Source organism: Vibrio sp. GJ43-1, from assembly GCF_055808835.1.
In genome coordinates, this window is record NZ_CM147884.1 from 3517959 (window position 1) to 3575629 (window position 57671).

Here is a 57671-nt window from a genome sequence, read left to right on the forward strand (position 1 = left end):
AAGAGGTGGTACTTGAGCGTGGTCTTCTATCAGAAGAAGAGCTTGATGATATTTTCTCGGTAGACAACCTGATGAAACCTCAGTATAAAGCCAAGCGCTACGAATAACGTTTACTTAAGGCTCCCTATCGGGGGCCTTTTTACTGGTTATTACGAACACATCGCATTCAACAATGCCGATTTAACGCAAAACAACCGTTCGCTTTCCGCCTATGCTTGTTGGGATTGATTAAGCGAACGATAACTCGAGGAATTACTATGGTTGCTATAGAACTCGCCGTCGTACTACTGTTCATTTATTTGGGCGCACGTATCGGCGGTATTGGTATTGGTTTAGCAGGGGGCGCTGGTGTCATCGCTCTTTCTCTCATTTTAGGTGTCCCTACAAGCCAATCATACATCCCCGTTGATGTTATCTTGATCATCATGTCTGTTATTACCGCAATCGCGGCGATGCAAGTGGTAGCAGCGGTATGGACTGGTTAGTACAAATTGCAGAAAACTTCTTACGAAAACACCCCGAGCGTATTACCTTTTACGCTCCCATCGTCACCTTCCTCATGACACTGCTCGCGGGTACGGGTCACACCGCTTTCTCTACATTGCCAGTTATCGCTGAGGTAGCAAAAGGCCAAGGTGTTCGTCCTTCTCGCCCGCTGTCAATTGCTGTTGTTGCGTCGCAAATCGCCATCACCGCTTCACCTATCTCTGCCGCAGTCGTAGCATTTGCCGCCATGCTGGCACCAATGGGCGTCGATTACCTAACCCTGCTCGCGGTTTGTATCCCAACAACGTTCATCGCCTGTATGGTCGGTGCGTTTGTTGCCAACTTCATGGGCAGTGAACTGAAAGATGATCCGGTTTATCAAGAGCGCCTTGCTCAAGGTCTGATTAAGCTCAACACGACCCAAAAGCGCGATATTCTGCCGACAGCAAAGACGGCTACCTATATTTTCTTAGCCGCCATCATATTTGTGGTTTGTTATGCCGCGGCTATCTCCGGCTCAGTAGGTTTGATTGAAAATCCAGCACTAGGTCGTAATGAAGCAATTATGACCATCATGTTGGCTGCCGCTGGCGCTATCACGTTATTTACTAAGATCGATGCTTCGCAAATTCCTGCGGCGGCGACATTCCGCTCCGGTATGACGGCGTGTGTTTGTGTGTTAGGTGTTGCGTGGTTAGGTTCAACATTCGTCAATGCCCATGTCGATGAAATTAAAGACTTTGCAGGGGCCTTATTACAAGACTACCCATGGATGCTAGCGCTAGTCTTATTCTTTGCTTCGATGCTGCTTTACTCTCAAGGTGCAACAACCGTCGCGTTGATGCCAGCAGCACTCGCGATTGGTGTTGCTCCACTTACCGCTGTGGCTTCTTTTGCTGCGGTGAGCGCACTATTTGTATTGCCAACCTACCCTACGCTGCTGGCTGCGGTAGAAATGGATGACACGGGCTCTACACGTATTGGTCAATACGTATTTAACCACCCGTTTTTCATCCCAGGTGTCGCAACGATTAGTACCGCTGTCGCGCTTGGGTTTGCTTTTGGTGGTCTACTCATCGGCTAAGCACTCCCGACATTACCTCCATTTAAAAGAGCAACGCATTACGTTGCTCTTTTTTTATCCTTGCTTGAAACAAAACTTCCTATCTGCCTGTCTTAGGTTAAGATAACTTTCAGTAATTTTCGATAACTCAAACGTGAACTCACAAGTAACGCCTTATGATAAGAATATTCGTTAAGCTCGTATTGCTCTCTCTTATGACCTTCTCATGGTCAAGCTTTGCACAATTTGGACAAGGTTCCGATTTAGCCTTTACACCTAAATCAAACAATACCTTTGTTCCGGTAGATGAGGCATTTCCACTTAATTATTATCAGCAAGGACAACGTGTTTTTATCGACTGGCAGGTCAAAGACGACTATTACCTATACCAAGATAGAATCCTGATCAGTGGTGATAACATCACTATTGGCACCATTGAAATGGAAGATGGCACGCCCTACCAAGATGAGTTTTTTGGCAAGGTTAACATTTACACTGAACCGCTATTTATTCAGGTACCGCTGGAATCATACCAACCCGATGGCAAACTGATTGTTCAATACCAAGGTTGTGCCAAAGCTGGCTTTTGTTACCCTCCGGAAACTCGTATCATTGATATTGCCCCATTTACTTTCGATGATGCTGCTACAGAAACAAACTCAACTCAAGTCATCAATAAGACACCCGCAGAGTCCGCAATATCTGCGCCAGCATTAGACAATGACCTAACCAGCAAACTCTCACAGGTCTGGTGGACGCCAGCGCTGTTTTTATTACTCGGTGTTGGGCTCGCGTTTACGCCCTGCGTGCTCCCTATGTATCCGATACTAACCAGTATTGTCTTAGGTGGAGGGAAACGTACTCAAAAACAAGCGCTCGGCCTTTCTTTTGTCTACGTTCAAGGCATGGCGCTTACTTATACCTTGCTTGGCTTAGTCGTCGCTTCGGCAGGCATGCAATTTCAAGCAGCGATGCAACACCCTTATGTCCTAATTGGTCTTAGTGTGCTCTTTATCGCGCTCGCACTCTCGATGTTCGGCCTGTATACCATACAATTACCATCGAAAGTTCAAACTTGGTTAAACGGCCTGAGTAATCAACAGCAGGGAGGCAATTTACTCGGTGTGTTCTTAATGGGCGCCATCTCAGGGCTCGTCTGCTCACCGTGCACAACCGCCCCTCTGTCGGGCGCTTTACTTTACGTCGCACAAAGTGGTGATCTTCTAATTGGTGGCGTCGCTCTCTATGCGCTGGCACTAGGAATGGGTATTCCGCTGATCGCAGCTGCCGTGTTTGGTAATAAACTGCTACCTAAAGCGGGCGGATGGATGGACCGCGTTAAAGTGTTGTTTGGGTTTGTCTTACTCGCTGCTCCGATTTTCTTACTTGAACGAATTCTACCGGAGCTGTGGGCAACCATACTATGGTCTAGTTTAGGTGTGATCGGCTTTGGCTGGCTATACCATCAGAAAAACTCGCTAACGTTTGGTGGTTGGAAGCAAAGCTTTATTGGCATTATTGCAATCCTTGGCCTCTTCGCCTCCGCTCAACCCGCCTTGCAATATTGGTTTGGTGACACGGTTCAGAATGAAGCACAAATTACCTTTACGCGCGTCAATAATATCAACGAGCTCAATCAAGCACTCGAACAAGCAAAACTAGCGGGCAAACCTGTCATGCTCGATTTCTATGCTGATTGGTGCGTCGCGTGTAAAGAGTTTGAAAAGTACACCTTCCACGATCCTGCCGTAGAGTCGGTATTAGATAACTTTGTGCTACTGCAAGCGGATGTCACCAAAAACCAACCCCAAGATATTGAACTGCTCAAAGCCATGAATGTTTTAGGGTTGCCGACCATTGAATTTTGGGACGCTCAAGGGCAAGCGCAACCCAATGCAAGGTTGACAGGGTTTGTGCCAGCTGAAGATTTCTTGCAACACTTGAGAAAAAACCAATTAACTCAGTAAAAAACTCGATTCTCATCAGAGTTTTGCATTGAGCTAATTGTTTGCTGGCGCAAGAGAATCAATAATAGTATTAACATTTTATTAAAAAGTTGAGATGACATGGAACCGACGTACACCATCATTATCGCTGACGATCATCCGCTGTTTAGAAATGCACTTTTCCAATCAGTGCATATGGCGATAAGTGGTGCCAACCTGCTAGAAGCGGATTCATTGTCTTCTCTACTTGGCTTACTTGAAAAAAGCGAAGAGCCGGATCTCATTTTACTCGACTTAAAAATGCCTGGCGCAAATGGCATGTCAGGGCTAATTCAGCTTAGAGCCGACCACCCGGACATCCCCATCGTGGTCATTTCAGCAAGCGAAGAAGCCAGTATCGTCTCGCAAGTAAAAATGCATGGGGCGTTTGGGTTCATCCCTAAATCAAGCGATATGAAAGTCCTCATCGGCGCTCTAAATCAAGTACTTGACGGTGAACCCTATTTTCCTATCGAGCTAATGTCTGATGACGCGACTTATAGTGACCTCGCAGAGAAAATTGCTACACTAACACCGCAACAATACAAGGTGTTGGGCATGCTGTCAGACGGTTTGCTTAATAAACAAATCGCCTATGATTTGAATGTTTCAGAGGCCACCATAAAAGCGCATATGACGGCAATTTTCAGAAAGCTTGGCGTAAAGAATCGAACCCAAGCCGTCATTTTACTCAATGAGGCGAGCGAATAAAAAAGCCCCGACCAATCATTATCGATTTGTCGGGGCCCTTTACACGTCATCCACCAGCGTTTGTTTTAGGTGCGAGAGTGATACTCAAACAATACCGCTACTCGTCAGGTGCGTCTGGCAAACAAAGTCCTAATTTCGTCACTTCATTTTCGTCTATGGCAGCAACCACCCATTGCAGTCCATGCCACTCAAAGCTATCCCCCAAAACGGGCTGAGTACCTAGTTCTTTTTCAACTAACGTTTTTAGCGTCATATCCGCATCGATATCCTCGAATTCAAACCCATAAAACGTCGACACATCAGACAGCTTCGCGGTGCCATCAAGGAAAAAATCACCAAAGAACCGAGCAAGGCTTTCATCTTCTGGCGCTTCACTAAACAATAGACTCAATGCATCTAAATTTTGATCTTGCGCTAATACACATAAAGTATCACTCGCTCGCAACTCGGTACTGCCCGATGGATGCAGCAGCTGATTATCTCGGAACAATGCGGCAATTCGAGTTCCTTCTGGCATTTTTAATTTACGTAGCGGCTCTCCGACACACCATTTTTCTGGCTTCAGCTTGTAAATGAACATCTCCCATTCACTAGCCGGAAAAATTTCCACGCCAGAGCGAGAGATAGGTTCTGGTTTAGGAGGGAGTTCCACTTTGGCTAACGCTGCCGCTTTCATTAATGTGCCACCTTGCACCACCAGTGACACCAATACGACAAAGAAAGCAATATTGAAATAGAGCTGAGCATTAGGTAAACCTGCCATCATCGGATACACAGCCAAAATGATGGGAACCGCACCACGTAAACCAATCCAAGAAATAAACCATTTTTCACGAGCGCCGAAACTCTTAAATAGAGATAAACCTAGCCAAACCGATATCGGTCGCGCAAAGAAAATCATACCAAAGGCTAAAGCAAAGCCCGGCACCATAATGTCGACCAAGCTCGATGGGGTTACCAATAGACCCAACACCACAAACATCACAATCTGACTTAACCAAGTCATACCATCCAGTACACTAAGTATTGAGTGACGTGAACGTGTCGGCTTATTGCCCAGCAATAGCCCGACAAGATAGATGGACAAAATACCACTGCCACCAAGGTGATTGGCTAATGCCAGTAACGCCACACCACCACTAATCACCAGTATTGAATATAACCCTTCGTGCAATTGCGTACGGTTAACAAGCTTCCACAGTAACCAGCCCCCCGCTAAACCAACAATAATCCCAATACCAAATTGCATCAGAAAACTTTTGATAAGGAAGGCCGCGCCCAAATCCATGCCTGAGCTACCAAGCACAGCAATAAGCGTGACGGTTAAAAATACCGCCATGGGATCGTTAGTTCCGGATTCAATTTCTAGTGTTGCGCCAACACGCTCATTGAGTTGGCGTCCTTTTAATAAAGAAAATACAGCGGCGGCGTCGGTAGAGCCGACAATGGCCCCCACCAAAATGCCTTGCAGCAACTCTAAGTCAAACAGCCACATAGCCATCAAACCTAGGTCAAGGTTGTGGTGCAAGCAACGCCCAGCGTTGCCATGGTGATTGAAGGCCAAAAAGCCACTCTAAAGCTGGCAACGCGGGTGCGCATGCCGCCATCAAGCAAAATAACCGCTAATGCTAAGTTACTCACTAAATAAGTAATGGAATAATCATCGAAGTAAATGCCCCCAGGACCATCCTCTCCCGCCAACATACCAACACCTAAAAACATCACTAGGATCGGTACGCCCAGCTTTGCGGATACCTGACTAAACAGCACACTTAATGCGACAAGTACTGCTCCAGTCAAAAACAGGCTGTTAATTGAATCTGCATCCACTCATTACTCTCCGTGATTTATGTAACTTATTGCCAACATGACAATTAAAACACAATTGTGAGGTATCACCTCAGTTAATTTGCTAAGCACATGTGTATTAATGTGTACTTAATGTCACTTTCTCGGCTTGTTGATACTGTTAAATATTAGACCTTTGGCTAATTTAACAGCAATTTAACATCACACTTTTAACAAACCATAACGTCAACCATCTGTTATTCATGCATTTCTTTCTTATTTTCGATCGACTAAAGTTGCACAGAGTTCTTGCTACGACCCTGCTACCTTATTAAACGTAACATTACGTTAACACCACTTAATAAGGAGATAGCCATGGCGTTCGAATCATCGGAACATGCGCAAGCCTACTGGAAGGAAAACTTGGGAATCATGGGGACGCTGCTCGCCATCTGGTTCGTCGTATCTTACGGCGCAGGCATTCTATTTGTTGATGCCCTTAACACCATTCAATTTGGCGGTTTCAAGCTAGGATTTTGGTTTGCTCAACAAGGTTCGATATACACCTTCGTGGCGCTGATATTTATTTACGTTGCTCGCATGAATGCGCTCGACAAAAAATACAACGTACAGGAAGACTAGAGGCTAGAACATGGATATTCAAACTTGGACGTTTATTCTCGTCGGTATTACATTCGCACTGTATATCGGCATCGCAATCTGGGCTCGAGCAGGCTCGACCAGTGAATTTTACGTGGCTGGTGGTGGTGTTCACCCCGTCGCAAATGGTATGGCTACCGCAGCAGACTGGATGTCTGCAGCCTCGTTCATTTCTATGGCAGGTATCATCTCATTCGTTGGCTACGACGGTGCGGTGTACTTGATGGGTTGGACAGGTGGTTATGTACTACTCGCACTATGTTTAGCGCCTTATCTGCGTAAATTCGGGCAGTTTACCGTTCCTGATTTCATCGGTGAACGTTACTACTCGAAAACCGCGCGTATGGTTGCGGTATTTTGTGCCATCTTCGTCTCATTTACCTATGTCGCAGGTCAAATGCGTGGTGTGGGCGTAGTATTCTCCCGCTTCCTAGAAGTAGACATTAACTTAGGCATCATCATTGGTATGGGCATTGTGTTCTTCTATGCCGTATTGGGTGGTATGAAAGGCATCACTTATACGCAGGTAGCTCAATTCTGTGTCCTCATTTTCGCCTTCCTTGTGCCAGCAATCTTTACCTCTATCATGATGACAGGTAATCCACTTCCACAAGTGGGTATGGGGTCAACGCTCTCAGGTACAGACGTTTATTTACTTGATAAGCTCGATGGCTTGACTGAAGAGCTTGGGTTCACCGCCTATACCGAAGGCAACAAGAGCATGGTCGATGTCTTCTTCATCTGTGCAGCTCTAATGGTCGGTACTGCGGGTCTGCCACATGTAATCATTCGTTTCTTCACTGTACCTCGCGTACGTGATGCACGTATCTCAGCAGGTTGGGCGCTACTGTTCATCTCTTTGCTTTATACAACTGCACCAGGCGTTGCCGCTTTCGCTCGAGTCAATATGATTGAGACGATTAATGGCCCTGATATGAAAGGGGTACCAGCAGCAGAAGCACCAAGTTGGTATCAAAACTGGGAAAGTACTGGCCTAGTGGGTTGGGAAGATAAGAACGGCGATGGCAAAATGTTCTACTCGGGCGATGAACGCAACGAGATGAAGATTAACCGTGACATCATCGTACTGGCTTCTCCAGAGCTCGCGAAACTACCAAACTGGGTTGTAGCACTACTTGCAGCTAAGTGGTCTAGCAGCCGCACTATCAACAGCCGCAGGTTTGTTATTGGTCATCTCAACGTCAATTTCACATGACTTGTTGAAAAAAGGCTTCAGGCCAAACATGACCGACAAGCAGGAGCTATTAGCTGCTCGTCTAGCAGCCATGGTCGCGATTGTAGGTGCAGGTTACTTAGGTATTAATCCACCAGGCTTTGTAGCACAGGTAGTAGCGTTTGCCTTCGGCTTAGCCGCAGCATCCTTCTTCCCTGCCATCATCCTAGGTATTTTCTACAAGAAGATGAACAAGGAAGGCGCAATTGTAGGTATGTTGTCAGGTATTGCCTTCACAGCAAGCTACATCATTTACTTCAAGTTCATTAACCCAGCCGCAAGCACACCAGAAAACTGGTGGTTTGGTATCAGCCCAGAAGGCATCGGTACACTGGGTATGTGTCTAAACTTTGTTGTCTCTATCGTAGTGAACAAGTTCACGGCTGAAGTACCTGAAGATGTACAAGAAATGGTTGAGTCTATCCGTTACCCGAAAGGTGCTGGTGAGGCCCACGACCACTAATAACAACGTTTACTCGTTGGCTAAAGAAGAAAAGACCAATGCGTACGCATTGGTCTTTTTTTACGCGACTCGCAGGCCGTCACCTAAACGGTAAGTTAACCGCTATGAGCGCTCTTTATACGAATACTCAACATCGATAATCGCTCGGTACTTAATTTCACCGCGATTTTCTGCATATTCCTGCACGGTGATCTGCGCATCGTCAACTTGGACACTGTTTCGCAATAAATCGCCTTCATGCACTCTCAACTTATAAACTAAATCCGTCGAAGGCATCGCTTTCAAATCATTCACCATCTGAAAGCCTGCATCATAAGCTTGCTGTTTAGTGCTAAAGCCTTCTGAATGTAAGTCGACATCACCAACCAGTGATGTTGTGGTCGCCATTGCTGTAGATGATAGAACCAAAGACGCGGTAATTAATGCTAGTTTATTCATGATGACACCTCATTACTTACTAAATTCTCATTAGAGATAAAGATAGTGCGTCAAATAACAGTTCGTATTCTCGTTTAAGCTTGGTGATGTTGAGAATAAACCTGTTTTTGCCACTCTATTATATTGCCTATTCCTAAGATAAGACCTGAACAGGACTAACTATCTTTCGCGTCATATTGATAACTGACATTCACCTGAGCGCGATACTTTATAGTTCCTTGTTTTTCGGAGAATTCTTGAACTAATATTTCAGTGTTTTTTAATTCAACATCTTGGATGTTGTCACTGTGAGCATTCAGCTTGAATTGATGCGCCAAAGCACCACTGGACATCTCATTAAGTTCATCAACCAACTGGTAGCCAGCCTCATAGGCTTTCTGCTTGCTGGAAAATGCTTCGGTTTCCAACTTGCTATTACCAATATCGCTTCCTGCGAATACACTTCCAGACATAAGCGCAACACACGCTACAACTAATCGCTTTTTCATATATTCACCTTTTCTAACTGACGTGTTTGAAGAGGACTCTAGCGTAACTCACCTGATGTAAAGCGTCTGTCAAGCTATGTAAAGGAAGCGTTATATAAGGTAAAGCAATGGAAAACTTAACAACACAATCATGACATTAATGCTTTCCATCACTTTCAGCTGACTAGGTACGATTGAGCATCGCCCTTAATTTGAGGGGTTTAATCGGTTTTGGCAAAAAGCTAAAGCCATTAGATTTAATGCCTTCAAGCATAGTTTCAGTACGATCGGCGCTAATAATCACGCCTTTAAATGAGTCTCCTAACCGCAGACGACATTGCTGTAACACCTCTAAGCCTGTACGGCCATTGTCTAAACGATAGTCCGAGAAAATCACATCCGGTAACCAATCATCTTCCAGATGTTTGAGGCTACCGACCAAATCGAGCGCGGTTCTAACATCACACCCCCAGCGCGCTAATAAGCTCTCCATACCCACGAGAATGTCTTGTTCGTTATCAACACAAAGCACTTTAAGATGCTGAAGTGCAGCATGTGGCGCCGTTGTCACAGGCTTTAATACCGACTCAACATCACTCGCTTTATCTAACGTTATCGAGAATACACTGCCCTTATCTTGCCATGACTGCATAGAAATCTGATGGTTAAGAACTCGGGCTATCCCCCTAGAAATAGCAAGCCCTAACCCTAGCCCTTGATCAGCTCGAGCCTGATCAACGCGAGAAAACTCGTCAAAAATTTCTTTCTGTTTATCTTCTGGAATGCCAATACCATCATCCCAGACATCAATTCTCACTCGACCATTGACTCGTCTCGCGCCCAACACCACTTTCCCCTCAGGATTATAGCGAAAGGCATTGGTAAGAAAGTTCTGTAACACTCGACGCAATAATTTCGGATCCGACTTAACAATCAAACCCGATGACACCACCGAAAAACGAATATTCTGGCCAACAGAGATGGCACTGAACTCAGCTTTTAATGTCTCAAAGACTTCTGAAAGCTCAAAGCCACGCACCTTCGTTTGCAACTTCCCCGACTCCAAACGAGAGATATCTAATAAATCACCTATCAACTCTTCTGCGGCGCCGAGCGCACTTTCAATGTGCGACGACAATTTTTTCGTTTCATCATCTTTACTGACTTCTGATAAAGAGGAAGCAAACAGTCGAGCAGCATTCAAAGGCTGCATCAAGTCATGACTTACGGCCGCTAAAAAACGCATTTTGGATTGCGATTCAGATTCCGCTTTCTTTGTGGCGAACACAAGACGGGCATTTAATTGTTCCAGCTCTTTCGTTCGCTCAGTCACTCTGAATTCCAAGCGCTCATTTGCATCACGCAACGCACTTTCCGCCTCCCTAAACACAGTAATGTCGGTAAAGCTCATGACAAACCCGCCGCCGGGCATGGGATTACCTTGAACTTCAATCACGCTACCATCTGCACGGATCCTTGATGACGTATGCGGTGAGCCTTGCTCTAGGTGATAAATGCGTTTGCGCACATGCTCATTCGGGTCGCCCGGACCACAAAGTCCTTGCTCTGCATTATGTCGAATGACCTCTGCAATAGGTCGCCCTACTTGTATCAACCCCGGCGGGAAGCTAAATAATTCTAAGTAACGTCGATTCCACGCCACTAACCTAAGCTGTTTATCGACAACAGCAATACCTTGCCCTATGTGCTCTATCGCCCCCTGTAGTAAACCTCGACTAAAGTGATACAGCTCCGACGCTTCATCGACAATCGTCGCCACTTCTTCGAGCTGCATATTACGACCTTGCAACGCTGACGTCAGAACAAGTTTCGCGGACGAGGCGCCAAATACACCAGCCAGTACTCGTTCAGTATGCCGAATCAACTCCGCCGATGCTTGCTGATTGGGTAACGCATCTTGTTGCTGCTGACGCCAAAACTGTCGATAAGCGCTGCGAACCCGCGTTCGTCCCACAAAGCGAGAGGCCAGCATTTCGAGTTCAGCCACCGTCACTCGGCTTTGATATAAGCTAATATTTTCACTTTCGGGTAATGGCGTACCGACAAAAGAAGCCGACTGCAAACGTTCCGTTAAACTCGCCCTTGTCGACAACGACACGGTAATAAAGCATAACGCGTTGAGCACAACACTAATCAGCATGCCCCAGTCAGAGCTTTTAAGATCCAAAGATAGCAACAACTCTGGTGGAGTAATCACCCAAATCAGCAGGTTATTCTGCGCATCTCCAGCAAGCAGCCCCGTTTCACTCATCAGTGTAATCAGCCAAATGGTAAAACCCACGAGTAAACCAACATACACCCCTTTTCGGTTACCTAAACGCCAATACAAGCCACCAATAAGTGCGGGGGCGAATTGAGTAATCGCCGAAAATGACAAAAAGCCAATCGCCGATAAAGAGTGAATAGAATCTAACGCCTGATAAAACAGCCATGCGCCAAACAGCAACAAGCAGATCAACGCTCGGCGAATGATCAACAACAAGCCAGACAAGTGACGGTGAGAGCGATGAGCCAGCTTAATGCGCCGCAGTAACAACGGCATCACGAGATCATTCGATACCATAATAGCCAGCGCAATGGTCGACACTATCACCATACCGCTTGCCGCAGAGGTTCCACCTAAAAACGCCAACAACGCGATATGATCGGCATCGGCAAACTTAGGGATACTAATGACATAGGTATCGGGGGAGGTTCCCATTAACAAACCCTGTCCAACCCATGCTATCGGCAACACGAACAGCCCCATCAGGAGCAAATAAAGTGGAAATAGCCAGCGCGCGGTGTGCAAATCTTTTGCTCGTTCATTTTCAACCACCATGGTATGAAACTGCCTAGGAAGACAGATGATCGCCATCATGGTTAATGCGGTATGGATAAGTAGCGTAGGAATATTGGGGGATTGATAGGTCGCGGATGCCAGCTCCGCCAATCGAATATCAGGGCGTTCCCATGCCAGATAAAGGATGAAAAATCCAACGACTAAAAATGCCACCAGCTTAACAATTGACTCAAATGCTACCGCCATCATCATGCCACGGTGATGCTCGGTATTATCAATATGACGAGTTCCGAATAGCATGGTAAAAACCGCTAATGCACCAACAACGAACCAAGAGATATGGGTATCTTGATAACCAAGATCATTGGCTAGGTTTGGGGCGACAACGTCTAGCCCCATAGTAATACCACGCAACTGCAGCGCAATATAAGGCAAGATCCCCGCCACCGCGATTAGGGTGACAGCCACAGCCAAGCCTTGTGATTTTCCGTAACGGGCAGCGATAAAGTCGGCAATCGACGTGATATGTTCCCGCTTGGCAATCAGCACTAAACGAGCAATCACTCGCCAACCTAATGTAAACACCAGAATGGGAGCGATATAAATAGGGAGAAACGACCAAGGATTGTTACTGGCTTGTCCCACCGTACCGTAAAAGGTCCAAGAGGTACAATACACCGCGATAGAGAGGCTATAAACCCACGGTCGCCATTTTGACAACCACTTCTTTTGCCTGTCTCCATACCATGCGATGAGAAATAACACCCCAAGGTATGCCAGCGAGACAGGAATTACTATCCATCCTTGCATTGGTCATATCCCTTTAAAACCTTTGTTCTCATTTAAAGGGCTATAACCTAATAACTCAAACGCTTAGCATCATTTCTGTGGCTCAGGCTGAGAAAACTCTTTGATGTCTTTCCACCGGTTTACTTTTTGGCTCAACCTTAATAAATAACGCTAAAACACCCATAAACGCCATACCCCAGAAGATGTTGGCTCCCCATCGTTCATATCCCCAACCACTGACAGCCATCATTAGCGCAATAAAGGCGCCAAGAGGAATCGCATTATAAAGCGATTGTAATGCCACCATTTTATTCGTTTCAGATTTTTGAATATATTGAATAGCGGCAATATGCGCGATGCCAAAGGTGACACCATGTAATAGCTGAATAACCACCAATGCTCGGTAATGCTACTGTTGACGCCGTCAATCCCCACCGCACGATCACGCCCATAGAAGAAACAACAAATAAGGTTCGCAACGACCAGCCAGCAAACCATTTTTTGCTAAAGGCAAACAAAAGCACCTCTGAGACCACACCCAAACTCCATAGGTAGCCAATGACACTTTCGGGGTGACTAGGCTTCTTTCCAGTATATAGAGCTGAAACTGTAGTACGCGGCGTGGCTGCCTTGAATAAGTGCAATCAGTACCAGAAAACGCACGACTTCCTTATCACACAACAAGCTTTTTAAACTAGGGCGTTCTGCCGCATGTGACGCTTCTGATACGGGCGGGTTAATTGGCGTTCTCATCACTAATAACATCGACAGGACAAACCCAGCTAACGCCGTATAGACAATCATATTGGCGCCATACTGCGACGCTAGATACCCAACAACCGAAGAACCAGCAATAAAAGCAACAGAGCCCCAAAGACGAGCTCGTCCATAGTCCAACACACCTCGATTCGCATAATGATTGGCCATCGCATCAGACAACGGCACCATAGGGCCGAAACTCAGGTTAAATAACACCGTAACCAACGCAAGTAACATGATATTGGCGCCCGCAGCTAGGTGCATGGCAATAAATAATGTACAAGCCAATGTTGCCCAACGCAACGCTGGCAGTAGGCGTTCAACTTGATGAATTCTTGGTGTAATCAATAAATTAGCAACACACCGTGTCGCAAAACCAAGCCCCATTAACATACCAACATCTGTAGCAGATACACCTTGGTCTTCAAACCACAATGCCCAAAATGGTAAATAGACACCATAAGCAAAGAAGAAGCCAAACAGGTACTGAGAGACCCAGGCAAAAGGAGAAGGATTCAACATAACAACAACCTAAAAGAAGAAATAAATCAGGATGAATGACCTGATCACAGTAGAACGGGCACATTATGCAATGACATGTCTTTCCAAAAAAGGGAATTGTTACTAGAAATAAATTACCTCAAATAGTGCCCCCTTATGGTCATAGACGCCGAACATTACTCCATCACTCATAAAACGTATCAATTGGATAACCAGTAAACAGACCTATTCGACTAAAGTCGTCTGGAGGTTAATGCAATAGTTGTCACAATATGAGGTACGGTGAGACAACACAGAGACCACAAGATGCCTGACAAATTTAATATGTCGTCGCCTCCGTTCGACCGCCTGTCTGAACGTGAGCAAACCCAGTTGCGCTCATCATTGGACGTCGCTTATTTTCGAGAAAAAGATGTCTTACTAAAAAGTCATCAGCTCAGTCAGCATCTCTACATTTTAATTAAGGGCTCGGTAGAAGAGCGTGATGAACACAGCAAGGAAATATACGCCCACTACACCTTTGACGACATGTTTGATGTGCGAGCCCAATTTGGCGACCCAGTAAAACATCACTACGTCGCCCTTGAAGACACATTAGCGTACTTACTGCCTAAAGACGTCTTTCTCTCTCTTTATCAGGCAAATGGGCAATTTGCTGCCTATTTTGATAGCAATTTAGCCACCAGACAGCAATTACTCGAAGACGCGCAAAAACAACAAAACCTCGCTGAGTTTATTCTGACAAAGGTCGACCAAGATATTTACCATCCGGCGTTAATACTGGATGCTGAGCATTCTATTACCGAAGTCACACAGTTATTACTTGATCAAGGCGTTGATGCCGCTCTTATTGGCTTGCACGATAGTGATCCAAGACGACAAACGCATCCCTCTGCCCTGCCTTATGGCATCGTCACCCGTACCAACATGCTCCATGCCGTCGTTCTGGAGCAATTACCCTGCGACACTTCGATAAGTGATATCGCCACCTTTCCCGTTCATCAGGTTGAAAAAGAGGACTTTCTCTTTAATGCCATGGTGACCATGACAAGGCAGCGCGTTAAGCGGCTGATGGTATGCGATGGTTCAAAGCATGGTTGGCATGCTCGACATGACCCAAATACTCAGCACATTCTCAACCCACTCTCATGTGTTGTCGCTCAGTATTGCTCGGGCTAATAGCATTGAAGAACTTGCTCTGGCATCCACAAAACAACAGCAACTTGTCGATAGTCTGGTAAGTAATGGTATTCGCACTCGCTTCATGATGGAGCTTATCTCAGCGGTAAATGAGCAAATTATCGAAAAAGCCTTCGAATTGATCCTCCCTCCTGCAGTACATAATCACTGCTGCTTTATCGTATTAGGCTCAGAAGGTCGTGGCGAACAAATACTAAAAACCGATCAAGATAACGCGCTTATCTTAGATGACGCTTTAGATTGGCCAGACAAAGAAAAGGTACTAGAAACGCTAAGCCATACATTGGCTCGATTAGGTTATCCACTATGTCCCGGCAACGTCATGGTGAGTAATAGTCAGTGGGTCAAATCTGTTTCTGAATGGCACCGTCACGTCCGGCAATTAATTACTAAAGCGACACCCGATAACGTGATGGCGTTGGCGATTCTTGCCGACGCCCGGGCTATCGCAGGAAACCTCGCACTTCTTGCCCCTATAAGCACGTCCTTACGAGAACAAATGGAAGGGCAAGAGCTGATTCTGGCTGACTTTACCCGCCCCGCTCTGACTTTTGCTGTACCGCTCACCTTATTTGGTAATGTCAAAGCATCTAAGGACGGCTTGGATATCAAGCAAGGCGGCATTTTCCCTATTGTTCACGGTATTCGAGCACTCAGCCTAGAGTATGGGCTAGAAGCAACCAACACTTTCGAGCGAATTGACCAATTGGTTGAGAAACGCGTTTTAGAGACCTCGACTGCCGATAATCTGTCAGAAGCACTCAAACAATTTTTCAAACTCAGGTTGCAACAACAGCTCACTCATCATCACACCCAAAATTCGATTCAGTTAGCGAACTTAGAGCGCCCAGAGCGGGACTTGTTACGTCATGGGCTACATGTGGTGAAAAAATTCAAGCAATGGCTTGGCTATCATTACCAAATTCGCATATAGCGACGCACAGGTAAGAAGCAACCTGCGTTCAAGGAGCAGTATGAACCCAATTCGACGATATTGGTGGCACTATAAACTTAAAGGCACAACTTATGCGCCACTGTTTGCCCGTGCCCGCTGCAATGAGTTTGTGTCACTCGATTGTGAGACAACCAGTCTCGATCCTAACGTGGCTGAAATAGTGACGATTGCCGCGACCAAAATCATTGGTAACCGGATTATTACTAGCGCCCCATTTGAAGTACATCTTCGTGCCCCACAGTCACTCGACGAAAACTCGGTTAAAATTCATCACATTACTCATCACGATTTGAAACATGGCATCAGCGAACAGCAAGCGATTACGTCCCTCATTAACTTTATTGGTAATCGCCCTTTGGTCGGTTATCACATTCGCTACGACAAAAAAATCCTCGATCGTGTCACGAAAAAGCACTTTGGCTTCCCCCTTCCCAACGCGCTCATTGAAGTCAGCCAGCTCTACAATGACAAGCTGTTGCGAATGTTGCCGAACGGCTATTTCGATCTAAGCTTAGAGGCTATTTGTCGGCACTTAGAAATACCCGCCTACAATAAGCACGATGCCCTCAACGACGCCAAAGCCGCCGCCCTGGTCTATTTGAAGCTGACAAAAGGCACAATGCCACCCTTTATTCCCCAAAACTAATTTTGCGACTGGGATCTCATTTCAGCATGAACGCAAGTGACTGATTTAAATGCATTTAAAACAAGTACGCCTAAAGTCTAATTGCCGTTTATGCCAATCTAGCCGAGAGTTAGTAGCAGATGTAACTCAGCCCAAGTTGGAAGTGCTCAATTCACAAGGAGAGAAGCAATGAGTGAAGTTCATGTTTATCCGGTAAAAGAAAATATTAAAACGCATACGCACGCGGATAACGACACTTACCTATCCATGTACCAGCAGTCCGTTAGCAACCCTGAGGCATTTTGGGGCGAGCACGGCAAGATTGTAGATTGGATCAAACCCTTCACACAGGTGAAAAACACCTCTTTCGATACTCGGTCATGTCGATATTCGCTGGTTTGAAGATGGCACACTCAATGTGTCTGCGAACTGTATTGACCGCCACCTCGCCGATAAAGGGGATGACGTAGCGATCATTTGGGAAGGCGATGACCCTGCCGACGATAAAACGCTCACTTTCAATGAATTGCATAAAGAAGTTTGTCAATTTTCAAACGCGCTAAAAGCACAGGGCGTTAAAAAAGGCGACGTAGTATGCCTTTATATGCCAATGGTGCCTGAAGCGGCGGTTGCCATGCTAGCCTGTACCCGAATCGGTGCCGTTCACACCGTGGTATTTGGCGGTTTTTCTCCAGAAGCCTTGTCGGGCCGCATTATCGATTCAGATGCGAAAGTCGTAATCACCGCTGATGAAGGCGTTCGTGGCGGTCGCGCAGTACCACTCAAGAAAAACGTTGATGAAGCGTTAACGAACCCAGACGTGAAAAACATTTCTACTGTCATGGTTCTTAAACGTACTGGTGGTGATGTGGCTTGGCACAGTCATCGTGACGTTTGGTGGCATGAAGCCACAGCAACGGTGTCTGATATTTGTCCTCCTGAAGAGATGCAAGCGGAAGATCCACTATTTATCCTCTATACCTCAGGGTCAACGGGTAAACCTAAAGGTGTATTGCACACCACTGGCGGTTACTTAGTCTATGCCGCAATGACGTTCAAGTACGTCTTTGACTATCAACCGGGTGAAACCTTCTGGTGTACTGCAGATGTGGGATGGATTATCAGTCACACCTACCTCATCTATGGTCCGCTTGCTAATGGCGCAAAAACGATTTTATTTGAAGGCGTGCCAAACTACCCAGATACAAGCCGCATGAGCGAAGTGGTCGACAAGCACCAAGTTAATATTCTCTATACCGCTCCAACGGCCATTCGTGCACTGATGGCAAAAGGGGACGAAGCAGTAAAAGGGACCAAACGAGACAGTTTAAGAATCATGGGGTCGGTCGGTGAACCAATTAACCCAGAAGCATGGGAGTGGTACTACAAGACGATTGGTAACGAGCAATCACCGATCGTTGATACGTGGTGGCAAACCGAGACTGGTGGGATTTTAATTACCCCGCTACCGGGTGCAACAGATTTAAAACCGGGCTCAGCCAGCAAACCATTCTTTGGTGTTCAACCAGCGCTTGTCGATAACATGGGTAACATCATAGAAGGCGCGACAGATGGTAATCTCGTGATTCTAGATTCTTGGCCTGGACAAATGCGTACCGTCTATGGCGATCACGACCGTTTCGAGCAAACCTACTTCTCGACGTTTAAAGGGATGTACTTTACCAGTGATGGTGCGCGTCGCGATGAAGATGGTTACTACTGGATCACGGGTCGTGTCGATGATGTACTCAACGTTTCTGGCCACCGTATGGGCACCGCAGAAATTGAGTCGGCATTAGTCGCTTTCGATAAAATTGCTGAAGCCGCAATTGTTGGCATCCCGCATGACATCAAAGGTCAGGCCATCTATGCCTATATCACGCTCAATGATGGTGAATACCCATCAGCAGAGCTTCATAAGCAGGTAAAAGACTGGGTAAGAAAAGAAATCGGTCCAATCGCCACCCCTGATGTGTTGCACTGGACTGATTCGTTACCGAAAACACGTTCCGGTAAAATTATGCGCCGTATCCTACGTAAAATTGCAAACTCGACGATACCAGTAACCTAGGTGACACCTCAACCTTAGCGGATCCAAGCGTGGTTGATAAACTGATCGCAGAAAAAGCTGAACTCGCGTAAGACCGCAACATGTCCACAACAAACCGCCTTGTTCTAGGGCGGTTTTTTTGTATCAAGGTTTTTCAGAATTGAGTAAAAACGTGCACTGTGTTGCAAGTTTTCTGACAAAGATAGGGTGATTAGACCAGTAAATTGCTGCTAAATGCTGTGAATTAGCTATAATCTTGGTCAACTTTTAAAAAACAGCCAAAATTTGGTGTCAAATCAGGCTGATTTTTATATAAACTTGAGATAAATCACGTTCATTTCACGTTAACAGAAGATGGCAGCATTATGGCAGCAAAGTCACGAATTCTAGTTTTAAATGGCCCAAACCTTAATCTATTAGGACTAAGAGAGCCTGGACACTATGGTTCGGAAACACTATCACAAATTATTGATAACCTAACTGACTTAGCGCAAATACAGGGCGTCACCCTGACACACCTGCAATCTAATCGTGAATACGAGCTCATTGAAGCGATACACGCCGCCCATGGTGATATTGATTTTATCATTATCAACCCAGCAGCCTTTACCCACACCAGCGTCGCGTTAAGAGATGCGCTGCTTGGCGTTTCAATACCATTTATCGAAGTGCACTTATCAAACGTTCATGCTAGAGAACCATTTCGTCATCATTCTTATTTGTCCGACGTGGCACAAGGCGTGATATGCGGACTAGGATCGCAAGGCTATGAATTTGCCCTTTCCGCTGCCATTAAGGCACTGAAAGTAAAATAGATACTCTATGGCTGCGCAGCAGATCATCTGACTCACATTAGAGAAGAGATAGAAACATGGATATTCGTAAAATCAAAAAACTTATCGAACTAGTAGAAGAATCAGGCATTTCTGAGCTAGAAATCTCTGAAGGTGAAGAATCGGTACGAATCAGCCGTAATGGCACAGCACCCGTTGCACCGATTCAATACGCCGCAGCGCCAGCTCCAGTTGCCGCACTTAGGCACCAGCTGTTGCTTCAGCTGCACCTGCTGCTCAAGAAGCCCCTGCTGCGCCTGCTGGACATCAAGTTCTTTCGCCAATGGTAGGTACGTTCTACGGCGCGCCAAGCCCTGATGCAAAACCGTTCGTGAAAGTGGGTCAGCAAGTAAATGCTGGCGATACGCTATGTATCGTTGAAGCGATGAAAATGATGAACCAAATTGAATCTGATAAGTCTGGTGTTGTTACCGCTATCCTTGTTGAAGACGGCCAACCAGTTGAGTTCGACCAAGCTCTAGTCATTATCGAATAATAGAGAGCGCTCATTATGTTAGATAAATTAGTAATCGCGAATCGTGGTGAAATTGCACTACGTATTCTGCGCGCTTGTAAAGAGCTCGGCATTAAGACCGTAGCGGTTCACTCAACCGCTGACCGCGATCTTAAGCACGTGCTACTTGCAGACGAAACCATTTGTATCGGTCCAGCTCGTGGCATCGACAGCTACCTTAACATCCCTCGCATTATTAGCGCGGCGGAAGTCACTGGAGCTGTTGCCGTTCACCCAGGTTATGGCTTCCTTTCAGAAAACGCTGACTTTGCTGAACAAGTCGAGCGTAGTGGCTTCATTTTTGTAGGCCCTAAAGCTGAAACCATCCGCATGATGGGTGATAAAGTCTCCGCTATCACTTCAATGAAAAAAGCGGGCGTGCCTTGTGTTCCAGGTTCTGATGGCCCTCTTGATGATGATGACGCGAAGAACAAAGCACACGCAAAACGTATTGGCTTCCCTGTTATCATTAAAGCCTCTGGCGGCGGCGGTGGTCGTGGTATGCGCGTGGTTCGCTCTGAAGCAGAACTGACTGAAGCGATAGCCATGACGCGCGCTGAAGCAAAAGCGTGTTTCAACAATGACATGGTTTACATGGAAAAATTCCTAGAAAACCCTCGTCACATTGAAGTTCAAGTACTGGCTGACGGCCAAGGCAACGCGATTCACCTTGGTGAGCGTGATTGTTCAATGCAACGTCGTCACCAGAAAGTTGTGGAAGAAGCACCAGCACCAGGTATTACCGAAGAGATGCGTAAGTACATCGGTGAGCGCTGTACTCGCGCGTGTATCGAAATCGGCTACCGTGGCGCTGGTACGTTTGAATTCTTGTATGAGAATGGCGAATTCTACTTTATCGAAATGAATACGCGTATTCAGGTAGAGCACACCATTACTGAGATGGTAACGGGTATCGACCTTGTTAAAGAGCAGCTACGTATCGCAGCTGGCCAACCGCTTTCATTTACTCAAGATGAAATCAAACTGCGTGGTCATTCAATCGAGTGCCGAATCAACGCCGAAGACCCAGTTCGCTTCTTACCTTCACCAGGTAAGATCACACGCTTCCATGCTCCTGGTGGCATGGGTGTACGTTGGGAATCTCACATCTATCACAGGTTATACTGTACCGCCGCATTATGATTCAATGATCGGTAAGCTCATCACTTACGGTGAAAACCGTGACGTGGCGATCGCTCGTATGAAAAATGCGTTAGGTGAAATGATTGTCGAAGGTATTAACGTGAATACCGAGCTACAACTGGCTATCATGAACGACGAGAACTTCCAACACGGTGGCGCGAACATCCACTATCTAGAGAAGAAGCTCGGTTTACAGTAAGCCTGTTGCCCGATGATACTAAGCCCACTGATGTGGGCTTTTTTTGTACGCTCTTTTCGCGAATCTGCTACACTCTGCGCAAAATTACTCACCACGGACCAGACTCATGCCTTGGATTCAAATCAAACTTAACGCCACAAATGACAACGCTGAACTTATCGGCGATATGTTAATGGAAGAAACAGGCGCGCTGTCTGTTACTTTCCTCGATGCACAAGACACGCCTGTCTTTGAGCCCCTACCGGGTGAGACTCGACTTTGGGGTGATACCGACATTGTTGCCCTTTATGATGCCGAAACTGACACTAAGCTCGTCCTAGAACAAATCAAAGCCAGCAACATGTTAGTCGCAGGCTTCGCACATAAAGTTGAGCAGCTCGAAGACAAAGACTGGGAGCGCGAATGGATGGATAACTTCCACCCAATGCAATTTGGCCAACGCCTATGGATCTGCCCAAGCTGGCGTGATGTTCCAGAACCAGATGCGATCAACGTGATGTTAGATCCTGGTCTAGCATTTGGTACCGGTACTCACCCTACAACTGCATTATGTTTAGAATGGCTAGAGTCGCTAGACCTTGCTGGTAAAACGGTCATCGATTTTGGTTGTGGTTCCGGTATTCTTGCCATTGCGGCGATCAAACTTGGCGCAGCTAAAGTCATTGGTATCGATATCGATCCTCAAGCTTTAGTCGCCTCGAAAGATAACGCCCAGCGCAACGGTGTTGCTGACCAACTTGAACTTTACTTGCCACAAGATCAACCTGAAAACCTACTCGCCGATGTTGTGGTAGCGAACATTCTTGCAGGTCCACTACGTGATTTATCAGCTGTGATCAAATCGCTGGTCAAAGACCAAGGTAAGTTAGCAATGTCAGGCGTACTTGATACCCAAGCAGAAGACGTCGCCAACTACTATCGTGATGAAATGACGGTTGACCCTATCGTCGAACTCAAAGAATGGTGTCGTATCTCCGCCACTAAATAACCCTTTTTCGCGATGAGAAGTCGTTTAACCCGTTAACAGGGGCGACTTCTCATGTTGAATACCGAATACTTTCACCACTAAAAGGCTGAAAATCAGGCATTTTGCAGAAACAAATTGTAAATGCTCAAATATTAGTCTTTTCACGCATCGAAAAAATGCGTAAAATGCGCGCCCTTGCTTGTGTAAACCTGTGGCGATGTTTTGAAAATCGGAAAATACCAACTTAAGAACAATCTTATCGTCGCTCCTATGGCCGGAGTAACCGATAGACCATTTCGCGAGTTGTGTCTTCGTTACGGTGCTGGAATGGCGGTCAGTGAAATGATGTCCTCTAATCCAAAACTGTGGAAAACATCTAAGTCGCAGCAGCGCATGGTGCATGAGGGTGAATCGGGTATTCGCTCCGTGCAAATTGCAGGTGCCGACGCGAAGCTTATGGCTGACGCGGCACAATTCAGTGTTGAGAACGGTGCACAGATCATCGATATCAACATGGGGTGTCCTGCAAAGAAAGTAAATAAAAAGCTAGCGGGCTCTGCATTGCTCAAGCACCCAGAGATTATCGAAGATATTCTGCGTGCTGTTGTGGATGCAGTAGATGTTCCAGTAACACTAAAAACCCGTACTGGCTGGGATACAGACAATAAAAACTGTGTCCAAATAGCAAGGCTTGCCGAAGACTGTGGCATACAAGCGCTCGCCCTTCATGGTCGAACTAAAGCTTGTATGTATAAAGGTGAGGCTGAATACGACAGCATCAAAGCGGTTAAAGAAGCAATCTCTATTCCTGTTATCGCTAACGGAGATATAGATAGTCCTGAGAAGGCCAAATTCGTTTTGGACTATACTGGCGCTGACGCTTTGATGATTGGACGTCCGGCCCAAGGACGGCCATGGATTTTCGAGGAAATCCAACACTATTTGGAAAACGGCACACTGATGCCTGAACGTCCAGTTGGAGATGTTGAGGGTATCTTGCTTGGCCATGTTCACGCCCTCCATGAGTTTTATGGAGAGTATTTAGGTCCACGTATCGCGCGCAAGCATGTTGGCTGGTATTTAAAAGAACATGCACAAGCCAGTGAATTTCGTCGTGCCTTTAATGCAATCGAAGTTGCTCACGAGCAGCTAGATTCATTACAAGGCTATTTTAAAACGTTGCATCATAATTACGAGAAGAGCTAAACCGATTATGTTCGAACAGAATTTGACTTCAGAACCATTGACCGTTACTACAGTAACATCTCAAGACCAAATCACTCAGAAGCCACTACGTGACTCTGTCAAAGCGTCTCTAAAGAACTACCTTGCTCAATTGAATGGTCAAGATGTCACTGAGTTGTATGAACTAGTGTTGGCAGAAGTTGAACAACCACTACTAGACACCATCATGCAGTACACTCGCGGTAACCAAACTCGCGCAGCAACCATGATGGGTATCAACCGCGGTACTCTTCGCAAGAAACTAAAAAAATACGGCATGAACTAATAGGTTCTCGTAACTAGCAGAATACCAAGCCACCTTCGCTCAGAAGGTGGCTTTTTTTTGCTTGTAACAGCAACGCCCCAGACAACTCTTCCTTATATTTCCTCTTTCCAAACGAAAGTTGAAGCTAGCTCAAGTCTTAGACTATTGGGGGATAGTATCAACACTACGAATGCCGTAAGGTAAATGCATAACAATTATAAATTCAAGTCAGACTGCCTAGTTCATAATTATTCATAAAATTAACTTAAAAGTCAGCATGCCAATATTACCCATTGGTGATGTGTTCACTTTAAGAAAAAGGAGTTCTTAAGATGAATACCCAATTCTTGCGCCGCATTTCTATTCAGAACCGTTTGTATCTATTGATCCTAGTTGTTTCTGTTGCCCTGCTTGTTCCACTTGCTCTGTCACTTGTCGACTACGACAAATCTCTGACAGAGGCAAAACAAACCAAAACCCGCCACCTTGTTGAGAGCGCCTATACGCTCGTCAATCATTACTACCAAAAACAGCAAGCAGGCGCCATGACACAAAGCGAAGCTCAATCCGCAGCTAGCCAAGCGATTCAGGCTCTTCGTTACGAAACTAACGACTACTTTTGGATTAATGACATGACACCCAACATGATCATGCACCCTCTTAAACCCAAACTCGTTGGACAGAACTTAAGCCAAATATCGGATCCTAATGGCAAACGCTTATTTGTCGATATGGTTAACGTTGCTAAAAGCAAACAAGCTGGATTCGTCAATTATATGTGGCCAAAGCCGGGTGCCGACGCTCCCGTGGAAAAAATATCCTATATTAAAGCCTTTACCCCTTGGGGCTGGATCATTGGTACTGGCGTTTATGTCGATGATATTCAAGCCTTGGTCTGGAACGAAATCAAAAAGGTAATGACATCCGTCTTAGTGGCTCTAGTCTTTATGTTAGCCCTTGCTACTTGGCTCAGCCGCAGCATTGTCACGCCGTGCAAAGAAACACTAGATGCACTTAATGATATCGCCAGCGGGGATGGCGACCTATCACGCCAGTTACCTGAAAAGGGCGCCGATGAACTTAGCCAGATTGCCGCGGCATTCAACCGTTTTACCACCAAGCTTGGTGTCATTATTAATGATATTAAACCCGTCACCGAAAACATCACTGAAGCCGCTGTATCACTAAACAAAGTCGCGCAAGGCAGCGCAAGCAAATCTCAGCAACAACAACAGGCTGTCGACACCGTTGCGTCAGCAATGAATGAGCTTCACGCCAGTAACCAAGAAGTCGCCAACTCAGCTCAACATGCTGCAAGCGCCGCTAAGCAAGCCAGTGAACAGGGTAAACACGGCACACAAGTTATTGAGTTAGCATCAAGCTACATGCAGTCTTTATCGGTTCGCCTAACGGAGACTGACGCTAACATTCAGATGCTAGCCAATGACACTCAAGAGGTGGGGTCTGTTCTGGAAGTCATTCGGGGCGTCGCAGAACAAACTAACTTGTTAGCACTCAACGCAGCTATTGAGGCGGCAAGAGCAGGAGAGCAAGGACGAGGATTTGCTGTCGTGGCCGATGAAGTCAGAACACTGGCGACTCGAACCCAAACCAGCACCGATGAGATAGAGCAAATCATTCAAAAACTGCAATCTCAAGCGTCAGAAGTCAGCCAATCCATGACTCAAACACAGCAACAATCAAAGGCGACGCTCGAACAAGCAGCGAATGCGAAGCAAGCACTCACGGAAATCGATGATCAAGTGAATGCCATTCTCTCGCTCAATCAACAAATTGCCGAAGCCAGCTCACAGCAAACACTGGCAACCGATGAAATTAGTCAGAACCTAACACAAATTGCCGACCACGGTAGCCAGTCTGCGATTGAAGCCAAGTCACTTGCCGATGCAAGCGAGCGCCTGCTAGAGGATGGACAGACGCTAGCCAATGGCGTTGGGGCATTTAAAGTCTCCTGATTTCCGTTTGTCGCAATAAGAAAAGGCGAACGGTAAACCGTTCGCCTTGATTTAAGCAGTCGTCAATTGGGGTAGCGGCCACTGTATTTTGATGAGAGCGTGATGGGGGAGCATGCCTGCCGACATCACAATGTCATCATTATTCGCCCTTGAGTACCTTAACGGTATAGCTGCCATCCTTCTGGCGATACAAGCCATGAATATCCGTTTCAAAACCTGGATAATGGGCACCAATCTCACAAAGCATTTCTAAGAAATCTAATACTGGACGCGAACGGTCTGTCACCATTTCGCCTGGCAACACCAATGGAACACCAGGAGGGTATGGCAAAATCATATTGGCACTGACACGTCCTACCATTTCTTGCAGATTAATCTCTTCAATTTGACCACGTAACTCTTGTTGCCATGCAGCATGAGGGGTCACTTTCATTTCTGGTAAGACATCAAAGGCTTTATACATGAGCTCTGGAAGCTGATACTTCATGGTCAAATCATGTATGCCCTGCGCGACTTCTTGAATTCGCTTGCCTTCATAAAAGCTGGGATCTTCTCGATACAATGATGGCAACATATTACGTACCGTTAGATTTAGGTCGTAACCACGTTTAAACTCGGTTAAGCCACGTAGTAGCTGCATCGCTTTGGACTTATCAATACCAATAGAGAACAAGAACAATAGATTATAAGGACCCGTCTTCTCAACCACGATACCACGCTCGTCAAGGTACTTAGCCACTAATGATGCAGGAATACCAGAAGACTCCAGTTCACCAGATTTATTCATTCCCGGAGTCAGCAGTGTGATCTTAATCGGATCCAAATACATATGGTCATCATCAAGATCTTTGAATCCATGCCATGTCTCTTTTGGATCCAGTTTCCAGCACTCTGTCGTATCAATATTGTCTGGTTGCCACACATCAAAGAACCAGCCTTCACTCTCACCTTTTAGTCGCTTAATCTCTTTACGGAAACGAACAGCACGGTCGATGGAATCTTGCATCAACTTACGTCCCGTATTACCACGCATCATCGCGGCAGCCGTTTCCGTAGAAGCGACAATGCCATATTGAGGAGACGTTGAGGTGTGCATCATAAAGGCTTCATTAAATGATGCCTGATCAAACTCACCTTTTATATGAATCATAGAAGCCTGTGAGAACGCTGCGAGCAATTTATGCGTGGATTGTGTTTCATAGAACACTTTACCTGGCATCGCCTCACCGCTCATGCCAGATTTACCATCGTAGATAGCGTTGAAATTAGTGTATGGCACCCAAGCACTATCGAAGTGGATGTGTTTGCAATCTAAAGACTCTTTGATGAATTGAGTATTGTAAAGCAGCCCATCGTAAGTGGAGTTAGTAATAACCGCGTAGCTCGGCGCTGTCGCACCTTCTGTCATAGCGACTTTGTCTGCTATCACGTCACGGCTAAATTCTCGCTGTGGAATGCCACCCAGAATCCCATACGCATTGCGTGTTGGTCGGAAGTAAATCGGCGTAACGTCCGTCATCATCATTAAGTGTGTCAGCGATTTATGGCAATTGCGATCCACCAGCACAGTACTGCCTGCTGGCGCTGAATACATGCCGACGATTTTGTTGGACGTGGATGTACCATTAGTCACAATATAAGAACTATCGGCATTAAACGTACGGGCAATATACTCTTCCGCTTCTTTGTGAGGTCCTGAGTGATCAAGTAAAGAGCCTAACTCAGGCATCGAGATAGAAACATCTGCCTTAAAAGTATTTGGACCGTAGAAATCATAGAAAATACTGCCCGCCGGGCTTTTCTGGAACGCGGTTCCACCCATGTGCCCTGGTGTACAGAAGGTATATTTCCCCTCTTCTACATACTTAAATAGCGCTTTAGTGAATGGAGGCATGATGGCACTTTTGTAGGCCTCCGTCGCTTGCTTCACTTTCACGACAATATCGTCTGCCATACCTAAAGCATACTCAAAGAAACTCACATTCAAACGCAGATCTGTCAGCGAAATATCCAAGGTTGACTGATCATTGGCAAAGGCATGGACTGGCAGCTTGTCGTTTACAGCACTGATACGTTCACATAAATTCAGTGAGTACTTATCCCAGTCAAATAACACGCCGCATACCCGCGGGTTCATCTCGATAAGTTTCATTAAGTCTTTGTCGTCAACAGGATAGACCACGTCATAGCCAGCTTTTTCTAATGCAGCATGCAACTGACGAACGGGCTCTTCTTTAAAGAACACACCCATGTGATTAAGGATTGCAAAAATATTCATTTGGAGATCTCCAAGGTGAATGAGGGCGCTCCCTGCCAATGACAGTGAGTAACTAGAGCGCCTAAGGAATAAGTTGTTGGTGTGGTCGTCACACCAACAGAGAATTAGTGACTGGTTTGCTGTGACGTTCTTTCGTTCGGGTGTTGCTCCATATATTGAGCCAGCCCCGCTTTCTTGCTATAGAACATCAGAATAATCAGCGACATAATGAAGGTCGCGGTGAGTGTTGTCCCTTCCGCCCCAGCCAATGCCACCATGCAAAATAAGCAAGCAACACCAGAGAAGAACATGACAAAGCCATTACGAGTGGTCATGCCCTCGAAACGAATCAAATTAATACTTGAATAGAAATAAGGCAGCATGGTGAGTAGAACCGCATCGGTGGTGAGCTGGTTAAAGAGATCGGCAGCGTGAGCAGTTTTAGAGCTAAAGACCATCAATACACACATTAATGCCGTCATCTTAATCGACGCCAAAATCAGGCCCTTTCTAGGCACACCATTTTTGTCTACTTCACCGTACACTTTAGGGAAGTTACCATCAGTGGCGGCACGTTTGCTGGCTTCGCCAACCAGCATCATCCAAGAGCCCAGAGAAGTGAAACACGCTAATGCAGTGAAAGCCGCTACAAATGGGGCCGTCCAGTGACCAAAAATTTCTGTCGTTGCTAGCGCAAAAGGGGCACCTGAAGCCGCGACTTCCGCAGCAGGGAACATGCCACTAATCATTTGGGTAGAGACAATATAAATAACCCCCGCAATCGCAGTTCCTAACATCGTTGCCATCGGTACCGTGCGTTTCGGGTTCTCAACCATACCTGACGATACTGCTGCAGATTCAACCCCGACAAACGACCAAAGACAAATCAGCACAGCGGCGATGACAGCATGACTGTCGCTGCCTGCAGAGACATTCCAGTTTTGGCTATAGAGTGCAGGTTCAAAGTGCGTCCAACCAAAGAATGCCGTACCTAAGACGGGAACAAGAATAAGCACAAGTCCTAATGTACATAGACGACTCACCCAGCTGCCACCTAACAAGTTGACCATGGTAAAAACCCAAACAGACGCGATGGTCGCAAGGCCTGCTGGCACAGGGTTATTCAGCACTGGAAAAAAGACCGAGAGGTAAGACACGCCTGTAATTGCGATCGCCAAATTACCAATCCAGTTAGCATGGTAATAAAGCACACCCGTTTGGAAGCCGAAAACAGGAGAGATTTCACCCGCGTAAGCAATAGGCCCACCCTCTTGTGGGTTTTTCGTTGCTAAGCGTGCAAAAACAAAGGCAAGACTCAACGCCCCGACGATACATATTATCCAGCTATATAGTGAAATAGAGCCGACCGCCGCTAAACTTGATGGCAACAAAGCAATACCACTGCCCATCATGTTTCCGGCAACAACCCCCGTACAGGCAACAAGACCGATTTTCTTAGTATTCGATGACATAACATCTCCACATGTTTTCTACTTAAGCGCGTTGCGCCCAAACTGAATCCGATTCGAGATGCCACCAGAAAGTGATGTTGCACCTCATTAAATTTCGAAGTGCAGGTTACGCCCAATCATCGCTAAAAAAATCAATCTAAAGTTATCAATAAAAACATTAGCGACAAACAGTTAATCTTGATATAAACCTTATCATCCACAAGAAATAAAAACCTAAAAAAACAAAGAGTTACCAACAAAATCACGTTGACTATAAATCATTATAAAAATATCAAGACGTCAATGTTATCTATGTCTTAGCACAGTCCTGATATCAAGGTTATGGTGACGCCAATAAAAACGCCCTCCACATAGGGAGGGCGTTGAATCATTCTTAGCACGGCACCGCACTTCAAGGTAAATACTTCACCTTATCCGCATTATTACAGGAGACGAACCACAGAAGGGTGAACAGCCCGATACATCGCGTGGTCAATCTGTTTGAGGTTACTCGAAAATACTAAGTTTTCGCACAACAGATACGTTTCTACTGAGGTATCAATATAAAATGCCTCACTGTACGCTTCACTGGCATTATCCAGATCACCCGCAAGCTCGGCATGCTTGCCTTTGATCACATAAGCCAGCACTGAGTCGCGTATCTTTAACGCTTGTTTAAGGTGAGCTTGAGCCTTAGCTTGCTCCCCTAACATGGTTTCGTGTAATGACAATGCCTCATAAATTCGAGGTTGGATCGGACCACTTTCACTAGAGACAAAATGATTAAGCGCCAAACTGAGTTGCGTTAATCTCTCTCCTTTTAACACCTTACTTTCATCAAGAGCTTGCTGGACGTAATAAGCGACTAATAACTCAGACTGAACATAAGCATTATCAGGCTCCGAGGTTAGGATCTGCTCTAACAAGTCAATCGCATACTGAAATTGCTGGTTATCAGACACATTGAGGTAATGATTGGCGCGAATAAACAACGCTAACGCTTCAGGATCATTAGGCACCCCTGACACAGTATTGATCGCTCGCTGCTCTGCATCTTCAATCTTTAAGATTCGCATAAGATCTAACGAACTCTGCTTCAGCACTGACTTAAGATGCTTATTCGCCAACGCGTACTGCCGACTAAACAACACTTTCTCTGAAGAGTTATCCCTATATTCCAATTCAAGAAAGTCTCCGCCATCGTTTTCATCCACTCTAACTAAAACGGTTTTCCCTGGAACAATGCCTGTTTTGAACGCCGTCTTATGTAGCATCACTCGATAGTCGGTGACTCGGGTAATATCTAGCATCAACTTCTGAGCAAACCCATCCGCCAATTCGTAACTACGCCCAAAGCTACGAATCCCATCTTGGTATTCAAACGCGATCAAATGCGTATCAATTACCTGGGTAATACTCACTTCCGACTGCTTATAGGTAAACACCCCTACCGCCGCCACTAATATACCAATCCAAATTGCATTAATAATGCCTAAGCGCCAAGGGCTAAGAAGCGATTTTACTTTAGGTTGTTTAGGGATTTTTTCTTTTGATATAACGCGCGGGTGAGCGGAGCGGCCGGAAAAGCCATCGGCTCTTGTAGTGCTTTTGATTGAGTCTCAACTGGCGGAGAAGTTGGTGTAGTCACAGAGGTGACGTGAGCCACATCCGTTACATTAGCGGCAGATAACGTCCGATATTGATGAAACTGTTCAGGGGTCATAGGGGTGACGGCCGCGACCAGTTTATAACCGCGTTTAGGCACCGTGCCGACATAGTGTAAATTTTCTTCGCGTCCATCGCGCAGAATTTTACGCAACTCAAACACTGATTGAGTCACCACTTGGTCTGTGACAATGGCGCCATCCCAAACATAGCGAATCAGCTCATCGCGACAGTAAACTTGCCCCGAATGTTCAGCTAAAAAAAGTAATAAATTGACTAAGCGTGGTTCAACGGAGACTTCCCTATCTTGTCGATACAGCTTATTTTCATCAACGCTGAGTACCCAGTCATTGATTTGAAAATAGACCTCTACCATATAAATTGTCGTCTCTCACATACCGCATCGCACCCGCCAAATAGCACCACGCTACCAGTAGGAACACGAAGAAAGGCGGGATTATAGTAGCCCTATAGGCATTCACCTACCAAATGCGAATGATCAAACATGCAAACTTAGGTTATTTACCTCCTAACCCGTTTTACCACCGTTATTCCAAAGCCGCCAAGATAGAGCAGTGACTGGCATCATGCTGATGCCCACAACAAGCATCATTGATTTTCTTTAACGCTGAACGGATACGCGTGAGTTCGGCAATTTTCTGGTCGATCACCGCTAATTTAGCAGACGTAATGGCTTTCACTTCTGCACAACTATGTTCTGTCGCTTCCAGCTTTATGCCCAGCAACTCTTTAATTTCATCCAGACTGAGCCCCAACTCTTTGGCTTTCAGTATAAAGTTGACCTGTCTTTGGCTTTCTTCATTGTAAAGCCGATAGCCCGACTCACTGCGCCCCGCAGGAATAATTAGTTGGTTTTTCTCATAAAACCGCAACGTATCCGCCGTCACCTTGCAGCGTTTTGCTAACTCACCTATCTGAAACATAACCTTTTAATTTAACCTCTTCGTTACAATGTCGACCTAAAATCTATTTTTCTACACTTTTTTTTGCGATGCCAAACGATTGCGCGAGCTTTTTTGTAATAGATTGGTTAGAATACGCGCCAACAGCATCAACGATGCTTTTTTGTGCAAGGGTCATTGCCCAAATGGATAATAAGCGCTCTAAACGGCGCTGCAAAGCAATCTGTTTTGGCAACAATCTTTTAGCCGTGAGTAAGCATAATCACAACGCCTACCCACAGCAACGTTAACTCTGTGACTTTGAGGAAGACAGAAGCATGAATAACGCTCGTCCAATTCGCCGCGCTCTTATCAGCGTATCTGACAAAACTGGTATTGTTGAGTTTGCTCAAGCACTCTCGCAACGTGGTGTTGATATCCTTTCTACTGGTGGCACTGCTCGCCTACTTGCTGAGCAAGGCATTGCGGTGACAGAAGTATCCGATTACACAGGATTTCCTGAAATGATGGATGGCCGTGTAAAAACACTGCATCCAAAAGTTCACGGTGGCGTTTTAGGCCGTCGCGGCCAAGATGATGACGTGATGGAAACTCACGGTATTAACCCTATCGATATGGTTGTTGTAAACCTATACCCATTCGCAGAAACCGTTGCTAAAGAAGGTTGTACTCTTGCTGACGCTGTTGAGAACATCGACATCGGTGGACCAACCATGGTTCGCTCTGCAGCTAAAAACCACAAAGACGTAACGATCGTGGTTAACGCACACGACTACGAGCGCGTTGTGGCTGAAATGGACGCGAACGAGAAATCTCTAACGCTAGAGACTCGCTTCGACCTCGCTATCGCAGCATTCGAACACACCGCGTCTTACGACGGCATGATCGCAAACTACTTCGGCACTATGGTTCCATCTTACGGTGCCTCTTTACTTGATGAAGAAGGTAAGAAGGCTGACGAAGCGTCTAAATTCCCTCGTACATTCAACCAACAGTTCGAGAAAAAACAAGACATGCGCTACGGTGAGAACAGCCACCAAGCAGCGGCATTCTACGTTGAAGCAAACCCTGAAGAAGCGTCAGTGTCTACTGCTCGCCAGATTCAAGGTAAAGCACTGTCTTACAACAACATCGCTGACACTGACGCAGCACTTGAGTGTGTGAAAGAATTCGACCAGCCAGCATGTGTGATCGTTAAGCACGCTAACCCATGTGGTGTAGCACTAGGTGAAGACATCCTAGAGGCTTACGACCGTGCATTCAAAACAGACCCAACGTCTGCATTTGGCGGCATCATCGCATTCAACCGTGAACTAGACGCTGCAACAGCAACGGCTATCACAGAGCGTCAATTCGTTGAAGTTATCATTGCACCTTCTGTTTCTGCTGAGGCAGTAGAAATCGTAGCGGCTAAGAAAAACCTTCGCCTACTTGAGTGTGGCGAGTGGACAACTAAGACTACTGGCTTTGACGTGAAACGCGTTAACGGCGGCCTGCTCGTTCAAGACCGCGACCAAGGCATGGTGTCTGAAGATGACCTTAAAGTGGTTTCTAAGCGTCAACCTACAGCAGAAGAGCTAAAAGATGCACTGTTCTGCTGGAAAGTAGCGAAGTACGTGAAATCTAACGCTATCGTTTACTCGAAAGGCGACATGACTATTGGTGTAGGCGCAGGCCAAATGAGCCGCGTTTACTCTGCGAAGATTGCAGGCATCAAAGCGGCAGACGAAGGTCTACAGGTTGAAGGTTGTGTAATGGCATCGGATGCATTCTTCCCATTCCGTGACGGTATCGATGCGGCAGCAGAAGCGGGCATCAAGTGTGTTATCCAACCGGGCGGCTCTATGCGTGATGACGAAGTTATCGCCGCAGCAGACGAACACGGCATGGCGATGATCTTTACGGGCATGCGTCACTTCCGCCACTAATATTTGGTTTATCTAAACGATTAGTAGCTATCGAGCCTCTCAAATTTGAGGGGCTTTTAAGAATTAAAGACTTAAGGATTAAAACATGAACGTATTGATCATCGGTGCTGGCGGTAGAGAACACGCCTTGGGTTGGAAAGCGGCACAAAACCCAAACGTTGAAACCGTATTCATTGCTCCAGGTAACGCAGGTACTGCACTTGAGCCTAAACTTGAGAACGTAAACATCGGTGTTGAAGACATCGCAGGTTTAGTCGCGTTTGCTCAAGAGAAAAAAATCGAACTGACTATCGTCGGCCCTGAAGCACCATTAGTTATTGGTGTGGTTGACGCCTTCCGCGAGGTGGGCCTACCAATATTTGGTCCAACTCAAGCAGCAGCTCAGCTTGAAGGTTCCAAAGCATTCACCAAAGACTTCCTCGCTCGTCATGATATCCCAACGGGTTACTACGCTAACTTCACTGAGATTGAGCCAGCTATTGCTTACGTTCGCGAGCAAGGCGCTCCAATCGTAGTCAAAGCTGATGGTCTTGCGGCTGGTAAAGGCGTTATCGTTGCGATGACGCTTACCGAAGCAGAAGACGCAATCAAAGACATGCTCGCGGGCAACGCATTTGGCGAAGCTGGCAGCCGAGTGGTTATCGAAGAATTCCTTGAAGGCGAAGAAGCAAGCTTCATCGTTATGGTTGACGGTTCTAGCGTTCTTCCTATGGCAACGAGCCAAGATCACAAACGTGTTGGCGACAAAGATACGGGTCCTAATACGGGCGGCATGGGCGCTTACTCTCCTGCGCCAGTTGTGACTCCTGAAATCCATAATCGTATCCTTGAGGAAGTTATCTACCCAACGGTACGTGGTATGGACGCTGAAGGCGCACCTTACACTGGTTTCCTTTACGCAGGCCTAATGATCGATGCTGACGGCACACCTAAGGTTATCGAATACAACTGCCGTTTCGGCGATCCAGAAACGCAACCAATCATGATGCGTATGGAGTCTGACCTTGTTGATCTTTGCCTAATGGCTATCGACGAGAAACTAGACCAAGCAGAATCGAAGTGGGATCCACGCGCTTCTATCGGTGTTGTGCTTGCGGCTGGCGGTTACCCTGCTGACTACGCAAAAGGTGACGTTATTTCACTACCAACAAATGAAGTTGAAGGCCAAAAGGTTTTCCACGCGGGTACGACAAATAACGAAGCGGGCGATGTTGTGACAAACGGTGGTCGTGTACTTTGTGCTACAGCACTAGGTAACACCGTTTCTGAGGCTCAAGAGCGCGCTTACGCGTTGACTAAGCAAGTGAGTTGGAATGGCATGTTCCACCGCAACGACATTGGCTATCGCGCTATTGCTCGCGAGCTAAAAAAGTAGTCTTTATCTAAATCTACTTAACGCTATACCAAGAAAGGCGCCATAACGGCGCCCTTCTTTTATTGAACCAAAGTAGGCTGCTTGCTACTCATTGGCAATTAGATTCGGTCTTTCAATACAATCGGCATCACCTTCAGATAACATCAGTAACTGTTCTACGCGAGCTCCAGTTAAACGCGTACTCCCCAAGAAGGCCACGTAGCTCTCTACCGCCGCTAATCTTTGCACAACGAAGTCTGGCAGTGTTTGCTCAAACTTAATGTTTTGCAAAGCAATACCATTGCAGGTTTCTAATGTTTTACCATCCCAATGCCCTTGAATGAGCTCCAAGCCATCGCTATCTTGCTCTTTAACTCGCTCGGTGAGTAATGTTGCTTCTCGCTGATAGTTCTCAAGTTGAGCCCGTTTGATTGGCAGCACTTTGCCATTGCGACGATACTGCTGGTAAATCGCCTCACCACCTTTATTAAAACGCACGTGGATTCGGTATTCTACGGGTTGATTTGGTGGATCATTTTGCAACCCTTCACGGACAAACTCACGTAACTCACCGCCACTCCATCGATAATTCGACTTATACCAACCGTAGTCATTCATGTTGACGTATTCCGCCGCACTGTACGGCTGAGTCAAACGTTCCGTGTACCAGTAAAGACTAGTGGCATCACCGAGCGTTTGCCCTCCGGTAAACTGCGAGTACTGATTAATACTAGGGGTCGGTGTTGAAGAGCACCCAATTAAGGCAACCGTGAGTATTGATAGCAGTAGCGTCTTTTTCATTTACGTTCTATGACCTCAAATGATCGATACTATCGAGAGAATAAGCAGCGTTTATCGGCAAGTGTGCTCTAGGATAAGACCATAAAAATGGCAGGACGTTCATATAAATTTAGTATCTGAGAAAAGGAAGCATGGGTAAAACAACGAGAGATAAGGCTAGAGCAGGTTTACCAATAATCCTTTTGGGCAGTAATAACAGCACCGATGATAACAACATCATCGGTGCTGCTTTAATTATTTAACTGCGTCTTTAAGCGCTTTGCCTGAAACGAATGCAGGTACGTTAGCAGCAGCGATTTGGATCTCGTCACCCGTTTTAGGGTTACGACCTGTACGTGCAGCACGGTGATTAACTTTAAACGTACCGAAACCAATTAGTTGAACTTGGTCACCTTCACTTAGTGCTTCAGAAACACCTGAAAGCGTTGCTTCAAGAGCTGCTTTTGCTTGTGCTTTAGATAGATCAGCTTTTTCAGCGATAAAGTCGATTAATTGGGTCTTATTCATTAGGTTTCCCTTCTTTCATGTTATCGAATTAAAGCCCACTCTAAATCATAAAGCCCCCATCTGGCAAAGGTTTGTAGAGCATCTTTATCACTAATGATTGAGATTTCGCCATTTTATGAGCATTAACTCACAATTTATTACTCTTAGATTGAATTTGAAACCTTGTAATTTGTGTCATAAAGTCCCATAAAGGCACTGCTGCACAAGTGATAAGCCTGATGAATCCATTGGAGCAGCCCTATTTTATTAACACTCACCAACAATGCACAGGCTGAAGTTTCAGCAAAGTTAGGTTGATGTGTGTACACACTAGGACATAAATGTTTCTCTTAACGGTATATATTTCGGTTGCGATCGGTGTTTCTTTTATCTGTTCGGTATTGGAAGCGGTGCTACTTAGTATTACACCAAGCTACCTTGCTCAGCTGCGACAAAATGAACACCCCGCAGCGGGAAGACTGGCGAAACTAAAAGCCGATATCGATCGCCCACTGGCCTCTATCCTAACGCTCAATACCATCGCTCACACCATTGGTGCTGCAACGGCAGGCGCGCAAGCGGCTGTGGTATTTGGCAGCGAGTGGTTAGGTGTATTTTCAGCAGTACTCACACTTGGCATCTTGGTACTATCGGAGATTGTTCCGAAAACTATCGGGGCAACCTACTGGCGCCAACTCGCGCCATCAGCGGCTAGCACCCTGCGCTGGATGGTATGGGCATTAACGCCATTTGTTTGGTTCTCTGAACAAATCACTAAGCGTCTCGCTCGTGGCCATGAAGCACCTAAAATGCGTGATGAGCTTTCTGCGATGGCATTGCTCGCAAAAGAAAGCGGAGAGTTTGCTGAAGGCGAATCGAATATATTGACGAACATCCTTAATATACAAGATATCCCCGTCACTCACGTGATGACGCCAAGACCGTGTTGTATTTCGTGTACCCGCGGAAATGACGATCAATGAATTTCTCGACCAACACAAAGATACGCCGTTTTCTCGCCCACTGATTTATCGTGAGCAAAAAGACAATATCTTAGGCTTTGTACACCGTCTTGAGCTATTTAAGCTCCAGCAGCAAGGTGCTGGAGAGCAGCAGTTAGGTGCCGTCATGCGCCCTATTCATGTGCTATTTAACACAATAATGCTGCCTAAAGCCTTTGAAAAGATGATGGCTGAACGATTACACATCGCTATCATTGTTGATGAGTACGGCACGATTCAAGGCATTATTACCCTAGAAGATATCTTCGAGCACTTACTCGGTCAGGAGATTGTCGATGAAGCAGACAAGACCACAGACATGCAAGAACTTGCCTCACAACGCTGGGAGCATTGGAAAGAGAAGCATAGCATGATTGATGGTTCTGATGAGGACGATGAAGAGCTTAAGGACAAACCTTCGGATAAGCCTGCAGAGACCCCTGAAAAGAAAGACTCTGACCAATCTCCGTCATAGCTTCTAGCTTTATAACGATACCAAAAAGCGCCAGTGAGAAGCCTCACTGGCGCTTTTTTATTTTACGGCGATTTCTTATTCTATCGATAACGTAGTTTTAGTGACTACCAATCTCGTTACCAAGTAAAAAGTTTTCATCACTACTCACCACTACCCCATACTTGAGGAAGTTTTTACCCAAAATCATGCTGTAATGAAAGCGAGAACGGTCTTGTAGATTCACTCTTATGGTTTTCTCCACATCCCCTAACTTCACTCTCATGTCAACAACAGGGCGGACATTGGCTTTTTCACCTTGCTTGGCCTTGATACGCATAACGTCGACCACTTCACGAGTAAACGTCTGCTTCATCCCCATGTCATTGGCATAGGTAAATGTCACCATGTTTTTACCATCTTTCTCAAACTGTTTGATATCCAGTGCATTCATCGAACTCACATCAGCACCAGTGTCTAATTTAACTGGAAATTGTAGCCCTTCGACGGTTGCATTCTCAATATGTCCCGCCGTGAATACAGGGTACGCATCAAGCAAATTTTCACTACGTGTATTCACTAATACGCCGGACTTCTTGGCTTTCTTGCCAATGACAAAATACGGCTGGTCGCCTTCGTCACTATCCAGCGCCTCTAAAGCAAATTCAACATTAACGTCTTTGCCTCCCACAATGAACTCACCATCTACAACGGGTCTCACCGTGTCACCCACTTTAATTTTTCGCAAAATGGTTTTACGAATAATCTCATCATTTCCAAGATCATTAGAGAGGTAGTACTCAACTTTATCTCGCCCTTTCGCCTCAATCATTTCAAAGCTGGCGACCTTAAGCAAAGGGGTGCTAACTGTAAAAGAAGGCTCAGCATCCAATTTGTGCCCATCTAAAATCAATGTTTCAACCGGAGAAACAACAAGTGGGCTGTCACTCATTCGCGCTTTAAAGCTTTGCTTTTTCTTTGTCAGTTTATTCTTAGCTTGAGTGTCGATAATGAAATGCTGATTTATCGTATTCAAACCTAGACGCAATTGAGTGCTATTTTTCGAACGGTCTTTTAGATAGACCAAAATTGGCTGCTCAAATTCTTTTTCCCCTTTAAAGGTCACATAAACCATTGGGTACTCATTATCGCCCATCGACAACATCTTCACCAAAGGATACGTCACCGATTTTGATTCCTTATCCTTACCCACTAAATCAAAAGTAACACTGCCGTCTTTTTGGTTCACTTGAATATTCTGTGCGTTCAAGATACTGTAATTATTCTTGAGTGAAAGGCTCACATCGACATTCACGCCGTCTACAGAACCCACTTCGCGACGACCAATCACCTGCGCGTCTTTCTGCGCTTGCAAATAATCATACCCAGCCATCACCCAAGCGTTATTGGCTAAGAAAGTTTTGCCAATTAAAATAGGCGCACTAAATCCACTGCGATCGGTCAGGTTTACTTCTGTTTCAACGGTTTTTCCCGCAATGGTCATTGGAAGGGTCACTACCGGACGATAGATTGGGGTGCTGCTGGTGCGGCTTCGAATCACACTCGTTCTCGTCAACGGACGTTCCAATGTGATTTTTTCACCGGTGTAAGGGTGGCGTACTGAAAAGCGTACAATGCCTTGGAAGTTACGCTGTTCATTGTCAAACTCTTCTAGCCACCAGTCGCTCGCTGAGCCACCATATTCATCGACAATGGTTTGCAGCAGCTTTTCATTGCTGAGCCCTTGATATTTAGGGTTGTTACTGATGACTTCAATATCCTCAGCATGCATCGAAGTCGTGTCAGCACCGGTGTCAATTTTTCCGACAAATGGTACGCCTTCTAATGCTTCAATACCTTGATAATAAACACTTTCAACACGACCTAAGACGATCTTATTCTCGATCGTGAGTAGCGGTGCTTGAGTCGTAGAAAGATCAGGTGCAGCCATTGCCCACCCACTGGTCATAGAGGCAAGAATTAACGCCAATTTAATTGCTGATTTCTTCATTATAATACATCCATTCACTGACCGACCGACTAATGGTATCCAATTCATATAAGACAACGAGCATCCTAATTTCTCCCTGCCTTCTTTTAACTTTACAGAAAACTAACGGAATATCCACGCGCATATCAATAAATTAGCAAATCTACAGCTATTTTCACCTCTGTCATGCAGAGAAAAATGACGGAGCAATTGCAAACTTGCTTTCGAGCCCTTATATCCTAAAGATATCAAGGAAGGGAGCATTCCTTTCTCTCACATAACAAAAAGAGAATACACGGATGAGCCACGCTATCTGTCAACTGATTGCTAAAGAGCTGAACGTCAGCCCAAAGCAAGTAGAAGCTGCTGTCACACTGATTGATGACGGTAATACTGTTCCTTTTATCGCTCGCTATCGGAAAGAAGTCACGGGGGGGCTTGATGATACTCAGCTTCGCTCACTGGATTCGCGCCTGAGCTACTTACGAGAGCTCGACGACCGACGTCAAACCATCCTTAAATCCATTGATGAACAAGGTAAGCTCACCGCCTCATTGGCCAATGAAATTAATGAAGTTGACAGTAAGACTCGTCTTGAAGATCTCTACTTACCTTACAAACCAAAACGTCGCACTAAAGGACAAATTGCTATTGAGGTTGCTGTTTAGAGCCGCTCGCTGATCGCCTTTGGTTGCAGCCAGATAATGAGCCTGAAAGTTCGGCTCAGCGCTATATTGACGCTGCAAAAGGCATTGCAGATAGCAAAGCAGCGCTTGATGGTGCCCGTGCCATTATTATGGAACGCATCGCAGAAGACGCGAGCTTACTCGATAAGGTTCGCCGCTATTTAACCAGCCATGCGGAGCTCACCTCTCGCGTGATCGCGGGTAAAGAAAGTGAAGGTGAAAAATTCAAAGATTACTTCGAGCACAATGAAGCGATTAGCAAAGTACCTTCTCATCGAGCGCTCGCCATGCTGCGCGGCCGAAATGAAGGCTACCTGCAACTTTCCCTCAACGCTGATCCAGCAAATGAGGAGAAAGTAAGAGAATCATACTGTGAGACCCTGATTGCCCAGCACTATGGCATTCACCTTAGTACCGCGGCTGCCGACGTTTGGCGCAAACAAGTTATCAGCTGGTCATGGCGTATCAAAGTATCGATGCACATGGAAACAGAATTAATGGGCGCGCTAAAAGAACGCTCTGAAGTCGAGGCTATTGAGGTTTTCGCGACGAACCTAAAAGACTTACTTATGGCGGCACCTGCGGGTCCTCGCGCCACGCTTGGTTTAGACCCAGGTTTACGAACTGGCTGTAAAGTTGCGGTGGTAGATGCCACTGGTAAGGTTTTGGCCACCGATGTTATTTATCCTCACGTGCCGCAAAAGCAATACGATAAATCTGCACACATCATCGATAAGCTTATCCAACAATTTAATGTTGATCTCATTGCTATCGGTAACGGCACCGCATCACGTGAAACCGATAGCTTTGCCGCTGACGTGATTAAACGTGGCAACCATAAAGTACAAAAAATCATTGTCAGTGAAGCGGGTGCATCGGTCTATTCGGCTTCAGAACTCGCAGCAAAAGAGTTTCCGAACATGGATGTCTCTCTACGTGGCGCAGTGTCCATTGCTCGCCGACTGCAAGACCCACTCGCAGAGTTGGTAAAAATTGACCCTAAGTCAATTGGTGTGGGTCAATACCAGCACGATGTTAGCCAAACCATGCTCGCAAAGCGCCTTGATGCAGTGGTTGAGGACTGTGTAAATGCGGTAGGGGTCGACGTTAATACAGCATCATCCGCCTTGCTCACCAGAGTCGCAGGCTTATCAACAACCTTGGCGCAAAACATTGTCGACTACCGTGATGAGCACGGCCGTTTTGACGCTCGTACTACGCTCAAAAAAAGTCGCTCGTTTAGGGCCAAAAGCATTTGAGCAATGTGCTGGCTTCTTACGCATAATGGATGGTAAGAACCCATTAGATGCCTCTTCTGTTCACCCAGAGGCCTACCCCGTAGTCAAAACGATTGCTGAAAAAACGCATCGCCCATTGAATTCATTACTCGGCGACAGTGCTTTTCTAACGTCATTGAGTGCCATCGATTACACCAATGATGTTTTTGGTTTACCCACCGTCACTGACATCATCAAAGAACTCGACAAACCTGGCCGAGATCCAAGACCAGAGTTTAAAACGGCGACGTTTGCAGAAGGGGTGAACACCGTTGCTGATTTAGAGCCAGGAATGATTCTGGAAGGTGTTGTCTCGAATGTCGCCAATTTTGGTGCCTTCGTCGATATTGGTGTGCACCAAGATGGCTTAGTTCATATTTCAGCATTGACCGATCGCTATGTTTCAGACCCTCGCGAAGTGGTGAAAGCGGGCGATATTGTCAAAGTAAAGGTTATGGAAGTGGATGCGGCTCGAAAACGTATCGGACTTTCCATGCGCCTGAACGACGAGCCAGGACAAGATAATCGAACCTCTCGCTCGGGCGGTCAAAATAACAAGACGACTTCTACGACAAAAACCGCTTCTAAGCCGCGTCAGCCGCGAGCAGATAACGGTGGCAATGCGATGGGTGGAGCCTTCGCGGCTGCGTTTGCTAAAGCAAAAAAATAACCGCAATCCATCGTCATCCTCATGCCCGTAATAAAAAGGGCATGGATAATAAAAAGAGCACAATTTGTGCTCTTTTTACGTGACCGCAATAATATCAGAGGGCGTATTCGGCGCAACCGCATGGCCATAATGGTAGCGAATAACGGTACGTCGCTTTGCCATTCTCCCTTCCATAATGGCCGCTTTGAGTATTTTTTGCGGTAAGCGAAAACGCATTGCGTATCCTTTTCCTTGTGACGCACTGTAGGTATTCAATGCCAACAGCTGAAACAAACGTTGAATAGGATCGCTTGTGGAACGCGGCTCATTATCGTCGTCATATTCGGGATGCTCAGCCGGATCCCAAGCATTTCGTTTGCGCCGCTTTTCCTCTTCATTAATACGACGTTCCGCATTGGTTCTTGCAAGCTCAACCGTAGGGATAATTGGCTCACGAACCTTATTATCACGGGCTGCTTGCTCTGTTTGTGGATTAACAGAAGAAGCCACCACAGGCGCACTGATGTTATTGGGCGACACTATCACTTATCACTCTCCTCTCAATTGAGTGAAAATAACTAATACTGCACAATTTAGTGGGTTACAAATGACGACGTATCATTCACATTTATGCATGCGACGTAATACGCCAACCATAGAGCAATAGCCGCTTAGATTTATAGGCTGCTATTACAATTTAAAACATACTGTCTCTTTATCGTATCGGAATATTTGTGAAAATCTTTACCTAATTAGAATAAAAAACCAACACATTTATGGTTTGTCGAACTAGAGGAGAGACTTTAGCTTTCCGACAAAGTTATCTAATTCAGTAATAAAGGGAGCATGAGAGGAACCAGTAAACACATGAGAATCATGTGCACTCATTTCAGAGTCCAGCACATCAGCGACTTTCACTGGTACTACAGCCATCTAGGCGACCATACCAACGATGAACCGGGATATCGATTTCTCGTAAAGCTTGACGTAGGTCTAAACTCCCTAGCCAATCTAAACCTAAATGAAGCGCCTCCGGTGCTCGAAGCGATTGGACGAGATAAAACCGCCTCTTTCAACTGTTTTACATCCTTGCGAGCACTAGGACTCCCCATCGCTTGCAGTGCCATAAAGCGCTCAATCGTTAAGGTAAAATTCGCGGACAACTGCTCAGTGAAGGCATTCAACACCTCATGCTTTATCCCTCTCCATGGTAATTGTTGCGAAAATTTCGGGGAGCTCGCTAACGTCACTAATTGTGCAACACGATCTGGATGCTGATTGGCAATCTGTGTGGCCACCAGCCCTCCAAGCGACCACCCTAACCAAATCGCTCTCGATGGCGCGCCTTCTAGGACAAGGGTTATCAAGTCAGAAAATGATTGGCATGACACTTCACCACTTAAGCCGTAACCGGGTAGATCCACGACATGTACCGTGAAGCTGTCTTTTAATTTCGGTATGCACTGCTCCCAGACCGCACCATTCATCCCCCAACCATGGATCAAAACCAAATCAGGGCCTTGCCCTTCTGTTTGCCAGTGCACTTTCACATCTTGACTCACATTTTCTCCTACTGAATTACAACTTTCTCGATTGAATTTTGCTTCATGCTAATCGCTATCTTACAAACCTCAACGGGTAGCGTCATGCATAATTTTACTCCCATACGTAAGCGATGCCATATATGCGGCCTTGGCATCCCTCATTCGCTTGGTCATAATCTTTGGTGCCACTATTGCCAGTCTTATATCGAAGATGACACACTACGCTGCCTGCGCTGCGCCTTGCCGATTCTCAGTGCACAATGTCTCAATGAACAATTTCTCGATGAACAGTCAGTATGTGGTGAATGCCTCAAATTGCCGCCACCATGGCAAAGGATGGTTTGTTTAGGGGACTATCAATTTCCGCTTTCACTCTTTATTCAAAAAATAAAACATCAACGTCAGTTTTGGTTATTGCCGCCACTTATACAAAAACTCCAGCAACGCATTCCAGACCCCGCTCCGGTACTCATTCCTGTGCCAATGATCTGGCATCAAGAACTATGGCGAGGCTTTAACCTCAGCTATTTAATGGCAAAACAAATGCACGCCTTGTGGCCTAACAGCTATCTAGGAGAACAGGTGTTTCATAAACGAATGAATACACCGACACAAAAATCACTTAACGTAGCAAGCAAGACTCAATAACGTAGGCAAGGCCTTCACTTTGCAACATGCCCCCACAGCCAAACATGTTGCCATTATTGATGATGTGGTCACAACTGGCGCGACGGTTAAGCATTTAAGCCAATTATTACTTGAAGTGGGCGTAGAAAAAATTGATATTTACTGTCTGTGCCGCACGCCAAATTAATTCACTGCACTCGACGACACATATTGTACGAGCCGTGAGCAAAAAATTTTGGCATCCTCTTGGTTCAAGAGTAGAATAGCGGTAATAACCTACAAAATTACTCGGGTACTCGTCGTGTCAAATCCAATTACTATTACAGAAAGTGCACAAAGCCACTTTTCAAAACTTCTGGCACAACAGCCAGAAGGTACCAGCATCCGCGTCTTCGTTGTGAACCCAGGAACACAAAATGCAGAGTGTGGTGTGTCATATTGCCCACCAGAAGCCGTTGAAAGCAACGATACTGAATTCAAATACGAAGTCCTAACAGCCTACGTTGATGAGCTTTCGCTGCCATTTCTTGAAGATGCTGAAATTGATTTTGTCACTGACAAAATGGGCTCTCAACTGACGCTAAAAGCGCCAAATGCAAAAATGCGCAAAGTCTCTGATGATGCTCCGCTAATGGAACGTGTTGAGTACGCGATTCAAACACAAGTTAATCCGCAATTAGCAGGCCATGGTGGTCACGTTAGCCTAATGGAAATTACGCCAGAGGGGATTGCTATCGTTCAGTTTGGCGGCGGCTGTAATGGCTGTTCCATGGTCGACGTCACACTAAAAGAAGGCATCGAAAAGCAACTGCTTGAAGAGTTTTCTGGTGAGTTAAGCGCGGTTCGTGACATGACCGAGCACGATCGTGGCGAGCACTCTTACTACTAATACCACCCAATAGGTGGCTTACCATCGAGTAAGACAGTAATGCGCTAAAGCGGCGCGTAACGTTAACCTTTACGCGCCGCTTTTATTTTTCTTCACCACCGCATCGCAGATTATCCCCCCTTCCCTAGCAAACTCAAACACGACACCCACCATAAGTAATTGTCACAGAACCTAGCATCTTGAAGTTACTTAGGTATATATTAACCACTACAATCAATGCTTCGCGATGGTCTCGCTATCATTGCACATGCTAAGGAGAACCCCCATGCCGTCCAAACAAGGACCTGAAATCTTAGCCCAACAAACCGTCGCTGAATCTAGGCTCTTTTAAAATAGAAGCGCTAGACTTACAGTTTTCAAATGGGACTAAGCGAACCTACGAACGCATGAAGCCCAGTGGGCGAAATGCCGTTATGATGGTTCCAATCACCGAGCATGGCGATATTCTATTAGTTCGTGAGTACGCAGCAGGCACCGAGCGTTATGAGTTGGGGTTCCCTAAAGGCCTTATCGACCCGGGTGAAGAAGCAGAACAAGCGGCCGTACGTGAACTTAAAGAAGAAATCGGTTTTGGTGCTCGTACTCTAACACCACTCAAAGACGTTATTTTAGCGCCGTCTTACTTCTCTAGCCGCATGACACTTTTCGTCGCACAAGATCTTTACCCAGAAAAGCTCGAAGGCGATGAACCAGAGCCTCTGGAAGTAATTAAGTGGCCACTTGCTCAAGCCGATGAATTACTCACGCACATCGACTTTTCTGAAGCCCGCAGCATCACTGCGCTATTGTTAATGCTAAGACTAAAATCCACTCTGGGGCTGTAATGTAATGACTCTCAATCACGATCTCTCCCATCATTTGCCTGACGTCATTGAAATAGCACGCTCTGCTGGGCAGCTCATTCTCGATATATATGAAAAAAATGACTACGAATCCTATACCAAGGACAACGATACACCCGTCACCAGCGCGGATTTAGCGGCCCATAAATTGATTATGGAGCAATTGTCTCAACTTACCCCAAACATCCCAGTTTTGTCGGAAGAAGCCGCTGATATCAGCTTAGAGCAACGCTCCCAGTGGCGAGAATATTGGTTAGTCGATCCCTTAGACGGGACACAAGAGTTCATTGCTCGCAGCGGCGACTTTGCCACTATTATCGCCTTGGTTCGTGATAACAAGCCTATCATGGGCGTCGTTTATGCTCCCGTGTCTGGTGTGACCTATTACGCTTATCAGGGTAAAGGGGCGTGGAAAATTCCTGAAATGGATGAGAGTTTAAGAATTAAAGTGCACACGCATGAAGTGGCTAGCCACGCGATTTCTATTGCTATTAGCCGTAGACAGAACATCAATCGTGTGACAGAAAAAATGAGTAGCGCATGGAATTATGACTTAGTCCCTCTAGGCTCCGCCGCCCTGAAAGCATGCTTTGTCGCAGAAGGCGCTGTCGATTGTTATTTAAGACTCGGGCCTACCGGAGAGTGGGACACGGCGGCGACACAATGTATTGTTGAAGAAGCGGGAGGGGCCATTCTTAGCACTCAACTCGCGCCGCTTTCCTATAACTTAAGAGAAACGTTAGAAAATCCCAACTTCATCGTGATTGGTGATCAAGCTCTGCCTTGGGGCGATATTCTTATTAAAGAGTAACCTCCCTCTAGTGGCAATGACTTACACTCAAGTATCAATATCAAAAAAGGCCACACTATAAATGTAAAAAAGGCGGTAACCACCGCCTTTTTATTGTACCTGTAGCGTTAGATGAATAACTCGCCCCTATTAGCACCAGTCATCAAGTACAAGTCATCAAACCATTTAAAAGCGTCCTTGATAGTTAAAAGAATAACGCCCCTGATTATCTGGATTACCAATCCATTTAAGTTGTTGTTGCATAGAAGTCGGAAAATCGGCGCCGGGTTTAAACCAAGCTTGAGTTTGATACTGACGATTCGCCTTTAACTCACCCGTAAACTCGCTGGATACTTGCGCACTATTTTGAGCACCACTGGCTTTAATCGTACTATCACTACAAGTCATATCAACCACTGTCGGGCCAAAACTTAAACTCCCGACTGGCGTCTCCACATAACCAGCATTCCATGATAATGAGCCATCACCACTGCCGCACCATGGCGATTGATATTGCATAGAACGAATCGCTAGCTCTACCTGACCACCTGCATTAATAGGAACGGGTGGCGTATAAATATCAAGAATACTCTCTGCAGGCAGAGAAGCCAGTAAGGTATGAATATAAGGACCTGAGAAATTAACACCGACATTGCCTTTCCCTGCAATGCCCAGTGCACTACCGCGCCCAAAGCGAACCGCATATTCTGGTGAAAGCGTCAGTATGCTCGACCATGAAAAACGCCAACTCACCTCGCCGACTTGCTGACGCTGGTAACTCACACTCTGTGCTCGTCCCTGCCATATGGTTCCTTGGACACCGCTAATCACCAAACTAGGTGGCAAGGGGGCGACGCTTAATAACACTTGAGCAGGCGCGTGATAAATCACACTGGCAAAAAAGACAGCAGTGAACAACGCGATGTACTTTATCACTCGTTTCATTTAGCCCCCTCGCTTAAACTGCAAGCGGTTCACTTCAATAACACCACTTTGGTCCGCTTTATCTATGTCCATAATTTCTACGTTCACACCATGTGTTTCTTGCAGATAGAATAACCAGTTAACAAAAAACTCAAACGGTATCGGTTTGATCCACACTTGTAGCTCTTCCCCGCGAGGCTGCATACGAATAAGTTCAATATTAAAACGCCCCGTGGATGAGGTGATAATTTGGTTAAGCGCCTGTTTTGACACAACGACACCACCAGCCTGACGCTTTTCGGTAATGTGATTGGCTTGCTCTTTACCCAAGACAGCAACTGCTTTTCCGATTGTATACGTGATTGAGCTAATTCTGTTCGCACAGCAAAAGGAGAGAGAATGCCCCAATAAATGACACCGAGAATCAAAAAAATAGAGCAGACAATCATCAGCCTTTGCTCTCTCTGGCTAATTGAGATCCACCAGCTTTGGGCCGTCAATAATAATCCTTTCATGTAATGACCTACTTCTTCTTCAACACAAAATTACCCATCACCAATTCACCGTTTCGATTCAGTGGCCCCTGTGAAACATCAAACTGCGTTTCTAGTTTGACCTTAGCCGATTCAAAGCTCTCAAAATCACGGCTTGTCACGCTTAAACGAACTTCATTACGATTACCGTCATAAGTAAAGCTGATGACCTGCATTCCATTCACTTGACCGACGGTATTGGGCAACTTAGCCAACCATTCCAATGCTGAGGTGCTAGACATACCAGATCCACCAAGCTTGGTTAACTCATCTTGCATTTGCCTTTTAAGATAACTGACTGTGGGTATTCGTTTCTTATCTGGGAATACCGTGCGAAAAATACGTTCGCTTTCCGCTCGGTATGCCGTGGCTTGTGATTCATACTGACTCACCAAAACCACCTGTTCTGCAATAAGCGCAACCAACAAAATCACCGTAGCAATCGCAACTTTACGCCAAATATTCCAGTGCTTAACAAATGAGGCTTTCGGCTTTAACTCACCCGTTAATAACGTTGCTTGGCTATCAATAGCACCTTGCGATAACAGCGCCATCGGCATTTCAATCGGCGCAAACTGCCACGTGATATGGGTCGAATCAGCCTTCATCTCTTCACAAGGTTGGGAATAAACATCAACTGTGATGACATCAACTTCGCCTTCCTCTGACATTGAGGTTAGGTAATCAGAGTCAATCGCAGCGCCAAGCCAGTGCTGATCTACCGTCATTCCTCGCCACTGACTGGTTCGAAATAGCCACTGTTCATTTAATTCAAGCGCACTAATATGCTTGGATTCTGGCAGAGCTAATACATCGGGCACGACTTTCTTAACGTCAATACCACACTCTAAAAAGCACGCTAGTATTTGCAGTAAATACGCGCGGTCCACGGCACAAACTACCGCTTTACCATTGTGCTTATGCAGTATCGAAAAATGTAAGTCATCGACATCTTGGGCAATGTCATCCTCAACTAAGTAAGGCAACATCGTCTCAAACTGACGCGCTCCCCTGCCGGGATCTCTACTTCGGAGAAATGAACGTCTTGGGAGCACAACAGTAATAAAGTCACTCTTTGTTGAGCGTACTCTTTTATTGTTTCCAGCTGCTCAAGACTTTCCAGCTCACCACTGGCAATCACTTCCTTTTGTCCAGTCGACCACACCGCCCAACATACTGGGCTATTAGGTTGACTATTCAGTCGAACGGTTAAGAACTCGCTCACTCAATCCTCCAAATCGACGACGTACCACCGTCAGATCTTCTCTATCTTTGCTATAAAATAACGTTCTCAATCTCAGCCGTGATTCATCCACCACAACCTGAGCATCAAGTTCAAAATACACACTGTCTACAGATATATACGGCGACGCTTGTTTACGGGTATTTTCATCCACACTACCCATTTGTGATTCCGCAAGAAACTTGTCCACCCCTGACCAACCGTCAAATGGGCGATTCTCCAATAATTGCAACGCATTCTCGCGCGATAGGTTAGGCGCAAAAAGTGCAACCAATATATCGGCATTCTCCGGGGTGAGTGTATTGACGTTCAATTGCCACGTCGAAGCTGGAAGCGCGCAAATCGCCGATCCTAAGCGCAGCGTAACATCCCCCATCACTTGATTAATGGCCCGTAATTCGGAGCTATCTGCCAATAAACCATTGGCGGTCACATACGCGGGGGATAACGATTCATAATAACTGTCACCCACACCCGATACAGACCGCACCGTCGTTTCTTTATTGACGAACTCCCACGTCGAATCTGCTATCTGCTCAGCTTGGTAATTTTCCACATCATACTGCTCCAGCAATCGCTGAAAAAAACGCACCAAAAAAGGCTTCTCGGTGCTATTGGCCGTTGGGGCAATACTCGACAATGCGTTGATGTTAAAGCATGACTGCATGTCGACAATACGCCCGGTCGCTTCACCATAGTCTAGCGGATAGGTTCGCTCATCAATCGCCCATGGCTGATTAAGGTTAATGCTGTCTTTATTGTCTTTAAAACTCTCTTTAATCGCGACGGTGGCGAGAGCCTCAACCCCAATAGAGTACCAATAGGCTTGCTGGTAATTAATCTGACTATTCGCGCGGGTAAACTGGCTAAATAAGCGCTCCGACATCGTCGCCGCAATCGACACCATGATCGCCAATAACAACAATATCACGATCAACGCGACACCTTTTTGAGATGATGAATGACCATGCACTTTTTTCATCACCCACCACTCCCTTGGTTGGCATCATTGCTGCCATCACCTTGACTCGAACCGCCACCTTGATTGGCATTGCCTCCTGCTGACGAAGAGGTATTGATTGTGCCATTCGGCGTCAAATAAATTCGGGTAATTTCACCGTAGTCTTCGAGCTCCAACGTGACTTCCACCGCTTGAGGTAAAGTCAGTTCTTGCTGCCACTCTTTTGACCACGAATCGCCATTATAGAACCGCAGTTCGAAAGTATTCACTTTCGTCAGAATCGGCAAGATAACGGGGAGCTCTCCCACGCTGGTGTCGGGATAACGCCACCATAGCCTTTCTAATTTGTCGTCTTTCAGGCGGTAGCCTATCTTCGCCACCTCACCTCTAGGAAATTGGCTTTGCGGGTTCATCCAACCTAAACGGGTAAAGAGTACCCCTTTACTATCCGAGTCGAGCAAATTCTGCTGCCATATCATCAGAGCAGATAATGGTGCTTCACCTTCGTGTCGAAATTGTCGTAAGGCAATCTGCCTAAAGTCACTATCTAGGTAGACAAAAGCCCGCTGGATTTCTTGTAGTCGAGCACTGCGTTCTTGAGATAGCTCATTACTGCGCTGTACTTGATTCACAACCTGATAAGCAGCGACACTCAAACTTGCGAAGATCGCCATCGCCACTAAGACTTCAATTAAGGTAAATCCGCGTGAAGGCGCCCCGTTGCGACTAGTTTGCAACGTAACTCCTTACGGTCACAATTGGGCTCGATTTTTTATCGGTCGCCACACTGACATCAAACGCTTTCAGTAAGTTATCCGATGTTTTGACAGGCGTAACACGCCAAAACCATTCACGCCCAGCTAGCTTCTCTTTGCCATTCGCAGCTTTTAAGGTGCTGCTATTAAGCATGACTTTCGCCATTTGATTATCAACGACCATCGCAGCGAAGGTTTTCTCTTCTAGATAACTTAAGGTGTTAATATGCTGAGAAACCGAGCGAATGACAGAAATCGCAGCGGTGGCAAAAATAGCCAAGGCAACCAACACCTCCAGCAGTGTCATACCCCTAACGCTTTTCATCATTCCAATCCCTATCATCCATTGCTTGTACCAAGCCATTTTCTTGGATTTGAATATGCCACGTGAGGTCTTTCTTAGCGCGATTTTCTGGTGCTAGAACAAAAACGCCAGGGGTAAACTCACCGCTCGACAATATGAAAATTTGCGGTGGTTTCTCTGGTTTTTTCTTCTTTTCGACATCCGCAAACATCTCGTCATCAAATAGAGATGTCGGCTCAAAAAGTCGGTCATCCACACCCCAGACGCCATTACTCAAATCAAGCTTAATGGTTAACCCATCCGGAAGTGTGACCTCATCAGGGATCGTCTTTAATGATATTTTGTCCCAGCCTTCCGGTTTGAGTTCCAAAAACACATATCGGCGCTGTTCTTCATCAACTCTGATTCCAAAATCCTTGCCAGCCAACATTGCTTCTTCGTTGAACAGCTGAAGTCTTTGGAATAAGCGCTGAGCCTCTTCTTTAATTTGATTATCTTGTTTCGGCGGTATCGACGCAATCACAGCCACCGCACTAAGCGAAAGCAGCACTAAGACTAAAAGTATCTCTAGTAACGTAAAACCTGAACGAAAGGACTGAAAAGGACGCATCGATTACCACTTCATTGATAACAGAGCGCTCACACGCTCTGTTATCTTACGTATTACTGAAAGTCTTGAAGATTCCAGTTGCCAATATCGGCTGCAGCACCTTCACCACCCTCTTGGCCATCAGCACCAAGCGTGAACACGTCAATCGTTCCTTTGTCACCAGGACTCAAGTATTGATAATCATTGCCCCAAGGATCGTTAGGTAGACGGCGAATATAACCACCATCACGATAATTGCGAGGCTCTGGATTGCCAGGTTTCGTCACTAACGCTTCTAGCCCTTGATCCGTAGTTGGATAAATACTGTTATCCAACTTATACATGTCCAACGCGTTTTCTAGCGCGACAATGTCGGTAATCGCTTTTTGCTGATCGGCCTTTTCTTTATTACCTAATAGATTAGGAACAACAAAGCTGGCTAACACACCCAAAATAACCACAACGACCATCACTTCTAGCAAGGTGAAGCCTGCTTGTTTTTTCATTTTCTGTTTCATCTAGTACTCCAAGGAAAACACCTCGTAAACGAGGTAATATCATGCTGTCTACGTGGTTAGATTACCCAGACATCAAATTGTTCATTGCCAGTATTGGCATTAATGTCGCCATTACGATAAACAATACTAAACCCGCCATCAAAGCGATAAGCGCGGGAGTAAATATTCCTAGCGCAATGTTGATCGTCGATTCAAAATTTTGGTCCTGATTATCAGCGGCGCGAGTGAGCATACTCTCTAGTTCACCACTCTGCTCACCACTTGCTATCATATGCAACATCATAGGTGGAAACAGTTTCGTCTGCTCTAGCGCCTTGCGTAAACTTGCCCCTTCTCGCACATTATCAGCAGCAAGCGAGACTTGCTTCTTAGCAAAGTGATTCGTCATCACATCTACAGACACCTTCATACCATCTAAAATTGGAATGGCGCTAGACGTACATATTGCTAGTGTTCTCGCAAAACGGGAGGTATTAAGCCCTCTGGCTATTTTTCCAATCAGTGGCAGCCCAAGTACCTTAGTATCCCACTTCATCCGTATGGCTGGACGACGTAATGCGGTTTTAATTGCGTACATTATCAGCATAAAACCAATCAGTAGTGCGATACCCCAGTTTTGAATGAAATCACTTGAGGATAAAAGAAACTGAGTCGATTTCGGCAACTCTTGTCCCATTTGCACAAACTGCCCAACAATTTTGGGGACGACCGCAGCCAGTAGAAATGCGACAATCGCCACCGCAAACACCACCAGCACGACGGGATAGATCATCGCTTGCTGCAGCTTTGAACGTAACTTCTGTCTGTTTTCGGCGTAATCAGCCAAGCGCTCTAAAATGGAGTCTAAATGTCCGGACTTTTCCCCCGCTGAAACCATCGAGCGAAAAAGTTCATCAAATACATGAGGGTAATCCGCCAAGCTATCTGACAACGTGTAGCCTTCCGTTACTTTAGAGCGAATCGCCGCCAGCATTGTTCGAATACGTGGCTTTTCAGATTGCTCAGACACCGCTTTTAAACACTCTTCAAGTGGCATACCCGACTGCACTAATGTCGATAACTGTCGAGTAATCAAAGCTAAGTCTGGGGTGCTTATACCACGCTTAAATGCTGGTTTTGCCAACTCTCCATTGGCGCTTCGTGTGGGTTTGCTTCTTGCTTCGACCACATCTATTGGCATCAACCCTTGCTCTTTGAGACGCTGGCGCACTTGTCTTGCGTTATCGCCCTCAATCAGCCCTTTGGTCTGCTTGCCTTTGGCATTTAAAGCCTTGTATTCAAATGCGGCCACTTATGCTTCCTTTGTCACTCGCATTACCTCTTCCAGTGAGGTAATACCGCGCTTAACCTTACTCAATCCGTCATCTCGGATGCTCGGCGTGTAGTTTCGCACTTCTTTTTCAATGGCTTGCTCACCCGCCTCATTATGAATCAAGGTTTGTACCTCATCATCAATAATCAAGAGCTCATGAATACCCGTTCGCCCTCGGTAGCCTTTTTGATTACATTTTTCACAGCCTACCGCTTTATGTAAGACTAATTCCTCAGTCTCTGCCATTTCAAATAACTTTTTGGTTTGCGTATCGGCTTGGTAAGGGACTTTGCAATCTTTACACAAGGTACGCACCAAGCGTTGCGCGAGTACGCCAAGTAAAGAAGAGGAGATCAGAAACGGCTCGATACCCATATCTCGCATACGAGTAATGGCACCCACTGCGGTATTAGTATGTAGCGTCGACATCACTAAGTGACCCGTCAATGATGCTTGAACACCGATTTGGGCGGTTTCAAGATCTCGAATCTCACCAACCATCACAACATCTGGATCCTGACGCAAAATCGCCCGCAATCCTCGAGCAAACGTCATGTCCACTTTAGGGTTAACTTGCGTCTGACCAATCCCATCTATATCAAATTCAATCGGGTCTTCGACCGTTAGAATGTTGCGTTCATTGCTATTGATTTCTTGTAGGCCAGCATACAGGGTCGTCGACTTACCCGACCCGGTTGGACCTGTCACCAGAATAATGCCATGAGGTCTTTGGATAAGTTTACGGAAGTGATCATGATTGGTCGCAGTCATCCCTAAGCTATGCAAATCGAGACGTGTCGCATTTTTGTCCAACAATCGCATCACGACGCGTTCACCATGCGAAGAAGGCATAGTGGAAACACGCACATCGACGGCACGCCCACCAATTCGTAATGAGATACGACCATCTTGAGGTACTCGCTTCTCTGCGATATCAAGCTTCGCCATGACCTTAACGCGTGACACTAATAACGGCGCCAACTTTCGGCTTGGTGCCAAGACATCGCGTAATACGCCATCAACACGGAAGCGAATCGACAGCACTTTTTCAAAGGTCTCAATATGAATGTCCGACGCCCCTTCTTTAATGGCTTCACCGAGCATCGCATTGATCAATTTTATAATCGGTGCATCGTCTTCCGACTCGAGCAAATCCTCATCTTGTGGCAGCTCTTCGGCTAATGAGAAGAAATCGTCGCTATCTGCGCCGATATCTTCCATTAACTGCCTCGCTTCCGAAGAGTCCCGTTGGTAAGCCTGGGTCAATTTCGCTTCAAACTGTTCGAGCCGTAGAGGCTTTAACTCAAATGTTTGTCGATAAACACGTTTCACTTCTTGCAAAGCATTCAGTGCCAATGGCTCAACGTAAAATAATACCGCCGCAGATTCACTGGCTTCAAATACCACCTTGAACCGATTGGCAAAGCTAAATGGCAATCGGGTAACTAACGGGCGAAACGCTACTGTCTCTGCCATTACTTAGTATCCATTTGCTCAATAAAGGCTTGAATTTCAGATGGGTAACGTGTGGTTTCCCCAAATTCAGGCAGTACTGGGATATAACCATCGTCCATCAACTTCAAGCCTTGATCCGCTTTAAACAACTGTTCTGCACGAATATAGTTATACTTACGCTGCGTCAAACCGTCAGCCGTAATCCCATCACGGATAATGGTCGGCTTGATAAAGACCATCAGGTTCTTTTTCTCAACCGTAGTACTGGTTGAAGTGAACAAACGCCCTAAATAAGGGATATCGCCTAAGAAAGGTACTTTAGATTCACTCTCTGCTGCACGCTCATCAATCAAACCACCTAACACCAGCATCTGACCATCTTGAATCATCACTGACGTATTGAGCTGACGCTTCGCAAATCGTACATCTACAGCACCACTCGCACCCAATACGTTAGATACTTCTTGTTCAATGGTTAATTGAACCGAATTACCTTCGTTAATTTGTGGCACGACTTTGAGCTTAATGCCGACTTCTTTACGTTCAACCGTTTGAAATGGGTTACTGTTGTTCGATCCTGCCGTAGAACCCGTCAAGACGGGCACTTCTTCACCAACAATGAATGACGCTTCACCATTATCCATGACAGTAATACTTGGCGAGGACAGAATGTTTGAATTAGACGTACTCGACACGGCGGTAATTAACGCGGTCCAATCTCCTAATGCAATCCCCACTGCGGCACCTTGCACACCACCAAGCGCACTGGCAAGCTTGGTGTAATCGCCCGATGTTTTGGTTTCAACATTATAAGGATTGCCGTTAGCATCAGTACGTGTTTCTGTCGTCGTCTTATCTTTGGCATCTTCCATACCAACCATGACGCTGCCAATTGAGGCTCCGGTATTCGAGAATTGAACCACACTGCCGCTCGTCGCATTACCCCATTGCACACCAAGGTTCGCACCATCAACGTCCGCTAACTCAACAATCAAGGCTTCAATCAATACTTGAGCCCGACGGATATCCAGTTGAGAAATCACTTCTAATAGTGCTTTCATAATATCTGGCGGCGCAGTAAGGACTAACGCATTGGTATCGGCATGGGCTGCGATCATCACTTCTGCTCGATTAGCATTCGAGGTTGATTTACCACCCGACTGCTTTTCTTTCTGCAGATTATCCGATACGCCTTTTAATACTTCGACCAAATCTTCAGCCTTAGCATAACGAAGGTATTGCACTCGGTTATTGCCCTTCGTTGCCATTTCAACATCAAGCTGACTAATAAGGCTACGTAAGCGCTTACGAACTTTCGGATCACCCGAGATAAGAATAGAGTTGGTGCGGTCATCGGCCACCAGCTTA

The 57671-nt window shown here is 46.0% G+C and carries 35 protein-coding genes and 16 pseudogenes (2 of these 51 cut by a window edge); 25 read left to right on the top strand and 26 right to left on the bottom strand.

Annotated features, from left to right (window positions below; translation table 11 throughout):
* The 4 genes and pseudogenes from aspA to AC0L66_RS16875 all read left to right on the top strand — a co-directional run.
* Positions 1-107: pseudogene (gene aspA, locus AC0L66_RS16860) on the top strand (aspartate ammonia-lyase) (it extends 1346 nt beyond the left edge of the window).
* Positions 108-257: 150 nt separating this feature from the next.
* Positions 258-1570 (top strand): annotated as a pseudogene (locus AC0L66_RS16865) (anaerobic C4-dicarboxylate transporter).
* A gap of 158 nt (positions 1571-1728) precedes the next feature.
* A complete protein-coding gene (locus tag AC0L66_RS16870; RefSeq protein WP_473569291.1) occupies positions 1729-3516 on the top strand; it encodes a protein-disulfide reductase DsbD in 1788 nt (595 codons plus the stop codon).
* Positions 3517-3615: 99 nt separating this feature from the next.
* The gene (locus tag AC0L66_RS16875; protein ID WP_265674668.1) at positions 3616-4245 is read left to right on the top strand and encodes a response regulator transcription factor; all 630 of its coding nucleotides are present in this window, start codon (positions 3616-3618) and stop codon (positions 4243-4245) included.
* Positions 4246-4342: 97 nt separating this feature from the next.
* On the opposite strand, the pseudogene AC0L66_RS16880 reads toward AC0L66_RS16875, so the two are convergent.
* Positions 4343-6075, bottom strand: a pseudogene (locus tag AC0L66_RS16880) (potassium/proton antiporter).
* Between the two features lie 333 nt (positions 6076-6408).
* Between AC0L66_RS16880 and AC0L66_RS16885 the strand changes: the two are divergent.
* Positions 6409-6675, top strand: coding sequence for a DUF4212 domain-containing protein (locus AC0L66_RS16885; protein ID WP_250618715.1), 267 nt, complete (start codon positions 6409-6411; stop codon positions 6673-6675).
* Positions 6676-6685: 10 nt separating this feature from the next.
* Positions 6686-8390: pseudogene (locus AC0L66_RS16890) on the top strand (sodium:solute symporter family protein).
* A gap of 102 nt (positions 8391-8492) precedes the next feature.
* Here the strand turns inward: AC0L66_RS16890 and AC0L66_RS16895 are convergent.
* From AC0L66_RS16895 to AC0L66_RS16910, 4 genes and pseudogenes are all read right to left on the bottom strand, one after another.
* Complete coding sequence (locus AC0L66_RS16895; RefSeq protein ID WP_250618717.1) at positions 8493-8828, bottom strand: DUF3316 domain-containing protein; 336 nt, start codon at positions 8826-8828, stop codon at positions 8493-8495.
* A 155-nt stretch (positions 8829-8983) separates the two neighbouring features.
* Positions 8984-9316, bottom strand: coding sequence for a DUF3316 domain-containing protein (locus AC0L66_RS16900; protein ID WP_265674663.1), 333 nt, complete (start codon positions 9314-9316; stop codon positions 8984-8986).
* Positions 9317-9479: 163 nt separating this feature from the next.
* Entirely contained in the window at positions 9480-12908 is a 3429-nt protein-coding gene (locus AC0L66_RS16905) for a PAS domain-containing hybrid sensor histidine kinase/response regulator (protein ID WP_473567975.1), read from the bottom strand.
* 82 nt (positions 12909-12990) lie between these two features.
* A pseudogene (locus AC0L66_RS16910) lies at positions 12991-14168 on the bottom strand (3-phenylpropionate MFS transporter).
* Positions 14169-14453: 285 nt separating this feature from the next.
* Between AC0L66_RS16910 and AC0L66_RS16915 the strand changes: the two are divergent.
* The 10 genes and pseudogenes from AC0L66_RS16915 (at position 14454) to AC0L66_RS16960 (ending at position 26098) form a co-directional block, all read left to right on the top strand.
* A pseudogene (locus AC0L66_RS16915) lies at positions 14454-16281 on the top strand (DUF294 nucleotidyltransferase-like domain-containing protein).
* 40 nt (positions 16282-16321) lie between these two features.
* Positions 16322-16948 carry a 3'-5' exonuclease gene (locus AC0L66_RS16920; protein ID WP_473567977.1) on the top strand — a complete coding sequence of 209 codons (627 nt, stop codon included), beginning with the start codon at positions 16322-16324 and terminating at the stop codon, positions 16946-16948.
* 168 nt (positions 16949-17116) lie between these two features.
* Positions 17117-19069 (top strand): annotated as a pseudogene (gene acs / locus AC0L66_RS16925) (acetate--CoA ligase).
* A gap of 273 nt (positions 19070-19342) precedes the next feature.
* The gene (aroQ, locus tag AC0L66_RS16930; RefSeq protein ID WP_265674654.1) at positions 19343-19792 is read left to right on the top strand and encodes a type II 3-dehydroquinate dehydratase; all 450 of its coding nucleotides are present in this window, start codon (positions 19343-19345) and stop codon (positions 19790-19792) included.
* 56 nt (positions 19793-19848) lie between these two features.
* Positions 19849-20306 (top strand): annotated as a pseudogene (gene accB, locus AC0L66_RS16935) (acetyl-CoA carboxylase biotin carboxyl carrier protein).
* A gap of 15 nt (positions 20307-20321) precedes the next feature.
* Positions 20322-21666, top strand: a pseudogene (accC, locus tag AC0L66_RS16940) (acetyl-CoA carboxylase biotin carboxylase subunit).
* 106 nt (positions 21667-21772) lie between these two features.
* Positions 21773-22654 carry a 50S ribosomal protein L11 methyltransferase gene (gene prmA / locus AC0L66_RS16945; RefSeq protein ID WP_265674649.1) on the top strand — a complete coding sequence of 294 codons (882 nt, stop codon included), beginning with the start codon at positions 21773-21775 and terminating at the stop codon, positions 22652-22654.
* A 201-nt stretch (positions 22655-22855) separates the two neighbouring features.
* Positions 22856-23839: a tRNA dihydrouridine synthase DusB gene (gene dusB, locus AC0L66_RS16950; protein WP_473567979.1), complete on the top strand. Its 984-nt coding sequence runs from the start codon at positions 22856-22858 to the stop codon at positions 23837-23839.
* A gap of 7 nt (positions 23840-23846) precedes the next feature.
* A complete protein-coding gene (gene fis, locus AC0L66_RS16955; protein ID WP_006073423.1) occupies positions 23847-24143 on the top strand; it encodes a DNA-binding transcriptional regulator Fis in 297 nt (98 codons plus the stop codon).
* Positions 24144-24454: 311 nt separating this feature from the next.
* Positions 24455-26098 (top strand): methyl-accepting chemotaxis protein, encoded by a 1644-nt coding sequence (locus AC0L66_RS16960; RefSeq protein WP_265674647.1) that lies wholly within the window; start codon positions 24455-24457, stop codon positions 26096-26098.
* 139 nt (positions 26099-26237) lie between these two features.
* Here the strand turns inward: AC0L66_RS16960 and AC0L66_RS16965 are convergent, their stop codons facing one another.
* From AC0L66_RS16965 to AC0L66_RS16985, 5 genes and pseudogenes are all read right to left on the bottom strand, one after another.
* On the bottom strand, positions 26238-28376 hold the full coding sequence (locus tag AC0L66_RS16965) for a lysine decarboxylase CadA (protein WP_265674646.1): 2139 nt from the start codon (positions 28374-28376) through the stop codon (positions 26238-26240).
* Positions 28377-28480: 104 nt separating this feature from the next.
* Positions 28481-29827, bottom strand: a complete 1347-nt coding sequence (cadB, locus tag AC0L66_RS16970; RefSeq protein WP_473567981.1) for a cadaverine/lysine antiporter — start codon at positions 29825-29827, stop codon at positions 28481-28483.
* A 422-nt stretch (positions 29828-30249) separates the two neighbouring features.
* A pseudogene (cadC, locus tag AC0L66_RS16975) lies at positions 30250-31847 on the bottom strand (lysine decarboxylation/transport transcriptional activator CadC).
* A gap of 172 nt (positions 31848-32019) precedes the next feature.
* Positions 32020-32415, bottom strand: a complete 396-nt coding sequence (gene zntR, locus AC0L66_RS16980) for a Zn(2+)-responsive transcriptional regulator (RefSeq protein ID WP_265674643.1) — start codon at positions 32413-32415, stop codon at positions 32020-32022.
* Between the two features lie 43 nt (positions 32416-32458).
* Complete coding sequence (locus AC0L66_RS16985) at positions 32459-32632, bottom strand: hypothetical protein (RefSeq protein ID WP_265674642.1); 174 nt, start codon at positions 32630-32632, stop codon at positions 32459-32461.
* A 79-nt stretch (positions 32633-32711) separates the two neighbouring features.
* On the opposite strand from AC0L66_RS16985, the gene purH reads away from it, so the two are divergent.
* Positions 32712-34322, top strand: a complete 1611-nt coding sequence (gene purH / locus AC0L66_RS16990; protein WP_265674641.1) for a bifunctional phosphoribosylaminoimidazolecarboxamide formyltransferase/IMP cyclohydrolase — start codon at positions 32712-32714, stop codon at positions 34320-34322.
* Between the two features lie 85 nt (positions 34323-34407).
* The gene (purD, locus tag AC0L66_RS16995) at positions 34408-35697 is read left to right on the top strand and encodes a phosphoribosylamine--glycine ligase (protein WP_265674640.1); all 1290 of its coding nucleotides are present in this window, start codon (positions 34408-34410) and stop codon (positions 35695-35697) included.
* A gap of 84 nt (positions 35698-35781) precedes the next feature.
* On the opposite strand, the gene AC0L66_RS17000 is transcribed toward purD, so the two are convergent.
* Both AC0L66_RS17000 and hupA read right to left on the bottom strand, forming a co-directional pair.
* A complete protein-coding gene (locus AC0L66_RS17000) occupies positions 35782-36477 on the bottom strand; it encodes a DUF1481 domain-containing protein (protein ID WP_265674639.1) in 696 nt (231 codons plus the stop codon).
* A 234-nt stretch (positions 36478-36711) separates the two neighbouring features.
* A complete protein-coding gene (hupA, locus tag AC0L66_RS17005; protein ID WP_250618734.1) occupies positions 36712-36984 on the bottom strand; it encodes a nucleoid-associated protein HU-alpha in 273 nt (90 codons plus the stop codon).
* A 320-nt stretch (positions 36985-37304) separates the two neighbouring features.
* Between hupA and AC0L66_RS17010 the strand changes: the two are divergent.
* Positions 37305-38439: pseudogene (locus AC0L66_RS17010) on the top strand (CNNM domain-containing protein).
* Between the two features lie 97 nt (positions 38440-38536).
* Here AC0L66_RS17010 and AC0L66_RS17015 read toward each other — a convergent pair.
* Complete coding sequence (locus tag AC0L66_RS17015; protein ID WP_473567984.1) at positions 38537-40426, bottom strand: putative ATP-dependent zinc protease; 1890 nt, start codon at positions 40424-40426, stop codon at positions 38537-38539.
* A 278-nt stretch (positions 40427-40704) separates the two neighbouring features.
* Here AC0L66_RS17015 and AC0L66_RS17020 point away from each other — a divergent pair.
* Positions 40705-43038: pseudogene (locus tag AC0L66_RS17020) on the top strand (Tex family protein).
* Between the two features lie 75 nt (positions 43039-43113).
* Here AC0L66_RS17020 and AC0L66_RS17025 read toward each other — a convergent pair.
* Both AC0L66_RS17025 and bioH read right to left on the bottom strand, forming a co-directional pair.
* The gene (locus tag AC0L66_RS17025) at positions 43114-43563 is read right to left on the bottom strand and encodes an ATP-dependent Lon protease (RefSeq protein ID WP_265674635.1); all 450 of its coding nucleotides are present in this window, start codon (positions 43561-43563) and stop codon (positions 43114-43116) included.
* A 243-nt stretch (positions 43564-43806) separates the two neighbouring features.
* Positions 43807-44504 (bottom strand): annotated as a pseudogene (bioH, locus tag AC0L66_RS17030) (pimeloyl-ACP methyl ester esterase BioH).
* A gap of 120 nt (positions 44505-44624) precedes the next feature.
* On the opposite strand from bioH, the gene AC0L66_RS17035 reads away from it, so the two are divergent.
* The 5 genes and pseudogenes from AC0L66_RS17035 to cysQ all read left to right on the top strand — a co-directional run bounded on the left by AC0L66_RS17035 (position 44625) and on the right by cysQ (position 47730).
* Positions 44625-45209, top strand: coding sequence for a ComF family protein (locus tag AC0L66_RS17035; RefSeq protein ID WP_473567986.1), 585 nt, complete (start codon positions 44625-44627; stop codon positions 45207-45209).
* Positions 45210-45228: 19 nt separating this feature from the next.
* The gene (locus AC0L66_RS17040; RefSeq protein ID WP_473567988.1) at positions 45229-45375 is read left to right on the top strand and encodes a ComF family protein; all 147 of its coding nucleotides are present in this window, start codon (positions 45229-45231) and stop codon (positions 45373-45375) included.
* Between the two features lie 114 nt (positions 45376-45489).
* Positions 45490-46077, top strand: a complete 588-nt coding sequence (gene nfuA, locus AC0L66_RS17045) for a Fe-S biogenesis protein NfuA (protein WP_265674632.1) — start codon at positions 45490-45492, stop codon at positions 46075-46077.
* Between the two features lie 265 nt (positions 46078-46342).
* Positions 46343-46901: pseudogene (nudE, locus tag AC0L66_RS17050) on the top strand (ADP compounds hydrolase NudE).
* A gap of 4 nt (positions 46902-46905) precedes the next feature.
* Positions 46906-47730: a 3'(2'),5'-bisphosphate nucleotidase CysQ gene (cysQ, locus tag AC0L66_RS17055; protein WP_473567990.1), complete on the top strand. Its 825-nt coding sequence runs from the start codon at positions 46906-46908 to the stop codon at positions 47728-47730.
* Positions 47731-47895: 165 nt separating this feature from the next.
* On the opposite strand, the gene AC0L66_RS17060 is transcribed toward cysQ, so the two are convergent.
* From AC0L66_RS17060 to gspD, 11 genes and pseudogenes are all read right to left on the bottom strand, one after another.
* Positions 47896-48654, bottom strand: a complete 759-nt coding sequence (locus tag AC0L66_RS17060; protein WP_473567992.1) for a type II secretion system protein N — start codon at positions 48652-48654, stop codon at positions 47896-47898.
* Positions 48655-49148: pseudogene (locus tag AC0L66_RS17065) on the bottom strand (type II secretion system protein M). It abuts the gene before it with no gap.
* 8 nt (positions 49149-49156) lie between these two features.
* A pseudogene (gene gspL, locus AC0L66_RS17070) lies at positions 49157-50391 on the bottom strand (type II secretion system protein GspL).
* Positions 50360-51391 carry a type II secretion system minor pseudopilin GspK gene (gene gspK / locus AC0L66_RS17075; RefSeq protein WP_473567993.1) on the bottom strand — a complete coding sequence of 344 codons (1032 nt, stop codon included), beginning with the start codon at positions 51389-51391 and terminating at the stop codon, positions 50360-50362. The pseudogene gspL and the gene gspK overlap by 32 nt, the downstream one beginning before the upstream one ends.
* The gene (gspJ, locus tag AC0L66_RS17080; protein WP_473567995.1) at positions 51391-52107 is read right to left on the bottom strand and encodes a type II secretion system minor pseudopilin GspJ; all 717 of its coding nucleotides are present in this window, start codon (positions 52105-52107) and stop codon (positions 51391-51393) included. The genes gspK and gspJ overlap by 1 nt, the downstream gene beginning before the upstream one ends.
* Positions 52097-52450 (bottom strand): type II secretion system minor pseudopilin GspI, encoded by a 354-nt coding sequence (gene gspI, locus AC0L66_RS17085; protein WP_473569293.1) that lies wholly within the window; start codon positions 52448-52450, stop codon positions 52097-52099. The genes gspJ and gspI overlap by 11 nt, the downstream gene beginning before the upstream one ends.
* A complete protein-coding gene (gene gspH / locus AC0L66_RS17090) occupies positions 52437-53039 on the bottom strand; it encodes a type II secretion system minor pseudopilin GspH (protein ID WP_265674623.1) in 603 nt (200 codons plus the stop codon). The genes gspI and gspH overlap by 14 nt, the downstream gene beginning before the upstream one ends.
* A 53-nt stretch (positions 53040-53092) precedes the next feature.
* Positions 53093-53536 carry a type II secretion system major pseudopilin GspG gene (gene gspG, locus AC0L66_RS17095; protein ID WP_250618750.1) on the bottom strand — a complete coding sequence of 148 codons (444 nt, stop codon included), beginning with the start codon at positions 53534-53536 and terminating at the stop codon, positions 53093-53095.
* A gap of 61 nt (positions 53537-53597) precedes the next feature.
* Positions 53598-54827, bottom strand: coding sequence for a type II secretion system inner membrane protein GspF (gene gspF, locus AC0L66_RS17100; RefSeq protein WP_473567996.1), 1230 nt, complete (start codon positions 54825-54827; stop codon positions 53598-53600).
* Positions 54828-56324, bottom strand: a complete 1497-nt coding sequence (gene gspE / locus AC0L66_RS17105) for a type II secretion system ATPase GspE (RefSeq protein WP_473567997.1) — start codon at positions 56322-56324, stop codon at positions 54828-54830. It abuts the gene before it with no gap.
* Positions 56324-57671 carry the 3' portion of a type II secretion system secretin GspD gene (gspD, locus tag AC0L66_RS17110; RefSeq protein WP_265674620.1) on the bottom strand. Its footprint extends 677 nt past the window's final position, so the window shows 1348 of its 2025 coding nt (coding positions 678-2025); the start codon falls outside the window, past its right edge; the stop codon is at positions 56324-56326. Before gspD ends, gspE begins: the two co-directional genes overlap by 1 nt.

Excerpts from the sequence above, each read along its gene's own strand:
- AC0L66_RS16875 (WP_265674668.1), top strand. The coding sequence starts at position 3,616 with ATGGAACCGACGTACACCATCATTATCGCTGACGATCATCCGCTGTTT.
- AC0L66_RS16885 (WP_250618715.1), top strand. The coding sequence starts at position 6,409 with ATGGCGTTCGAATCATCGGAACATGCGCAAGCCTACTGGAAGGAAAAC.
- AC0L66_RS16895 (WP_250618717.1), bottom strand. The coding sequence starts at position 8,828 with ATGAATAAACTAGCATTAATTACCGCGTCTTTGGTTCTATCATCTACA.
- AC0L66_RS16900 (WP_265674663.1), bottom strand. The coding sequence starts at position 9,316 with ATGAAAAAGCGATTAGTTGTAGCGTGTGTTGCGCTTATGTCTGGAAGT.
- AC0L66_RS16905 (WP_473567975.1), bottom strand. The coding sequence starts at position 12,908 with ATGCAAGGATGGATAGTAATTCCTGTCTCGCTGGCATACCTTGGGGTG.
- AC0L66_RS16920 (WP_473567977.1), top strand. The coding sequence starts at position 16,322 with ATGAACCCAATTCGACGATATTGGTGGCACTATAAACTTAAAGGCACA.
- aroQ (WP_265674654.1), top strand. The coding sequence starts at position 19,343 with ATGGCAGCAAAGTCACGAATTCTAGTTTTAAATGGCCCAAACCTTAAT.
- prmA (WP_265674649.1), top strand. The coding sequence starts at position 21,773 with ATGCCTTGGATTCAAATCAAACTTAACGCCACAAATGACAACGCTGAA.
- fis (WP_006073423.1), top strand. The coding sequence starts at position 23,847 with ATGTTCGAACAGAATTTGACTTCAGAACCATTGACCGTTACTACAGTA.
- AC0L66_RS16960 (WP_265674647.1), top strand. The coding sequence starts at position 24,455 with ATGAATACCCAATTCTTGCGCCGCATTTCTATTCAGAACCGTTTGTAT.
- AC0L66_RS16965 (WP_265674646.1), bottom strand. The coding sequence starts at position 28,376 with ATGAATATTTTTGCAATCCTTAATCACATGGGTGTGTTCTTTAAAGAA.
- cadB (WP_473567981.1), bottom strand. The coding sequence starts at position 29,827 with ATGTCATCGAATACTAAGAAAATCGGTCTTGTTGCCTGTACGGGGGTT.
- zntR (WP_265674643.1), bottom strand. The coding sequence starts at position 32,415 with ATGTTTCAGATAGGTGAGTTAGCAAAACGCTGCAAGGTGACGGCGGAT.
- purH (WP_265674641.1), top strand. The coding sequence starts at position 32,712 with ATGAATAACGCTCGTCCAATTCGCCGCGCTCTTATCAGCGTATCTGAC.
- purD (WP_265674640.1), top strand. The coding sequence starts at position 34,408 with ATGAACGTATTGATCATCGGTGCTGGCGGTAGAGAACACGCCTTGGGT.
- AC0L66_RS17000 (WP_265674639.1), bottom strand. The coding sequence starts at position 36,477 with ATGAAAAAGACGCTACTGCTATCAATACTCACGGTTGCCTTAATTGGG.
- hupA (WP_250618734.1), bottom strand. The coding sequence starts at position 36,984 with ATGAATAAGACCCAATTAATCGACTTTATCGCTGAAAAAGCTGATCTA.
- AC0L66_RS17015 (WP_473567984.1), bottom strand. The coding sequence starts at position 40,426 with ATGAAGAAATCAGCAATTAAATTGGCGTTAATTCTTGCCTCTATGACC.
- AC0L66_RS17035 (WP_473567986.1), top strand. The coding sequence starts at position 44,625 with ATGCTAATCGCTATCTTACAAACCTCAACGGGTAGCGTCATGCATAAT.
- cysQ (WP_473567990.1), top strand. The coding sequence starts at position 46,906 with ATGACTCTCAATCACGATCTCTCCCATCATTTGCCTGACGTCATTGAA.
- AC0L66_RS17060 (WP_473567992.1), bottom strand. The coding sequence starts at position 48,654 with ATGAAACGAGTGATAAAGTACATCGCGTTGTTCACTGCTGTCTTTTTT.
- gspK (WP_473567993.1), bottom strand. The coding sequence starts at position 51,391 with ATGAAAAAAGTGCATGGTCATTCATCATCTCAAAAAGGTGTCGCGTTG.
- gspI (WP_473569293.1), bottom strand. The coding sequence starts at position 52,450 with ATGAAAAGCGTTAGGGGTATGACACTGCTGGAGGTGTTGGTTGCCTTG.
- gspH (WP_265674623.1), bottom strand. The coding sequence starts at position 53,039 with ATGCGTCCTTTTCAGTCCTTTCGTTCAGGTTTTACGTTACTAGAGATA.
- gspG (WP_250618750.1), bottom strand. The coding sequence starts at position 53,536 with ATGAAACAGAAAATGAAAAAACAAGCAGGCTTCACCTTGCTAGAAGTG.
- gspE (WP_473567997.1), bottom strand. The coding sequence starts at position 56,324 with ATGGCAGAGACAGTAGCGTTTCGCCCGTTAGTTACCCGATTGCCATTT.